We start from the raw sequence: 52,090 nt of genomic DNA, 5'->3' as shown, positions 1-52,090 counted from the left end.
GCAGATGCCGGATCCCCGGCGGCCGCTGGACATAGCCGGCCGGCTGGCCGTTGAAGGTGAAGTCGCCATCGTCGCCGCCGACGGCTGTGCCGAGAAGCTGGATGTCCATCGGCCCGGCGGGCAGGGGGCCGGGATCGGTGACGATCTCGGCATCGGCGACCGGTCCGGCGTCGTCGAGGAAAACGACCTCGCCCTTGCCGAGCGCCACCGGGTCGACGCGCAGGAAAGCGGCGGTCTTCAAAAGGTTCTCGGTCTTGGGCAGGTTGCGCCCGGTCTCCCAGTTACCGACGGCAGCGACGTCGGTGTCGTTGTGCTCGGCAATGTGACGCATCACCAGGCCGCGCTGCTTGCGCGCCCGGCGGATCGCCGCTCCGACCTTGATCGACAGTGCAGTTTTCGCCATGGCTCCATCTGAGGCATAAGATTCGGTTTCGTCTATGCAAGAGTCGCTTGCATTTTGATTTGAGTTATGCTCTTATGTGGGCATGCACAAGTCGCTTCACCAGCTTTCGGTCATCGAATCCGCCGTTCAGCGCGCCGGCAGCGCTCGCCTGGGGGCGGTACCGCAAACGATCGCCAAGGCCGTGCATGTGCCAACCCTTTCCCCTTCGTCGCGGCTGTCCTCCTCCCCGGCCGGGACGATGCCCGAGGCTCGCGCCTCGGATCCGGCAGCGCAAGCGGCCGGAACGGCCGGAGCCGTTCCCCTCACGGCTCCGGCCACGAATTACCTGCCGGCCGGCAATCCGGATGCTGCGGTTTCCTGCATCCGTACCGAAGACGGCACGGTCATCGCGTTCGACAAGCGGACGGGCAAGGCAGTGTCCGGCGCAACAAGGCAGGCGGCCGAGATGAAGCTCGATCGTAGCAGACCACGCGAAGGCTGACCGGCTTTCGCGCCTGAGGCCGGCGAAGCCGGCGCTGCACACAACCACCTTTGTAGGGAATGAAACATCATGGCCGCCCGCTATTCCGCCTCGGAATTGGAACAAATCGAGAACTGGCTGATGAGCGGACTGTCGGCCGCGAAGATCGCCACCAGGCTCGGTGCGCGGCGTGGTAGCCCGGTCTCACGCGCGGCCATCATCGGCATCGTCCATCGCACCGCCCGTTTGCGCACCATCGGCCTTGCCAGATCCAAGGGCCGGTGTGGCGGACGGTCGGGCGGCCGGCTCGGAAATTCGGCGCCTGAGCCATCAAATGCCGCAGGCCAAGCGGAAGCGGCTCCGAAGGCCGAGCCACGCTGCCGCCCGACAAGGCTGTCGGCCAGGCTGGCGCCGCCGGCCTGGCAGCCGGGTCCGGCTCGGATCACCGGGACCGATGGCGCGCCGCTCGAAATGCCGGCGCCGCGCCCGATCGCCGCCGGCGGCCGCCAGCCGCATTTCGCCGCCATGCGCCTCATCGATTGCCTGTTCGAGCGCTGCCGCGCGCCGCTCGACACGACGTTACAGGAGGATGCGGAAAACGACGCCCCCGGCAGCCGCCCCGGTTTGGACATGCTGTGCTGCGGACTGCGCACGAAGCCATCGAAAAGCTACTGCGCCTATCACGCGGCGCGCTTCCTGCGCACGCTGCCGGCCGAAGTGATTTGAGCCTGCTGGATGACGGAAGTTCGCCAGAGCCCGACGACGGAAAACCAGGAGGACCGAACCGATGAGCACCAAAACCGTCCAGAAGATCAAAACCAGGCTGCCGCGATTGCCGAAGGGCGAGGCCGAGCAGGTGCGCATCCGCAAGGAGATCGGCCATGATTTCGCGCTGAAGGACGACCGGTTCGGCCGCAAGCGGCTGGCCAAGGGGACGCAGGAGGGCGCGCGCCTCTATGAGGTCTCCAATGACGGCCACACCGCGACCGGCGGCATCGTGCGGGTGCGCAATGTCGACCCGCTGAGCGGCCTCACCTCGCTGTCGCGCCAGCAGCGCGAGGCGGGGATGCGCTACCGCCAGGATTTTCGCGACTCGTCGGAGGCAACCGCCAAGCCGATGGCCTGGGCCGAGCGCGTCGACGGCGGCCGCACCGGCAGCGGCGTCGCCGAACACATCCTGTCCGCCGGCCGCGACCATGCCGAGGCCACCAGGGCGCTTGTCCATTGGGAGATCGCCGGCATCGTGCAAAAGGTCTGCTGTGCCGACACAACGGTGAAGAGCCTGGCCGAACAGGCCGGCGAGCCGCGCGACGTGGTGGTGAAACTACTCAAGATCGGGCTCGACATATTGGCCGTGCATTACGGCATGATGCTGATGCGCAAGCCGAGATGAGGAGCCCGCCGATCCGGCCGGCACTACCGGCCGGATCGATCCGTCAACGACGGCAGACACGGATTCTTTCGATAATCCGGTGGTGATGACGCCAGTGCCTGATGACTTCTGTGTGGCAGCGCCGGTGGTATCGGTACCGGTAGCGCGGCGCGTAGTCCTCGTTATAGACATCATAGCGGTAACGGGGGACGTACTCATCGTCGTAATCGGAATACCGATGGTGGCGATAGTAATAGTCGTCGTCATAGCCGCTGCCGATGCCGATCGTGACACTGCCGCCGGCATTCGCCGGGCCGATCACGGAAGCCGCCGAGGCGATGGCGATCACCGAGGCAAGCAGGAGCTTCTTCATAGCTACCTCCTTCTTTAACGTCCCTCTAATAGAAAAACCCGCGAGGCGCAGCCTCGTTCCATAGATTGGCAAGATGTAACGAACGGACGAGCCCGAAGTTTAGCGCCTGCCGGCGCGAAAATGCCGCTGCTGCGGCGGGGTCGGATCGCCGACGCAGCGTGACCGCTCCTCTCATCAAACAGCGGCAATCGCGCGTCAGTCCCGTCTTTTGCCAACGTCTGCCTACAGAACGTGGCCCAGTTCCAGCAAAACGAAGGCGGTCGCACCCAGCACAGCGAGGGCATAGGCCGCATAAAGAACAAGCAGCATCACCTCAAAGTCCCGGACGAAGCTTGCGGCAATCCTGGTCTCCTTGGGCTCCGCTGTCTCGATGCGGTCGGTTTCCAGCTGCTCCGTTGCCACGACGAGGCAGACGATCCTGTCGTTGTCGGCCGCCTGTAATATCCGTTCGGTCAAATCGACGGCAATCACCGGGTCCTCGGCCAACTGGTCCCGCGGTAGCCGGCTTTCAGTGACGGTCTGGATTTCACGCTTTCTCACGCACGCATAATTGCGTCGACTAAATTAGGTTCCACTAAAATACATAGATTGCCTCGGACCCGATCGCCATGGGTGAGGCGTGAGCCCAGCTGGGCGTGGAACCCCCGCCCGAGGGCCGCATTTGTCGGCTGTCGAGGCGAATCTCGATCCGCATCCTCCGATCAAAGGGCGCGGGCTTCTTCATTGGCTGCTACGATGCGCCAGTGGGTAGATCGCAATGCTAAAGCTGCCAAACCTTCATATCGCGAACGCAGCGCCGACGTCTTCGGTGCTGACCGGTTATGACGAAGATCGCATGCTTACTTATATCCGGCTGCTCGACGCTTCGGCGGAAGGAACCGATTGGCGCGAGGTCGCCCGCATCGTCCTGCATATGGATCCGGAACGGGAGCCGGAGAGGGCTTTCCGGGCGTGGGCGACACATCTGGCGCGTGCACGATGGATGACCAGGAAGCGGAACGAACTGCGCCAATTGCATGATGAGTGGTGGGGGTGAGCACCATCCAAGCGGAACTGCCGTCCCGGTCTGGCCGTTGAGGGAGGAGGCCAACATGGAAAAGCGACCAATGACTTCTTGGCGAGCCAATACTTTCGAGCTGTGCTGCCTTCTTGCAGTTCCGCTGTCGCTTATCCTTACGGTTTTCCTGGCGGGTCTCATCCTCAGCTGACGCCCGCATGGTTGTTTGCTGGGGCTGGTGGGTCGGATCCGACAAGATTCGGAACCGTTACTTTACAGCCGCCGCCATCACATCCGAAAACAGCGCCCGTTCCACTGCCGGTTCCAGCGTTTCGGCGAAGGGCGTCGCCAGGTGGTGGCGGTCGCGGAAGGCTAGTTTGCCGTCGATGAAGACATGGCAGGTGGTCTGGTCGCAAAAGCGGTCGGTCATGTCGATGTAAGCAGCGTTCGGTGTCGAGCGCACGATGTCGCGCTCGACGGTGGCGATGTCGTCGTTTGCCGCCAGGATCCTCGGCGTGTCGCATGTCGCGGGCGTCTGGCCCCGCCACAGCGCCCGCGCCACGCATTTGTCGGCGTAGCTTGCATTGTAGGGAACGTCCCTGATGACCGCGACCTTGATGCCCGCCTGGCTGAAGGCTTGAAGCGTCCAGGTGAGGCCCGTCCGCCATTGCGCTTGCCAATTGGCGTGCTTCAACTCCTCGGGCGATTCCTTCATCACATTGCCGATCGAGAATTCCGAGATGACCACCAGTTGGGGATGCAGCGCGATGATGTCCTTGACCGACTGCTCGCGCCATTGATCGCATTCGGTGTAGTCGCGCTTCAGCCGCCAGTTCCAGGTCGTCACCCGCGAAGCCCGGCAGGAAGATTTGAGAAAGGTGACGACGCGAAAGTTGTTCTTCTCGGCCGCCTTGATCAGCGGCGTCGACCAATGGTCGGCATGCGAGTCGCCGAACAGCACGACCGAGCGCTGGGCATCCTTGCGGCCGAACATGCAGGGTTTTGGCTTGACGGTTTCGAAATCGAGCACGCAGCCGCCATTGGTCGCGCGCACGGTGGAGAGTTGGGCGGCACTGTCGGCGATGACGTGCTGTTCGGGGCTGAGATTGTGCTCGGCAAAGCGCGCATTGCCATAGGCTGCGACCACGCCGGCGCCGGTCAGCGCGACGGCGGGCACCAGCGCCCGCGCTGCTCCGGCCATCAGCCAGCCGTTGCGGCGGATCGGGTTCTCGATGAAATGATAGGTGAACATCGATAGAACCAGCGTCAGTGCCGCGCAGGCAAAGCGGCCGAGGATGGACAGGCTGGGAACCACCATCGCCGCATAGACAATGACCGGCCAGTGCCAGAGATAGAGCGAATAGGACAGCCGGCCCAACCATTGCATGGGGGCCAGCGCCAGCACGGCGCTCGGCAGATTGCGGCCGCCGCTGCCGCTGAGCAGCAGCAGCACTGTGCCGGCGACAGGCGCCAGCGCATTCACCCCGGGAAACGGCGAATCTTCGTCCAGCATCAGATAGGCCCAGGCGATCAGTGCCAGACCGAGGCATGCCTGGAGAGTGGCCAGTAATGGCCGGTCGCGCCAGATCTTTGCCGGTGCCATGGTCGCCAGGCCGCCGGCGGCGAATTCCCAGGCCCTGAGCGGCGAGAAATAGAAGGCCCAGGGCTGCGACACTTCCGTCAGCCAGGCGCAGGCGGCGAAGGAGGCCGCGCCGGCGACGCCGATGACGACGATAGCAGTGCGCTTGCCGGGGCGTAGCCATGCGGCGGCAAGCAGCAGCGCCGGCCATGCCAGATAGAACTGTTCCTCGACCGACAGCGACCAGAAGTGGATGAACGGGTTGTTGGTGGCGTCGGCGGCGAAATAGTCGAACGACCAGCGGATCAGCCAGAGGTTGATCATGTAGGCGGAGGCGAACATGGCGCCTTTCGAATAGAGCGCCTGTTCCTCCGGCGACAGGATGAAGTAACCCGCGAACAGCGTGGCAAGGATGACGAACAGTGCCGCCGGCAACAGGCGCCGGGCGCGCCGGGCATAGAAACGCCAGAGGTTCAGCCGCCCGGTTTCGGTGATTTCTGTAACCAGGTGCCGGGTGATCAGATAGCCGGAGATGACGAAGAAGATGTCGACGCCGGCAAAGCCACCGGGCAGGCCGGAGAGACCAAAATGGAAGGCGATGACACCCGCCACCGCCAGCGCGCGCAGCCCTTCGATGTCAGGCCGAAATGATGCCGACACAATCACCTCATACAAGGAATGCCCACCTCGCAGAGGCTCGACCCGCTGCGCCGATATTGCAATGCAACAAATCTAACGCAGTGCAACATAGGGGGAGGGCGCAGCTCCTCCAGCTCCTCGCGCGGGGGCGATTCACTCACATGAGCGATTCAGTCATGAGGGCGATTGATATGGAAGCGAAGGGTGCCGAGGCGATCACGCCTTTTTCAAAAACTCGGTCTTCAGCACCAGGCCCTTCACCTGCTTGGTGCTGCATTCGATCTCGCCGGGATTGCCGGTGAGGCGAATATTCTTCACCAGCGTGCCGCGCTTGATCGTCTCCGACGTGCCTTTGACCTTGAGATCCTTGATCAGGGTCACGGAGTCGCCCTCGTGCAGCGCCGTGCCATTGCTGTCTCTTACGATCGCGTCGGTCATGGCAGGTCTTTCGGGGAGCTCCGGTGCGGAGGTGGTTGGCTCATTACCCGGCCTATCTCACGGTTGGCGGCGAGGTCAAGCGTGCTGGGGTCGAGCCCACTGGGTCAAGCGTGCCGGCGGCCAAACGTGCCCGACCGGCAATGCTATGTGGACGGCCAACCGGAAAACTCGGTTGCGAGCAGAACCCCCCGGGCGGTAGTGGTATTGCCGCTCCGCGACATGCGCTCCGACCAAGCCGTCCTACATGCCCATGGCGCCACGGCAATCGAACAAAAGCCGTAGCCTTCATTACGTGGATATTCCGGCACGAGTTCAAATGGCTGAGCGCTCGCCGGTGCGGACAGGAAGGTCGCACAATGGCGGAGCTGCCCGCCCTTTCGCTTGGTCCGTTATTGCAATCGGCAAGAAGCCGGCGGTCACTTGTTGAGCTGCATGGCCATCTTGCAGAAGTCGGCATGCGTCTTGGCAATGCCTGCGTCGCTGCATTCCTTCAGCATCATGGCCCGGTCGCTTGTGGACATGGCCATCCATGCCGCCTTGAATTCGGCTTCCGACTTCATGCTCTTCATGCCGGCGTCGGTGAAGAAGGGCGTCATTTTCTGCGGATCGTCGAGCGCCGAAGTGCCAGTGGCACCGGCGGCAAGCGCTGCGCCGGTCATCATCGAAAGCGCCATCGCGCCCATGCAAAGCATCTTGATATTCATGATCATTCCTCCTGAGCTGCTGCTTTGAGGTTGTCCATCAGCGATCTACGAAGGAACGGCGTTTTGACCCAAAAGTTCCACGTTTCGGCGCAGGCATGGAACAGGATTGCCCGTGACGCCATTAATGCAAAAAATTCTACCATGACTGAATTGCCGCGCTGCCGACCAGGGCAATCTGGGTGAGATGCTGCGAAGTTGCACGCCGGCTCAATATGCCCGATCATGGCGATGGCGGGGCGGAGGTATCAAGTGGCGGCAAATCGTCGAAACGGCGCGCACCTGTCGGAGCCCCGGCAGGCGGGCATTGTTTCCGCGGCCAGGGCGCTTCCGCGCACATCCTTGCCCAGCGTAGCGTCGGTCGTGACGGCGGTCGCGGCACTCTATTTCGGGCGCGAGGTCTTTCTGCCGATCGCAATCGCGCTGCTGCTTACCTTTGCGCTCGTGCCCATGGTGTCGGCACTCAAGCGAGCCGGCATTCCGCGTCTTCCTGCCGTGATCGCCAGCGTGCTCGGCGCATTCACGGTGCTGGCTCTGTTCTCCTTCATCGTCGCCACGCAGGTCAGTGAACTGGCGCAGAACATTCCGCTTTACCAGGCGAATATCCTGACCAAGGTCCGGTCGCTCAAGGAAACCGGCGTCGGCGGCGGCATCGTTTCCAGATTGAGCCGGGTGATCGAACGCGTCGGCCAGGAGCTCGACAGACCCGAGCCCGCACAACCCGCCGCCGATCAGCCTCCGCGGGAACCGATCCCGGTCGAAATCGTCGCGCGCGAACGACCGCTCGAGGTCCTCCAGAATCTGATCGGCCCGCTGCTGAGCCCGCTGGCATCGGCCGGACTGATCGTCGTGGTCGTCATATTCATGCTGCTCGAGCGGGAGGATCTGCGCGATCGCTTCATACGCCTCGTCGGCTACGGCGATCTGCATCGAACCACCGAGGCGCTGCAGGATGCCGGCAAGCGTGTCGGCCGCTACCTGCTCATGCAATTGGTCGTGAACATCGTCTATGCCGTCCCGATTGCAATCGGACTTTGGCTGCTGGGCATACCCAATCCATTGCTGTGGGGCTTGCTGGCGCTGGCGCTGCGCTTCGTTCCCTATATCGGCCCGGTCATCGCGACGCTGCTGCCTCTATTCCTGGCGCTGGCCGTGGCGCCCGGCTGGTCGCTCGTGCTGTGGACCGCAGGGCTTTTCGTGGTCGTGGAATTGATCACCGGCAACGTGATCGAACCCTGGCTCTACGGCTCGCGCACCGGGCTGTCGCCATTGGCTATCATCGTTGCGGCGATCTTCTGGACCTGGCTCTGGGGACCATTGGGCCTGGTTCTGTCGACGCCGCTCACGGTCTGCCTCGTCGTGCTCGGCCGCCATGTGCCGCAGTTCGAATTCCTCGACGTTCTGTTCGGCAACGAACCCGTGCTCGAACCGCACGCACGGCTTTACCAGCGGCTGCTGGCCGGCGATCCCGAGGAAGCGACGGACCATGCCGAGGAGATGCTGGAGGAAAAATATCTGGTCGAGTTCTACGACGAGGTCGCGATTCCCGCACTTCTGCTCGGCGAGCAGGACCGGGTGCGTGGTGTGTTGAGCGATGAGCAAAGACAGCAGGTCGCGGGCAGCGCGCTGACGATGGTGGCGAACCTCGACGACAGCGCGCAGGAGGAGGCGGAAGCGGACGACACGGCCGCGGCCGAGGACAACGGCTCACGCGAGGACAAGCAGGTTCAGGGCGAGGTTCAGCGCGAGGACGACACCGAACTGCCGGATGGCACGGGCATGTCGGTGCTGTGTGCCGGAGGGCGCGGCGAACTCGACGACGCGGCTGCCGCCATGCTGGCGCAGGTGCTCGAGGTCCAGGGCGCCACGGTGTTGAGGGCGAGCTTCGCCGAGATGGAACCAGGGAGCATTCGCCACCTTGAGCTCGACGCCGTCGATACCGTCGTCGCCGGATTTTTGAACCGGGATTCCGTCAAGCACGGGCGGTTCCTGGTCCGTCGGCTGAAGCGCGCCAAACCAAGGTTGCGGGTGGGCATCGTGTTGTGGTCGGAATCCGACAGCGACAACCAGGAGGCAGATGCCAGATTGGCCAATGAGATCAACGCCGATTTCGTCGCACACGGCATGGTCGGCGCGGTGCTCGGTGCGTTGTCCAGCGCTCCGCCGGTGGCGCTGAAGACCACCGCCAAACGCCGCATGCGCCGCCTGGCGCCGGCGCGCAAGAAAGAGCCGCTCGCCGCGGCAAAATGAGCGCGGCCAACGACCGCGGCAGATGGAACTGTTACCGTTGTCGCGAAAACGGTAATAACGAGATGGATCGGGTGTCTTCGCGAGGGTCGAGCTTAACCGTCCGGACGGTGCCGCAGCAAAGGGCGCACCGCTCACACAGTCCAGAAATAGCGCACCGTATGGAAGAAGACCGGGGCGGCGAAGACCAGGCTGTCGGCGCGGTCCATCATGCCGCCATGGCCTTCGATCAGGTGGCCCCAGTCCTTGACGCCTTGATCGCGCTTGATGGCGGAGGCGACAAGCCCGCCGAGGAAGCCCATCAGGCAGGCGATGAACGCGACGCCGGCTGCCTGCAGCGGCGAAAACGGCGTCAGGAACGACAGCAGCGCGCCGAGCAGGCTTGACGCCGCCAGCCCGCCGACCAGCCCCTCCCAGGTCTTCGACGGCGAGACCGTCGGCGCCAGGAGATGCCGGCCGAACAGCTTGCCGAAGATATATTGCAGCACGTCGCTGCCTTGCACGGTGATGATCAGGAAAGCGATCAGCAACAGGTTGCGGCCTTCGAAGCCTGGCACTTCGAGCGTCAGCAGCGCCGGCACGTGGCTGACGCAGTAGACCGAAATCATGACAGCCCATTGCTGCGCCGAGACGCGCTCGAGAAAGCGCTCGGTGTCGCCGTGCAGCGCGGTGATCGCCGGCATCAGCAGGAAGCAGTAGACCGGGATGAAGATGGTGAAGAGCCCGTACCAGGCGGTCCACACCAGCCAGTACTGGAACGGGATGACGATGCCGAACATGCCGAGCAGCACCCAGTGGTCGCTGCGGCGGCTGTGCGTCAGCGTCACGAATTCGCGCAGGGCGGCGAAGGAAATCAGCGCGAACAGGATGGTCATGCCGGGACGGCCGAAAAAGAAGGCAACGGTGATCGCCACCACCATCACCCACCAGGCATTGATGCGCTGGGTCAGGTTGACCAGCGCCGGCGACAACGGCTTTGGCGCCCGCCATGACAAGACGCCGGCGATGACGCTGGCGCTGATCAGCACCGCCAGCAGGCCGACAATCAGAATGAGGGTCTCGTGCATCATCGGCAGCATTTTGCCTTGGTCCTCAATCGTCTCGCTGCGGCCGGGGGTTCAGCGTCAGCAGCGTTTCGCGGGCGCGGTCGAGAAAGGCGCGGCGTTCCTCACCCGGTCGAATGGCGATCGGCGCGCCGAAGACGACGCGGCAAAGCAGCGGCACCGGCACGAATTGCCCCTTGGGCAGCACCCGCGACATGTTCTCGATCCAGCACGGGATAAGCTCGACATCGGGCCGCGCCATCGACAGGTTGTAGAGGCCGGAGCGGAACGGCAGCAGCGGTTCGTCGGTCATGTTGCGCGTGCCTTCGGGAAACAGGATCAGCGAATGGCCCTGGTCGAGCACCGACAGCATGATCGAGATCGGGTGCTGCGTTTCGTCCGTCCATTGCCGGTGGATCAGCACGGAAGACAGCATGTCCTCGGCAATGAAACGGCGCAGCCGCGTCTTGCCCCAATAATCGGCGGCCGCCACCGCATGGGTACGGGCGCGTTCCTTCTCGCTGAGGCAGGCCGACAGCAGGATGAAATCGCCGTGGCTGGCATGGTTGGCGAAGTAGATGCGCTGCCGGTCCGATGGCTGGCTGCCGTTCCAGATCGGCCGTACGCCGGTGACCACCCAGGCCAGCGCCGACAGGCCGACCGAGGTCACCGTCTGCAGCAAGGTATAGGTGCTGACGCGAAGCTTTGTCATGGACAGGCTCAAAAGAATGCCGCGACGACCGAGGCCGCCGCGAACAGGCTGAAAGCGATACGCTGCCTGGCGAGCAGACAGCGCGTGCCGGCCATCCGCTGGTCGAGCGAGCGGCCGCCGGCCGCCGTGGGTTTCAGCCGCATGCGCGCCAGCACGTCGTCAATCGCTGCGCCGCCGCCTGCCTCGCTGGCGTGGCTGGCCATCAGCCGGAACAGCAGCGCGTCGAACAAAAGCAGGGCCGACAGAATAATTGTGGCTATGGCACCCGCGGCGGCGATCAGCCAGGCCGCCGCCGACAGCGACGATGTTTGCGGCGCAGCCGCCAGGCCGACGACCGGCGCCGCCAGCAGGGCAGCAGCAATCAACAGCAGCGGCCATGCCACCTGTACTATCAGCCCGGCTGCGAACGTCTCGGCCCTATCTCGAAAGGCGGTCATGTCGCCGCGTCCATGCCAAGATGCACAGGCCGGCCCGCGGCGGCGAGTTGGCCTCGCGCCTGATCACGCGTGACGGCCCGGCCGCTGGCGACCAGCCATTCGGCGACGACGGCGGCGCTGCGCTGGAAGCCGAGCGCACAGCAGACCAGCACCGTGCCCTGGCTCTGCGCCGTCTCGATCGCCGCCACCGCTTGCGCACGCGCCTCGCGAGACGGCGGCAAAAGGTCGACCATGGGCAGGCTCAACCAGTGGATCGAGACGCCACGCGGCCTTTCCAATTCGCCGGCAAGGTCGATCACCGTGCCGAAGGCGTCGGCCTCGGCGGCGGTCGGAAAACGGCCAAGGGAAACACCGTCGGCGATGACGATCTGCGCCGGAAGCTTTCGCGTCCACGCCCAGACATTGGCCTTGGCGGCAACCCGGTAGGACCACAGCAGAAGACGGCTGGCCAGCGACACGCTGCCATCGGCTGTTTTCTGGAACACCTTGGCGCCGGCGCCGGCATAGGCGAAAGCGACTATGGCCAGCGCCAGTGCCGGCCACAACAGGATGAGCCACAGCGCCGAGACCAACGCGCCGGCGGCCGCGCCGGCCAGCGCCAGGCTTGCGCCGAGCGCATAGAACAGCGCCAGCCGCCGCGCCTTCGGGTCAGCGCTCAGGCGGAAGCCGGCGAACGGCAGCTCGCCGTCGCGCGGAAACAGCCACAGCGCGAAAAGGCCGAGCAGCGCGCCGGTCGGAATGTCGATGAAATGGTGCTGCCATGTCGTCAGCACCGATGCGCCGATCAGGAAACACCAGGCATGCCAGGCGACGCCGGCAATGCCGGTCAATCTGTGACGCCAATGGTCCCAGATGATGACCAGCAGCGCGATATGCAGCGACGGCGCCTGGTTGAAGGGTTTGTCGAAGCCTCCGAGTACGGCGAACATGAAGCCGGGGAGGCCGCTCGTCTGCGGGCGCACGAAGGTCGCCGTCAGCGGGAACAGGATGAAGCAGGCGACAGCGACGAGCTGCGCCGTCAGATAGCGGCCGGCAAGGCGGTCGACGCCGCTCTTCGAATTGTTCAACAGCAGCGACAGGCCATAGAACAGGTTGATCGACCAGTAGGGCACGATCGTCCAGGCAAGGAACGGGATGCCATGCTCCCAACCGAAGACGATGCTGCCGACGTCGTCGCGCCGCGACGCCAGCCAATTGGCGAAGCCGTAGGTGGCGTAGAAGAACGGCGCCAGAAATGCCAGCCACAGCGCGGCGCGCAGGACTATCCCGGTATACGGCTCGCGCGGCAAGGCCGGAAGGGCAGGGGCATCGCGAGGTAAGGCAGAGGCAGGCAAGTCCATGCTCAGACGCGCCGCGCGACCGAAACGGTGAAGATGCCCCACTGGTCGATGCGCTGGTCGTGCTTCTCGAAGCCGGCGGCCGCCACCAGCTGGTCCATCTCGGCCTGCGTGCGGCGGCGCATCACCCAGGCCTGGCCGCCGCGATGCGAGGTCAGGCTGCGCGCGATCATCTCGAGCTGCGGATGCCAGGGCTGGTTGGTGTAGACGAGCAGCCTTCCGGGCTGCATCGCGCTGGCCAGTCCACCGAGCGAGCGCCCGATCATGGCATTGTCGGAAAACAATTCGTAGAGCCCCGAGACGATGGCGAGATCCGGCGCCGGTTCGAGCCCGGCCAGCATCGTGGCGTCGAAGGCGTCACCTTGATGGAACGAGACGGTCGCCGGCAGCCTGCGCTCGGCGATCAGCTTGCGGCCGAGCGAGACGTTGAGCTCGGAGAAATCCTGCAGCCGTACGCTTGCCGGTGGCTCGGCGCATTTCTGCACGGCATCGAGCACGTAGCGGCCATGGCCGGCGGCGATATCGACGATATGGACTGGCCGGCCGGCGGCCTTCAGCGTCTCAACGGCGCTGCCGATCAGCTCCTCCAGATGCAGCTTGCGCTGGCGGATGCCGCGCCAGCCGATGGCATCGAGAAAGGTGCGGTCGATCATGCGACCGATGGGGCTGATGCCGCGCGCCTCGTTCTCGTAGACATAGTCGAGCGTCGAGCCGGAATCGAAGCCGGTGGCAATCCCCGTCTTCATGCCCGACGACAGCCAGGCGCCCATGCGGATCGAGGCGCGGCTCATCGCCCAGTAGAGGCCTCTGGGCGACAGCAGCGGCAGCGGCGAGGCCAGCCGGTCGGCCTCGTCGCGTGTATAGCCGGCGCGGTCGGCGCAGGTCAGGTCGACCGGCTCTTCCGGCGCTGTGAACTGCCTTTCGAGGAAAGGCCTGATCAGGTCGAGTGCCTTGTGGCGGTCGCGCTCGCCCAGCGTGTCGTGAAAGAAACCGGGCAGCACGTGCCGCTCCTTGGCCGGGCTCGCCAGGTTGACGAAAAACTCGTGCTGCGGTCCATGCCGCACCACCCAATCGCTGCCGGAAATCAGAACCTGTGTCGGCACGGTGATGGCGCGGGCGTCGGCGACGATGCGCGCGGCATGGTCGTAGAGTTCGACCAGGATGTTGGAGGCGATCGGCCGGGTGATCAGCGGGTCGGCGTCGAAGGAGGCGATGCGCTCGGGGTCGTGCGTCAGGAATTTCGCCTTGACGTAGGAATTGACGAAGAAGCGGCCCTTCAGCTTCTGCCACAACGCAATGCCTTGCTTGGCGAAGGGCACGTAGAGCTTGACCGAGAAGGCGGGCGAGGCCAGCACCAGGGCGCGAATGTCGGGCGCATAATCGTGCACCCAGGCGGCGGCAAGCACAGCGCCGAAGGATTGCGCGATCAGCGCAATGTCGCGCCGGGCAAAACCGTCGCTGCCGATCTCGCGCACGAAGCAATCGATGTCGCGCACCAGCGCCGCAAAGGACGGCGCATAGCCGCGTTCGCCGGCGGAGCGGCCATTGCCACGCGCGTCCCAGGCATAGAAGGCGTGGTCGGGCATCTGGAGCTCGTCGACCAGATGCGCCATGCGGCCGCCATGCTCGTGGCCGCGGTGGAACAGCAGGATGGCGCCCTTGCGGTTTTCCGACAGCGCCGGCCAATAGCGATAGAAAATCTCGGTGCCGTCATGGCTCTTGAAGCTGCGCTCCTGCGCCACCCGCTCGATGTTGGCTGAAGCCACTGCGGCAACCGTCTGTTGGTGAAGCATGTTGTTCTCCCTGGCGAGACCGGAATTCAGCTGCCGCTCCCGTTAAGCCCGCTGCGTATCCGGTTGATGGCGGTCGCCAGCGAGAGTGTAGCCATGGCCGGAAACACGAGCGGCGTGAGCGCCGGGACCCACAGGCCGGACGCGACAAGCACGGCGAGGATGCCAAGTGCCAGCGCCCGGTCGCTTTTGCCGAACGGGCCGGCATAGTTGCGCCCGGTTCCTGCGGCGATACCGAGCACGCCGGCGAACTCCGTGATCATCGCCGCGATAGCAAACGCAACGACGCCCCAGGCAGGAAAAAGGACGGCAAGGGCCAGGATCAAAGCGAGATCGGAGACAACGTCGCAGATCTCGTTGAGATACATGCCGAGCTTCGAGGCCTGGCCATGTTCCCTTGCGAGCATGCCGTCGATCGCATTCAGCGCCATTCGCATAAACAGCACGAACGGCATCAGCAGAAAGACCGCGCGGTATTCGGCAAGGGCTGCCACCACAAGGCCGGTGGCGAGCGAGAGGGCAGCGGCCAACAGCGTGATCTGGTTGGCGGTGACGCCGGCCCTGGCCAGGCCGTCGGCAAGCGGCCGCAGCCTGGTCTGGAAGGCCGGTTTCAGCGCATAAAGCGTAGGCATATGCGAACCCCCCGGCCGCGGTGCAAATGATGTTGGCGAGGATGGTCAATTGGCGCGCAAGACGCAAGGGCGGCGCCCTGCCACTTTTCGACATCCGGTTGTGTCGGCGCTAGCTTTCGCTGCTGCCATCGTCGCCCGGGAACCGTGCGGGCAAGCTTTCTTCGGCCGCCGCCCAGGCGCGACTATGATAACGCCGCAGGACGAGAATGCAGGTCGCGAAGACCGCCAGCCCGCAAATCACGCCGGGCGACATGCCTCCGCCGAAAGCGGACTTAACAACGATGCCGGTGAAGACGCCGGCGATGGCGCCGTTGATCGTGCCCACCATTCCCGCGGTCGTCATGAAATATTGCAGCGGCGAGGGCCTGAGACCTTTGTCGACCAGCACCGCCGAGGGGTGCGTGGAATTGACAAGGTATCTTTGCAGGACGGGCGCCAGTTCGACGAAATAGTGGCGGATCCTGGCCATGCCGCGGGCATGCACCATGTCCTCGATGGCAACCTGCACCGCGCGCACGAAGGTGACCAGTCCGATGAAGAAGAGGCAAGGCAGCAAGATCAGGCTGAACAACACGAACGGCCTGCCCATTTCGGTGACCTGTGCGACGAAGGACAATGCAATCGTTGCGCTCGAGACCGAGGTCAGGAACAGGTCGGCTCGCTGGTTCGCTTCCTGAATGGTCGCGGCGCGGGCGTTTTGCAGCACAAAATGCTCGGTCGTCAGGCACTGCAAAGCCTGCTGCGCCTGGTCAGGCGGAACCGGCGCGTCGGGAGAACGGGTCATCGACATTGCCCGCTTCTGCCCGCCGGAGACCGGCAGGGCAGAAGGGGGCGTCGTCCTGCTGCGAGCCATCAGGACTTGTCGCTGCCGCCCTTGATGGCGATACGCTTGGCCTTGTCCTGGGCGCGCTCCGTCTTCGGCAGCGTCACGCTGAGCACACCGTTCCGGAACGCGGCATTCACCTTGTCTTCGTCGACTTCGTAGCCGAGCGGGATCCGCCGCTCGAAACGGCCATAGAAACGTTCGGAGAACTGCCTGTCCTTGTCCTCGGTCTCTTCACGTTTCTCGCCGCGCAGCGTCAGTACGCCGTCATCGAGCAGCAGCTCGACGTCCTTCTCGTCCATGCCGGGGATCTCGGCGGTGACGCGGATCTCCTTTTCGCCATCGGAGATTTCGACACTGGGCCAGCTGGCGCGGGCAGCGGAGAAGCCACCGAGCGACGGCAGCCGCGTGTCGAAGCCGCGGAACGCCTCGTCGAACAAGCGGTTCATTTCGCGATGCAGCGTCAGGAAGGGATCGCGATCGCCGTGCCGGAACAGGCTGGGGGCCTGATTGTTCTCCCGGCCCCAGGGAATGAGATCACGAATAGCCATTGCATAGTCTCCTTTCTCGACCGGTGCATTCAGGCAGCCTGCTTGTTTGCTTCGACCTGCGCGACCTTCGGCCCGGTCTTCGGCGCCGCGAAATCGGTCGCGATGGCGATGCGCCGAGGCTTCATCTCCTCGGGCACCTCACGTACCAGATCGATGCTGAGCAGGCCGTTGTCGAGCGAGGCGCCCGCGACCTTGACGTGATCAGCAAGCTCGAAACGGCGCGTAAAGGGCCGTGTGGCGAGGCCACGATGCAGATACTCCGCGTTATCCGGCTCCTTGTGCTGGCCGGAGATAATCAGGAGGTTGGGTTCATGGGTGATTTCGAGGTCGTCCTCGGAAAAACCAGCGACGGCGATAGTGACGCGGTAGTTATTCTCGCCGCTGCGCGCGATGTCATAGGGCGGCCAGGCGTCGAAAGCCTGCGGAGCATTTTCCAGCAGGTTGAAGATGCGGTCGAAGCCGATGCTCGACCGATAGAGCGGGGAAAAGTCGACTGCGGTTCTCATAGCTACATCCTCCATCGAGCAACATAGATACGAGGGGCGCCAAAGAGCTGGCGCTCCCTGGTTCCGCCGGCCCCATTTCGGCGACCGATGCCTTCGATCTGGTTATTGTCCGCCGCAAGTCAAGACCCGGTGGCTTTCGCGTTGCCGGTTTTTTCGGGTCGGTTTTTCGGCCGGTTCGGCGAGGCTGCCAATCTCCCTTTTTGCGGCGAGATATCCGGCAGGAGATTGCCTGTTTCCCAGCTGGCCTCAGTCGCCAACGCTGACTTCCCCGGCGGTTATTGTCTGCTGCAGGTCAAGACCCAGATTCTTCTGTTGCCGGGCCCATTCCCGGCACTTGCAGATGGAGCTGACCATGACACGCGACGAGATCATTTCTGTGCTGGGCCCGGTCGATGAAGCCGTGATCGCCGACATTGCGGCGACGGACGGAACGGTCCAGGAATTGCGCGAGGCCCTGGCCTGGATCGCCGCCGACGAGGCTCTGGTGAACGAGGGCCGGCCGCTGCCGACGGCAAGGGTAGCGACGCTGATCGAACTGCTGCAAGGGCCGGACGAGGACGAATAACCGGCTGTCGCCGCGATGCTCTTGAACCGCGCCCCATGCTCTTGAACCGCGCAAAGAGGCGAACCATGTCCTTCAGCGGCGCCGGCCGGCCGCCGGTGCCCGCCTGCATAACGTTGCTTGCTCAAACAAGAAGACGATCAGAAAACAAGGAGGAAGTGATGGACGACGTCCGCTTTACCGAGCCGATCACGTTGAAATTCCAATCCAGCGAGCGCAAGGTCGCCAGCAGTTGGGAAGCCATCGAATGCATGCGCCAGCAGTGGCCGGACCGTGCACGCGGCCGGAGTTGGCGCGCTGCCTATCGGACCTGCCGGGACGCGCTCGACGGTTGGCGTACCGCGCATGATGCGCGCAAGGCCTTCGTCAGGGCGGCGCGCAAGGCCGGATTGCTCGCATCGGCCCGCAAGCCTGTCGACCACGCCGGCTAGTCCGGACCCCCTCCGATATTGTGAGGTCCAAAACAAGTGGGGAGAGGCAGCTGCCTTTCCCCACTTCGGAGACTTTGTCCGCTGTCTAGCGGCTGATCGGCTTGCTCCTCAGTGGACGGTGATAATGCCGTTTACGGCCCGCCATTCGGAGGGCTGGATCAGGTGATGATGGGCGACGCGCACCGAATGCAGCGGGCCTTCGATCTCGCGCTCCCAGAAATCGAGGAAATGCTTCAGCGTCGGGAAATCGGGGGCAATATCGTATTCCTGCCAGATGTAGAGCTGCAGCAGGCTCCGATGATCGGGCAGGCGGTAGTGGATCTCCGCCGTGGTGAGGCCAAACCCTTGCATCTGGAGCTGAAAGTCCCTGCTGGTCATGCGATCGTCCTTTCCGTTGAAATCTCGGTCCGTTGAAATCTCAGTTCGCAAAACGCCTCGCCTTCCACATAGGTTCCAGCCGCCACGAGGGCTCCGGATGGGCGGGATTTTGAAAATATCCTGCCAAAATTTGAGCCGCATGTAGCTGAGAGCGGCTAATGTGCGAACGTCTACAGCGTATTGGCACTCTCAGGTGCCGAGTGCTAAAATTTTTGCCTGATCCTCTTGAAAGCTGAAAAAAGCGCGACTAGTTCGTATGCGCGCGATGCCTGATGAAGGGTCGCGCACCCCGTACCGGGCCGATATTGCCGGTCCGGTCAGGAGGATTTTCGAAAATCTGTTTGTCCCGAGAGGAGAACGACATGACGTTCCGTCCATTGCACGACCGTATCCTGGTCCGCCGCATCGAGGTCGACGAGAAGACCGCCGGCGGCATCATCATCCCCGACACCGCCAAGGAGAAGCCGCAGGAGGGCGAGGTCATTGCCGCCGGTCCGGGCGCGCGCGACGACAGCGGCCAGTTGCAGCCGCTCGACGTCAAGGTCGGCGACCGCATCCTGTTCGGCAAATGGTCCGGCACCGAGATCAAGCTCAATGGCGAGGATCTGCTCATCATGAAAGAGAGCGACGTGCTGGGCGTTATCGAGGGCGCCGGCGAGATGAAGAGGGCCGCCTGAGCGGGGCCTGAACAAGCATTCCAGTCAACGAAAAGCTGCCTATTCGAAGGAGTGATCCAATGGCTGCCAAAGATGTGAAATTTCATACCGAAGCCCGCGAGAAAATGCTGCGCGGCGTCGATATTCTCGCCAATGCGGTGAAGGTAACGCTCGGTCCCAAGGGCCGCAATGTCGTCTTCGACAAGTCGTTCGGCGCGCCGCGCATCACCAAGGACGGCGTGACTGTCGCCAAAGAAATCGAGTTGGAGGACAAGTTCGAGAATATGGGCGCGCAGATGGTGCGCGAGGTCGCCTCGAAGACCAGCGACACCGCAGGCGATGGCACCACGACTGCGACGATTCTTGCTCAGGCCATTGTCAGGGAAGGGGCCAAGGCGGTCGCTGCCGGCATGAACCCGATGGATTTGAAGCGCGGCATCGACAAGGCGGTCGACGCCGTCGTCGCCGACCTGAAATCCAATGCCCGCAAGGTGACCAGGAACGACGAAATCGCTCAGGTCGGCGCCATCTCTGCCAATGGCGATGCCGAGATCGGCCGCTTCCTCGCAGAGGCGATGGAAAGGGTTGGCAATGAGGGTGTCATCACTGTCGAGGAAGCCAAGACCGCTGAGACTGAGTTGGAAGTGGTCGAAGGCATGCAGTTCGACCGTGGCTATCTCTCGCCCTATTTCATCACCAACCAGGATAAGATGCGCGTCGAACTCGAAGAACCCTATGTGCTGATCCACGAGAAGAAGCTGTCCAACCTGCAGGCCATGCTTCCTGTGCTCGAAGCCGCCGTGCAATCCGGCAAGCCGCTGTTGATCATCGCCGAGGACGTCGAAGGCGAGGCGCTGGCGACGCTGGTCGTCAACAAATTGCGCGGCGGCCTGAAGGTTGCGGCCGTCAAGGCGCCGGGCTTCGGTGATCGCCGCAAGGCCATGCTCGAAGACATCGCCATCCTGACCGGCGGCACGGCGATCTCGGAAGACCTCGGCATCAAGCTCGAGAACGTCACACTGGAGATGCTCGGCCGCGCCAAGAAGGTGCTGATCGAGAAGGAGAACACCACCATCGTCGACGGTGCCGGCCGCAAGGATGAAATCCAGGCCCGCATCAGCCAGATCAAGGCGCAGATCGAGGAAACCACCTCCGACTACGACCGCGAGAAGCTGCAGGAGCGGTTGGCCAAGCTCGCTGGCGGTGTCGCAGTCATCCGCGTCGGCGGCTCGACCGAGATCGAGGTCAGGGAGCGCAAGGATCGCGTCGACGACGCCATGCACGCCACACGCGCGGCGGTCGAGGAGGGTATCCTGCCCGGCGGCGGCGTGGCGCTGCTGAGGGCGGCGAAGGCGCTCGATAACGTCGTCGTCGACAATCCCGATCAGAAGACCGGTGTCGACATCGTGCGTCGCGCCATCGAAGCGCCGGTGCGCCAGATCGCCGAGAACGCCGGTGCGGAAGGTTCGATCATCGTCGGCAAGCTGCGCGAGACGACCGACTTCGGCTATGGCTGGAACGCCCAGACCAACGAGTTCGGCGACCTGTACGGGCAGGGCGTCATCGACCCGGCCAAGGTCGTACGCACTGCGCTGCAGGGTGCCGCCTCTGTTGCCGGCCTGCTGGTGACGACCGAGGCGATGGTGGCCGAGAAGCCGAAGAAGGAAGCTGCCGCGCCGGTGATGCCCGGCGGAGGCGGCATGGACTTCTAAGGCCAGGCTTCCAAAGCGCGACTTCGAAACGGCAGATGGGCCATGTCCGCCAAAAGCGGGCACGGTCTTGCCGGTCCGGGACTAATGCTGAGCAGGTGTTGCCATGGATATGATGGACAGTTTTGGAAAGATCGCGGCGCCGACCCGCCCGAAAAACGATTTCAACTATGAAACCGACTGCAGGGCGGCGCTGGCGCCTTTGGTCGAAGGCTTGCTGGATATGGCCGAGTCGGCCGGCTGGGACCGCCGCAAGGCGGCCTACACGCTGATGTTTCTGTCGGCTCAACGCGTGGGGGCCGGCACGAAGGAGCCCAAATGATCGCGGCGAGGATGCGCGAATGCCTGCGCCTGCTGCGGTGGTCGGAAACCGATTTCGCCGAAGAGGCGGGGTACCCCATAGCCAAGGCAAAGGCGTGGCTCTACGGGCGCGAACATCCGCCGCTGGGCGTGGCGGCCTGGCTCGAGGCGCTGGTCAAGGTGCATCGGCTGCTGCCGCGGCCGGGCACGCCGCAGGCCGTATTTCATTCACCGATCGACGCCGTCCTGCAGGCGGATCGAAGCGCCGGCGCGGTTGAGTTCCGAAAGGAGCCGATTGAGCCAGGAAAGGAGAGTGTCATGGATCGTGCTTCGTTCGACAAGCCGGTTACCATCCTCACCGGCCTCGGTACGCCGACGAAGATAGAAAGCGCGGCTGAGGCCTATGCGCTTTTGGCTGAATGGCCGGCAACGAGCCGGACGGCTGCGCATGACATTGCCGCAAAAGCGTGCCGTGCCGCATTGGAAGGAGAGATCGACGCCGAAACGGCGCGCGCCACCTTCGTTGCCTTCGCCCGCCGCAACGACCTGCTTGCGCCGCAGACGACCGGGATGGTTGCCGGCGGGAGCGTTGCTGGCGCGACGGTTGCCGACTGGGCAACGCGCCCGCAACGCGTCAACGCCCCGGCCTGAGCTGGCGCGTTTTGAGCGAACTCTGGAGATTGGCGAAAGCCGGGGTGCCGGCCAATCTCCCCCTCAAGTGGGGAGATTGGCAGCTTCGCCGACAGCGCTCTAAGCCATCGGCAGCAGCCGGCGCATGATCAGCGAGGCGTGACCGCCCACGCCGTGTGCAGCCGGCCGGCGCTCGACGACCTCGAAGCCGTGCTTGCGATAGAAGGCGATTGCGCGGTCGTTGCCCTCGATCACCTCCAGGGCGATGCTGGGAATACCCGCATGCGCGGCAAGAACGGCATGCAGCAGGTCAGCGGCAAGGCCGGTGCCGTACTCGCTTTTGTCTATATGGAGCCGCTCGAGCATGACCTCGCCCTTGTCGTCCATCGCGGCCATCGCATAACCGGCGAGCGAGCCGTCAGCCCGCTCGGCGACGAAGGACATCTTGCTGTCGTCCCCGAGCTCGGCCGCCAGCCGCTCCGGCGCGTGCCTCTCGTCCGAAAGCCGTGCCGTGGTCTCGGCACCCAGAATCGGCGAATAGATGTGTCGCCAGGATTGGCCCAGCAGCCGCGACACCGCCGGAATTTCCTGTTCGGTCATGGTCCTTATTTGAGTCATTGGCACCTCGCCTCAGAAACCTGCCCCTTTGAGCGGAGATGTTCGGCAGGACAGAGAAGGTACTGTCCCACCGACCCCTGCACGGCCGAGTTCAGCGCGTATCTTCGCCGGCCACGATTACGATGTGCTGACAGACATTGTCGATATCGCGAATGACGTCGTCGTTCCAGAAGCGCAGGATAGTCCAGCCGCTGCTCTCCAAATAGGCGCTGCGTATCCTATCCCGCTCGGCGTGCTCAGCATCGGCGTGCTGGCTGCCATCGATCTCGACGATGAGGCTGTGCGTCGGGCAGGCAAAATCCACAATGTAGGGTCCAATCGGCACCTGCCGGCGAAAGCTCAAATCCATCAGCCGATGCGCGCGAAGCTCATTCCACAGTTTCAGCTCGGCGTCGGTCATCACGCGACGCATGGATTTTGCATTCTTGCGCTGGCGTGACGGAACGAGATCGTGCCCCACTAGGCGCCCCTGTCGTCGTGATTGGCGAAGTCATGGGTGACGGCCGATCTCCCCCCTTGCGGGGGAGATGCCCGGCAGGGCAGAGGGGGTGCTGCCCCGCCAGCTTGTCAGCCATTTGCAGTCTAATCCTCCTGCTGGAATGGGCTTGGAAGCGGCTCAGATTGGGACGTTGGCGATCCTTCCCACCCCCCTCTGTCCTGCCGGACATCTCTCCCGCAAAGGGGGAGATTGGCTGTTGCCAGCGCTTCGCCAACCTCCTGCTGCCTTGCAGCGAGAATCGTCGCTTCTCCGCCATCACCGCCTTACCCGCGATTTCAGCCAGCGGTCGAAGGCCACGGCGAGGATCAGGATCAGGCCGATGACGATGCTTTGCGTGTAGGACGAGACGTTGTTGAACTGCAGCCCGTTCTGCAAGACGCCGATCAGTCCTGCACCGACTACCGTGCCGCCGACGCTGCCGATGCCGCCGAATAGCGAGGTGCCGCCGATGACGACCGCCGAGATCACCGTCAGCTCGTAGCCGATGCCGGCGACGGCTTCGGAGGAGTTGAGCCGCGCCGACAAAACGAAGGCGGCAAGGCCGGCGAAGAAGCCGACGATGATGTAGACCGAGATCAGGATGCGGTCGACGCGCAGGCCGGAGAGCCGTGCGGCCTCGGCATTGCCGCCAACGGCGTAGACGGCGCGACCGTAGCGCGTGTAACGCAGCACGATGTGGCAAAGGATGGCGGCAATCGCGAAGATGATTGCCGGCACCGGAACCGGGCCGATCAGGCCGGTACCGAACCAGCGCATCGAGGCGTCGAAGCCGGAGATCGGACCGCCATTGGAGATTGTCAAGGTCAGGCCGCGAAACACGGTGAGGCCGCCGAGCGTGACGACGAAGGGCGGCACTTTCAGCCTGGTGATGGCAAAGCCCTGGGCGCCGCCGGCCATGGCACCGACAACGACGGCGGCGAGAAGGGCGGCGAACCAGCCATAGCCTTGCGTGCCAGACGTCGACAGCGACAGCGTGTTGGCGGTGCCGCCTTTGGCTACCACGGCCGCGACCATGCCACAGAAGGCGAGCAGCGAGCCGACCGACAGGTCGATACCGGCGGTCAGGATGACGAAGGTCATGCCGAGCGCGATCAGCCCGGTGATCGAGATCTGGCGCATGATGTTGAACAGGTTGATCGGGTCGATGAAGCTCGGCTTCAGCACGGTGAAGACGACGATCAGCAACGCCAGGAACATCAGTGGGCCGAAGCTCATCAGCAGGCGCGCAAGATTGACGCCGCCGCGCTGGCTCCGTTCGGTCGTGCTGGTCATTGCGTTGCTTCCTGCTTCTGGTCGAGCGCCATCAGTTCCATCAGTTTCTCCTCGGTCGCCTCGATACCGGGCATCTCGCCGGTGATGCGCCCGCGCCGCATGGTCACGATCCTGTCCGACACCGCAAGCACTTCGGGCAGCTCGGAGGAGATCATCATGATGGCGATGCCGCGCGCCGCGAGCTCCACCAGGATCTGGTGCACCTCCGCCTTGGCGCCGACATCGACACCACGCGTCGGTTCATCGACGATCAGCACCTTGGGGTCGCGCGCCAGCCAGCGGGCAAGGATGACCTTCTGCTGGTTGCCTCCCGACAGTCCCTCGATCGCCTGCTCGGGCGAGGCCATGCGGATCGACAGCGTCTTCCTGTAGTTCGCCAACGCCTCGCGCTCGCGCCGCTCGGCCATGAAGCCGACATTGGAGTAGCGGTCGAGCGCGGCTACGGAAAAATTGGTGAGGATGGCGAGGGCCGCGAAGATCGCCTGGTGCTTGCGGTCCTCCGGCACCAGGCCGATGCCGAGCTCGATGGCGTCGGCGGGTGAGGCGGGCGCGATCGGCTTGCCGTCGAGCCTGATGGTGCCGGCGGCAATGCGGTCGGCGCCGAAGATGGCGCGAGCGAGCTCGGTGCGGCCGGAGCCGACGAGCCCGGCGACGCCGAGGATCTCGCCCGCCTTGAGGTCGAGATCGACGCCTTCGAGCACGATCGCGTGCGGCGCCTGCGGATCGCGCACGGTGCGCAGGCCGCGCACCGAGAGCCTGACGTCGCCGGCGACGTCGCGCTGCGTCGGCCTGGCATAGAGCTCGGAAGCGGCGCGGCCGACCATCTTCTCGATAATCTTCGGCAGTTTGATCGGCCCACCTTCGCGGTCTAGATGGCCGGCCAGCCTGCCGTCGCGCAGCACCGTCATGCGGTCGCAGATCGCCGAGGCCTCTTCCAGCCGGTGGGTGACGAACATGATGGCGACGCCGTCCTTGCGCAGCCGGCCCATGATCGACATCAGCCTGTGCACTTCGGTTTCGGTCAGCGCCGAGGTCGGCTCGTCCATGATGATCAAGCGGCTCTTCAGCGACAGCGCACGGGCGATCTCGACCAGCTGCTGCTCGGCCACCGACAGCGCCGACACCGGCGTCGCCGGGTCGAGGTCGAGGCCGACGCGAGCGATGATCGCGCGCGAATCTTCCTCCATCTTCCGCCAGCTGACCAGCCCGAACCGGCCGAGCGGCGCACGGCCGATGAAGATATTCTCCGCCACGGTCAGCGTCGGGATCAGGCTCAGTTCCTGGTAGATGGTGACGATGCCGTGGCGCTTGGCATCCTGCGGATTGTGCGGGCTGAATTCGACCCCATCGAAGACGATGCGGCCGCTGGACGGCGGCATCACGCCGGACAGGATCTTGAGCAGCGTCGATTTGCCGGCGCCGTTCTCACCGAGCAGGCCGAGGATCTCGCCGGGGCGGACTTCGAGCGAAACGTCGTTCAGCGCGGTGACGCCGGCAAAGCGCTTGGTCACGCCCTCGACGGTGAGCAGGGCGGGAGAGGGTGATGGCTCCAAGGCTTCGGCTGGCAAAGGATGCTCCTTCGATGCAATTCACGCCGCTTGAACACCCCCTCTGTCCTGCTGGACATCTCCCCCCCACAAGGGGGGAGATCGGATGTCACGCCGGCTTTCGCCAATTTTCGATCTTGCAGAAGAGGCGAGGCCAATGAAGCTGCCAATCTCCCCACTTGCGGGGGAGATGGCCGGCAGGCCAGAGGGGGGTGCTGTCCCGCCGGCTTTGCCTACTTCGTCTCGCCCAGCCTCTCCGCCTTGTCGAGATTGTCCTTGCCGATGACGATCGGCGTCAAAAGCACCAGCTTTTCCTTCGGCTCGGTCTTGTCCCTAGCGTAGGCGACCGCGATCTGCACCGCGGTGCGCGACTGCTCGCCGGGGAATTGCTCGACCGTGCCGGCCAGCTTGCCGTCGCGCACGGCGACCAGCGCTTCGGGAAGCGCGTCGAAGCCGTAGATCTTGACGTCGGTGAAGTTGCGCGCCGCGCAGGCTTCGACCGCGCCAAGCGCCATGTCGTCATTGGCGCAGATGATCGCGTCGGGCTTGCCGTTGGCGGCAAGGCCGGCCTCGGTGACGGAGAGCGCTTCGGCGCGGGCGAAGTTGGCGGTCTGCTCGAAGATGATCTGGTACTTGTCCTTCATCGGATCGAGGACGTTGTGCACACCCTTGTTACGGTCGATCGCCGGTCCGGCACCGGGCTGGCCCTGCAGATGGAAAATCTTGGCCCCGTTCGGGAACGCCGCCACCATGGCCTGCGCTTCGGCCTCGCCGCCCTTGACATTGTCGGCGCCGACATGGGCGAGGATGCCTTCGACGCCCTCGACGCGGCGGTCGATGGTGACGACGGGAACGCCGGCCTTGACCGCTTCCTCGATGGCTGGGGCCAGCGCGTTGACGTCGAGCGGCGAGATGACGATGGCGTTGACCTTCTGCACGAGTGCCGCCTCGATATCGGCGGTCTGCTTGGGCGCCGAGTTCTGGCCGTCGCTCTCGATCAGGTTGACGCCCTGCGCCTGGGCTTCCGCCTTGATCTGGTTCAGCATGTGCACGAAGAACGGAAAGCCGAGGCTCGGCACCGAACCAAGGATGGTCAGCTTGTCCTGAGCAAAAGCCAGTTGCGGAGCGGCCAACGCCAAGGCGCCTATCGCCGCGGACGACAGCAGGAATTCACGTCTGTTGATCAATTTAGTCTCCTCCCAGATGAGCGCACGACCCCGGAACCGGAATGGGTTTTCCGGAAGGTTCCTTGCGTCGATTCAAAAATGGAGTGTCCTTTGAGCGCCCAACTCGTGTTTGAAGGGACGCAACGGCGCTCCAGCCGGTCCACCGCGACGTTCTCCTCCGCTCGGTGCCTGCGGGCAGATGCTAGCCAAGGCCGGAGCTTTGCGCAAGAACGGGAGAAGCAAGACCTACCGATCGATCATAACCATGGTGCCCTCGCCGTAGCGCGGACCGGCGACCTTTCCCGGCGCCAGCGCGTCGTCGAGCACCTTCATCTCGGCGGAATCCAGCTTGATCGAAGCTGCGGCGACATTCTCCTCGATGTATTTTCTGCGCTTGGTGCCGGGGATCGGCACGATGTTGATGCCGAAGGCGCTCGCCTTGTGGAGCAGCCAGACCAGCGCGATCTGGCCTGGCTTGACGCGCTTCGCCGCGGCGATGTCGAGTACCGTGGCCGCCGCCCGCATGTTGGCGTCATAGTTGGCGCCCTGGTAGCGCGGGTCGCCGCGCCGGTAATCGCCCTCCGGATACTCTTCGGCGCGCCTGACGTCGCCGGTGAGAAAGCCGCGGCCGAGCGGCGAGAACGGCACCAGGCCGATGCCGAGCTCCTTCAGCAGCGGAATGATCTCCGGCTCCAGATTGCGCTCCCACAGTGAATATTCGCTCTGCACGGCCGACACCGGATGCACGGCATGCGCCCGGCGGATGTTGGCGGCGCCGGCTTCAGAGAGGCCGAAGAAGCGGACCTTGCCGTGAGCGATCAGCTCGCCGACAGCGCCCGCCACATCCTCGATCGGCACCGCCGGATCAACGCGGTGCTGATAGAGGAGGTCGACGTGGTCGGTGGCCAGCCTCCTCAGCGAACCTTCCAAAGCCTTGCGGATATGTTCGGGCCGGCTGTCGCGCTCGGTGCCGACTTGCTTGCCGTTTTCAATGCGGAAGCCGAATTTCGTCGCGATCGTCACCTCATCGCGCCGACCCTTCAGCGCGCGGCCGAGCAGTTCCTCGTTGGAGAACGGCCCGTACACTTCCGCGGTGTCGAGGAAGGTGCAGCCGAGTTCGATGGCGCGGTGCAGCGTGGCGGTCGATTCCGCCTCGTCGGCCGGGCCATAGGACTGGCTCATGCCCATGCAGCCGAGACCGATTGCCGAGACTTGCAGCCCCTGGCTGCCGAGTTTGCGCATCGTCAATGTCATGTGAAGTTCTCCGGATCAGCATCGCTTTCCAAGCCGCCAGGTTCAATATAGCGCACCGGCTCGGTTTCCACAGAGCGGGAGGCGCCACCGCCGGAGGGCTCGCAGCGGCCGCTAAATTGACAGCCGACCCGCTCTCGGCCATCCTTAAGGCACGCCGCCTTGCGGCCTGTGCGTGAGTAACCAGCATGGCCAGTTCCGTCGCCAGTCAGAAATCCAAGCGCGCCGCGGTGCGGAACGCGCTCGACCGCCACAAGGTCTACATCACCGCGCAGCGTTTTTCGGCCGGCAGCTACAGCGCGCGCGTGCTGGTCGACGGCGAGGCCTATTGGGTCGACGAATTCCGGCTCAGCCAGCTGCAGCAGGGCCTGTCGCCGGCCGAACTCGAATTGACACCGGCCACCGACGATTGAGCGGCGTGACCTCCCATCCTTCGTCATCCCAGGGCGGAGCAGGAGCGAAGCGACGTCGCGAAGACGCTAGGATCCATGCCGTGACATTGGAGCGCCGCTGCGATGGGATTTTGATGCCGCGCTCGTCGCTTTTGCCCATCACCCGCGCCTAGTCCATGCCAGCTCCTTCGAAGCTCAAAGCTTATCGCGCCAAGCGCGAGTTCACGAGGACGCCGGAACCAGCGGGTGGCCTGGTTGCCGGTGAGGGCAATCGTTTCGTCGTCCACAAGCATCATGCCACCGCCGATCACTACGATCTGCGCCTGCAGGTCGGCGACGTGCTGAAGAGCTGGGCGGTGCCGCGCGGCCCCTCGCTCAATCCCGCCGACAAAAGGCTGGCGGTCGAGACCGAGGACCATCCGCTCGAATATATCGATTTCGAAGGCGTCATTCCCGAAGGCGAATATGGCGGCGGGCCGATGATCGTCTGGGATGCCGGCGTCTGGGCGCCGATGGACGATGTCGAGAAGAGCCTGCGCACCGGCTCCTTCAAATTCCGCCTCGCCGGCGAGAAGCTCAATGGCGGCTGGATGCTGACGCGGCTGAAACCGAAGCCCGGCGAGGATGAGGGCAAGAAGAACTGGCTGCTGTTCAAGGAGCGCGATCTTGCCGCCGATGTCACGCTCGACATACTGGAAGTCAGGCCGGAAAGCGTCAAATCCGGCCGTCGCATCGAGGAGCTGGTGGCAACGCCGAAGCCTGCCGCCAAACCTGCCAAGCCGGTGGCGCTGAAACCCGGCGCTTTGCCGGGCGCCGTCAAGGCGCCGCCGCCTTCCCGGATCGAGCCGCAATTGGCCACGCAGGTTCCGAAGCCGCCGGGCGGCGATGACCCCGCGGCCCGAACGGGCGAAGCCTGGCTGCACGAGATCAAGTTCGACGGCTACCGCACCATGGCGCATGTTTCCGACGGGAAGGTCAGGCTGATCACCCGCGCCGGCCTCGACTGGACGAAGCGCTATGGCGACCTGCCGCTTGCATTCGCCAGGCTGCCGTGCCGCGAGGCGATCGTCGACGGCGAGGTCGTCGCGCTCGACGCCAAGGGCATCAGCCGCTTTGCGCTTTTGCAGGACGCGCTCGCCGAAGGCGCCGGCAACAAGCTCCACTTCTACGCCTTCGATCTTCTGTATCTCGACGGCTGGGACTTGAGACAAGCGCCGCTCCGCCGGCGCAAGGCGCTGCTTTCGCAACTGCTGTCCGGTCTCGGCGCCAATTCGGCCATCCAGCTCAGCGATCATGTCGAGGGCGACGGCCAGGCACTTTATGACCAGGCATCCGAGATGGGGCTCGAGGGTGTCGTCTCCAAGCGCGCCACGGCAATCTACCAGAGCGGCCGCACCAAGACCTGGACCAAGACCAAGGCGCTTCAGACCGGCGACTTCGTCATCGCCGGCTACACGATCTCCGATGCGGCAGAGGGGTTGGCCGCACTCGGCCTCGGTGAATTCGAAGACGGCGAGCTGCACTATCGCGGCAAGGTCGGCACCGGCTTCGATGCGGGGACCGCCGGCGAATTGCTGGCCAGGCTGGAGCCGCTAAGGGCGGGTGCATCCGCGCCCGAAGGGGTTCCCCGCGAAATCATGCGCGAGATGAACTGGGTGCGGCCGCTGCTCTCGGCGCATATCCATTACGCCAACCGGACCACCGACAATGCGCTGCGCCATGCCGTGTTCCGCGGCCTGCGCGACGTCGGCCTGTCGACGCCGGTTTCGGCCAAGCGCAAGCGGCTGATCGCCGAGGCCGACCTCGCCACCATCTGGGTGACCAATCCGACGCGGCGGCTGTTCGGCAAGACCGGCCCGACCAAGCTCGACATTGCCGTCTATTACGCGCTGGTCGGCGATTTCATGCTGCCGCATATCCTTGGCCGGCCGGTGTCGCTGGTGCGTTGCCCGACCGGCAAGCCGCAGGACTGTTTCTTCCAGCGCCACGCCTTCACCGGCATGCCGTCCTCGGTGGCGACCTTCGAGGCGACCAATTCGGAGGGCGAGACCAAATCCTACCTCTCGGTGGAAGACGCCAAGGGCTATCTGGCGCTGGCGCAGTTCGGCGTCGTCGAGTTCCACACCTGGGGCACCCATCGCACGCGGCTCGACAAGCCGGACCTGATCGTTTTCGACCTCGATCCAGGCGAGGGGATCGCCTGGCGCGAGGTGGTGGAGGCGGCGGTGCACGTTAAGGGCGAGCTGGAAGCGCTAGGACTGGTGCCGTTCGCCAAGACCTCCGGCGGCCACGGCATCCACATCACCGTGCCGGTCACGCAAAAGCAGAACTGGAAGAAACTGCACCAGGCGACCAGCGCCATCTCCACGCATCTTGCCGCCACCGCGCCCGACACTTTCACCACCACCATGGGCAAGGACAACCGCAAGCGCCGCATCTTCATCGATTATCACCGCAATGCGCGCGGCCACACTTCGGCGGCTCCCTATTCGCTGCGCGCCCGCACCAATTTGCCGGCCTCGACGCCGGTCAGCTGGAGCGATCTGGCGACCATCGACGCTCCGCAGGATCTGAATTATTCGTCGCTGCCGAGCCTGCTGGCAACGTCAGGCGATCCCTGGGCCGACATGGAAGATTTCGCCCGGGATTTGCCGGTGATAGGCTCCGCGAGGTAGTGCCGCGGGCGCGGCCCAGACTCCATCGACGCTCCGGAAAATTTGAATTATTCTTCGCCACGGACCTCTTGCCTGCAGGCGGCTCCCAGCGGAGGAAGATTTCGCTAGGGATTTGCCGGTATTGTAAGGGTCAATGTAGGATTTCGGCAGCCCCGTTCGTCCTGCGGACGAATGAACGCTGCAAACAGTTCGACAGCACAAGGCCGCGTAGGAGTATTTCATGGCGCCCAGAGCAAGTTGGAAAGGTTACCTCAAGCTCAGTCTGGTCAGCTGTCCGGTCCGGCTCTATCCGGCGACGAGCGCCAGCGAGCGCATCAGCTTCAACCAGCTGCACAAGAAGACGCACAACCGCATCAACATGAAACCTGTCGACCCCGAACTCGGGCTGGTCGAGCGCTCGGATCTGGTCAAGGGCTACGAATACGAGGACAAGCAGTACATCATCATCGAGGACTCCGATCTCGATGCGGTACGCATCGAATCCAACCATACGATGAACATCGAGGCCTTTGTCGACGAGCATTCGGTCGACGTCATCTATCAGGACGCGCCCTATTATCTGGCGCCAGACGGCGCAATGGCCGAGGAGACCTTCGCCGTGCTGCGCGAAGCGATGCGCAAATCCGGCAAACTGGCGATCGCCCGCCTGGTGCTGTCCAGCCGCGAACGCGTGGTGACGATCGGCGCGCGCGAGAACGGCATGTTCGTCTGCACCTTGAGGAATCCGAACGAAGTGCGTGGCACGGCTGAATATTTCGGCAATATCCCGGCCGGAAATCCCGATCCCGAAATGCTGCAATTGGCCGAAGCGCTGATCAAGCAGAAGGAAACCACCTTCGACCCGAAGAATTACGAGGACCGCTACGAGATCGCGCTGATGGCGATGATCCGCGAGAAGCTCAAGGGCCACAAGCCTATCATCGCAGCGGCGCCCGAGCGCGGCAATGTCATCAATCTCATGGATGCGCTGAAGGCGAGCCTGTCGCAATCGGCCAAGCCGCCGGCCAAGTCCAAGAGCAAAGCCGATGAGGCGGCGAAACCGGCAGCCAAAGCAAAGTCCGCCAAGGGCGGCGCCAAGGAAAACCCGCTCAAGGCCAATCTACTGCAGGCCGTCGGTAAGAGCAAAGGGTGACGGCGCCTACTGGCACGATCTTCGGCACTATCGGCGCGCTCGCGGCGTTTCCGCTTCGGCTGGCGGCGCGCGAGGTCGCGCGCCAGCACGGCCAATTGCGGCGCGGCGTCACCCGGCGCACGACACATGTCGTGTTGGGCCGCAAGTTGCTCGCCAAAGCCGGCGATGGCGAGATCGAGCGTCGCACTGCTGCGGAGCGCGCGGCGGGGCGCAAGCTGGTCAGCGAGAACGGCTTCCTGCGCCTGCTTGGCCTGATGAAGGCACCAGAGGCTTCGGCGCTGTCGCGGCAGTCGCTGATCGACCAGTCGCGGCTGACCGGCGCGGATCTCGACCTTTTGTCGCTGTTCGATGCCTTCGAACATGACGCCGAACCGTATTCCTTTCGCGACCTGATCCTCGCCCGCAAATATGCCGGGCTGGTCGCCGGCGGCGCTTCATGGGCGGCGATCGCGCGCTCGGTGCACCGCTCGGGCCCGATCGCCTCGCTCACCGCCAAGTCGCTCGCCGTCGGCTCGCAGCATGGGCGGGCCGATGCCATCTATCTCGAGGGAGGCCAGAGCGAACTCGACGGCCAGCTGCTGTTCGATCTGGGAACGCAGGATGACGACACGCTGGAAGAGCTGTTCGCCGATGCCGAGGCGGCGGAAGAGGCTGAAGACCACGAGCAGGCCGCGGCACTCTACCAGCGCTGTCTGGCCATCGACCCGAGCGACGCCATCGCCGCCTTCAACCGCGCCAACTGCCTGCGTGCCGCCGGCCACGCGGCCGAGGCGGCGCACGACTATGCCCGCGCGATAAAGCTCGATCCCGGCTTCGTCGAGGCCTGGTTCAATCTGGCCGGGCTGATGAGCGAAGAGGGGCGGGTGGCGTCGGCGCGCCGCCATTTGCTGAAGGCGATCGCACTGGATGCGAAGTACGCCGATGCGGTGTTCAACCTTGCGAGGCTGGAGTTCGACGCCGGCAATCTCGCCGAGGCGCGGCGGAGCTGGGTGCGCTATCTCGAGCTCGATGCCAATTCCGAATGGGCGCGTATGGCGGCCAAGGGAATACAGTTCGTGGATTTGCAGCTGGCGCGGATGTCGGCAGGGTAAGGTAATCCAATGCCTGCGCTTGAACACCCCCCTCTGTCCTGCCGGACATCTCCCCCGCAAGTGGGGAGATCGGCAGCTTCTCCTTACCGCCCGCCTTCCAACGTTGGTGATTGGCGAAAGCGATGGCGACATCCAATCTCCCCCCTTGCGGGGGAGATGGCCGGCAGGCCAGAGGGGGGTGGGACGGAACGCGGCCTCTATAAGTGGGCCGCCCCATGACCACCTTCCTCTTCGACGGCCCCGACACTGCCCCAATCACCATCTTGCTCGCCCATGGCGCCGGGGCGCCGATGGACTCTGCCTCGATGGCCGCCACGGCAAAAGCGCTCGCCGCGGCCGGCTTCCGCGTTGCGCGCTTTGAATTCCACTATATGGCGGCCCGCCGCTATGGCCACCGCAAGCCGCCGCCGCGCGCCGAGACGGTTAACCCGGAATACGTCAAGGCGATCGCCGACCTCCGGGCGAAGGGCGTGAAGGGTCCGCTGATCATCGGCGGCAAGTCGATGGGCGGACGCGTCGCTTCGATGATCGCCGACGAGATGTTTTCGAAGGGCGAGATCTCGGGCCTGCTTTGCCTTGGCTATCCCTTCCATCCGCCGGCCAAACCGACGCAGCTTCGGACAAAGCACCTCGCCGATCTCAAAACGCCGACATTGATCTTCCAAGGCACGCGCGACGAGTTCGGGACCAAAGACGAGGTCGCGACCTATGCTCTGTCCGACGCAATCGAGATTTTCTGGCTGGAAGACGGCGACCACGATCTGAAGCCGCGCAAAAACATCTCCGGTTTCTCCACCGCCGATCATCTGAAGACGCTCGCCGATGCGGTGAAAGCGTGGACCGAACGCATCGTGCGCTGAAGCAGGCCGATGAAGATCGCCACCTTCAACGTCAACAACATCAGCAGCCGGCTGCCGAACCTGCTCGCATGGCTGGCCGCCGCCAAACCCGACATCGCCTGCCTGCAGGAGCTCAAGACCAGGCAGACGCAGTTTCCGCGCACCGCGCTGGCGGCCGCCGGCTACGGCGCGGTTTGGGTCGGGCAGCCGACCTGGAACGGCGTCGCCATCCTTTCGCGTGGCTCAGAACCCGTTCTGACCCGCGAGGCGCTGCCCGGCGACGATAGCGACCAGCAGGCGCGCTACATCGAAGCGGCGGTCAACGGCATCGTCGTCGCCTGCCTCTACGCGCCGAACGGCAACCCGCAGCCCGGCCCGAAATTCCAGTACAAGCTGGCCTGGCACGAAAGGCTGGAGGCGCATGCTGCGCAGTTGCTCGACACCGGCCTGCCCGTGGTGCTGGCAGGCGACTACAACATCGTGCCCGAACCGCGCGATATCTACCCGACCCGCTCCTATGACGACAACGCGCTGGTGCAGCCGGAAAGCCGCGCATCGTTCCAGCGCCTGCTCGATCAAGGCTGGCTTGACGCGCTGCGCAAGAAGCACCCGAGCGAGACGCTCTACACATTCTGGGACTACCGCCGCAATCGCTGGCCGCGCGATGCCGGCCTGCGACTCGACCATATCTTGCTCTCGAAGAAGCTGTCGCGCCGGCTGGTAGCGGCGGGCATCGACCGCGACGTGCGTGGCGAGGCCGGCGCCAGCGACCACGCGCCTGTCTGGGTGGAGTTGCGGTGAAGCATGAAACTGGCGCCGCCTTCCGGGCGGCAACCAGTCAGGTTGGCCGCGCCGCTTCGCGGGCGAACGCTTCGATCAAAGGGGCGTATCCCTCAAGGTCGGGCTGCGTAGCGAAACTGTGGGTAGCGGCGGTCGAAGCCCAGGGCAGCTTTTCCGACGTGAAGACTTCGACGAAAGGCACATACCAATAATGTTCGTCCAGCATGGTCGCGCGAACGTTGACGAAAAAGTCCAGCCCATGCGGACGCGTGAACATCCAGTTCTTGCAATGCGGGCAATAGAGTTGCCGGTGCGGGCCGTGCAGGCCGCCGACCACCGGCTCGCCTTGCGTTATGGCGAAACCGTCGCTGGGCACGGCCATGGTCAAGGAATACGCGCTGGCGCTCAGCTTCTGGCAGCCGGTGCAGTGACACGCCGTCGTCAGCAAGGGCGGCGCACTGATGCGAAAGCGTATTCCGCCGCACAGGCAACCACCGTCCCAAGGTAGCTTCCAATCGTCCATCGCTGGCCTCGCGTTAGCCTCTGCCAGCGATCTAGCGCGCGACCGGCAAGTTGCAATCTCCCCCTTGACGGTCCCGCAAGGGGGAGATCGGCAGCTTCACGTCTTCCGCCCAGGAATCGTGAACACCACGTCGGCGCGGCCGTAGCCGCCATCGGCGACCTCCTCGATCAGCACCATCGTGTAGGGGCGAACGCCTTCCCCGAACATCTCGACGAACAGGGCTGTGGTCTTGTGGACGAGGTCCTCCTTCTGTCCGGCGGACAGCGCGCGCTCAGGCACCTTGAAATTTGCAAACGGCATGATGTCGATTTCCTGTTGGTTGATGGAGATAAATTCAGACCGTGCCGCCATTGGCGCGCAGCACCTGGCCGTTGACCCAGCCGCTGTCCGGTCCGGAGAGGAACGACACCACGCCAGCGATATCGGCGGGCTGGCCGAGCCGCCCGAGCGGGATCATCCTGGTGATGGTCTCGACCAGTGCCTCGGACTTGCCGCCGAGGAACAGCTCGGTGGCCACCGGCCCCGGCGCCACGACATTGACGGTGATGCCGCGCGGCCCGAGTTCCTTGGCCAGCACATGGGTCATCGCCTCGACGCCGGCCTTGGAGGCAGCGTAGACACCGTAGGTCGGCTGGTAGAGCCCGACCACGCTGGACGAGAAGCTGATGATGCGGCCGCCGTCGCGCAGCCTTCTTGCGCCCTCGCGCATGCCGCGGAAGACGCCACCGAGGTTCACCGCGATCTGCTGCTCGAAACCAGCGTCGTCCATCTGCGCTATCGGCGCGAGCTTCATGATGCCGGCATTGTTGACCAGCACATCGAGGCCGCCAAAGGCCTGCTCGGCTGCGTCGAACAGATGCGCCACGCCCCTGGGATCGCCGACATCGGCCTGAACGGCGATCGCCGTGCCGCCTGCAGCCTCGATCTCGCGCAACACGCCTTCGGCGGCTTCTGCGCCTCTGGCATAGTTGACGATGACCGAAAAGCCGTCGCGTGCCAGCCGCCTGGCAATTTCGGCGCCGATACCCTTCGAGGCGCCGGTTACCAGCGCCACCTTTCCATTCCGCGTAGTCATGTCAGCTCTCCGATTCTTGTCGGCTGAAAATAGACGATAAATCCTGCGGGATAATCGCTCGGGACTTGCCAACACCATTCGGATATGGCGAACAATGGCGATGGACAGTCTCGACCGGATGCGCCTGCTTGCCCGTGTGATCGAGCGCGGCAGCTTCACCGCGGCGGCCGCCGATCTGTCGATGTCGCGATCGACCGCCACCGAAGCGATCAAGGACCTCGAGGCGCGGCTGGGGGTGAGGCTGCTCGAACGCACCACGCGTCATGTCAGGCCGACATTGGACGGCCAGGCCTATTACCAGCGCTGCCTTGCCATCCTTGCCGATGTCGAGGATGCCGAGGCCGGCTTTCAATCGGCGCAACCGCAGGGCCTTTTGAGGATCGACGTGCACGGCTTCATGGCTCGTCATTTCATCCTGCCGCGGCTCTCCGAATTCCTCGACCGCTACCCCGGGATCGACCTGCATATCGGCGACGGCGACCGGCTGGTCGACCTGGTGCGCGAGGGCATCGACTGCGTGCTGCGTTCCGGCGAACAGGCCGACAGCGGCATGATTGTGCGGCGGGTGGCAACATTGCGCGAAGTCACCTGTGCCAGCCCCGCCTATCTCGAAAAGCACGGTATGCCGGCAACCCCCGACGATCTCGAAGGCCATCTGATGGTCGGCTTCCGCTCGTCGCGGACCGGCGAGGTCATGCCGCTCGAATTCACCGTCGGCGGCGCGTTGCGCTATGTCAGCCTGCCCAGCCGGGTGACGGTCAACGGCTCCGACACGATGGCGGAGCTGGCGCGTCTCGGCTTCGGCCTGGTGCAGGCGCCGCATTACCGCTTTGCCGGGGATTTCGCACGCGGCACGCTTGTCGAAGTGCTGCCGGATTACCCGCCGTCGCCGACACCGCTGTCGGCGCTCTATCCACAGAACCGCCAGCTCGCGCCACGGGTACGCGTGTTCATCGACTGGGTGACCGGGATTTTTGGCGAGGATGGGACATCGGGCCGGGCGTGATCGTGCACCGGGCCGCCGGCTACTTTGCGAAGGGCGATCGGACGAGATATGCCGTGACGGGCGGGATTGGGCGAGGACAAAGGCTGCGCTCTCGCTGCGTTCGCGTCCAAAGGCCGGCAAACTGTAGGAGATCACCGATATCGTTGCGCTGATCGAGGGAAGCCGTAAAGCCGTGGTCGCGGAACGTACAAAAACGGACCGCCTCACTTCACGATGGAAAATTCGGACAGTTAGCCGACAACTCGGCCCATGCTCGATCCAATTCGACTTTCGATTGGGTCTTTTCAATGCTTTTCGCAGTGGCGTTGTCGATGAAGTTGCTTTCGATCCGCATGACTCGAAAATTTCCAACTGACGGCCGCTGATAGAGGACAACATAGCCGCAGTAACGATCGATGTTTTCAAACTTCGCCGCTATGTCGACTGCGGCATAAACGCCGGGAAAGGCAGCGTTCGCTGGGTCCTTCAACCACGTGAATTTGAGTAGCCGGCGCTCGCGCACAGCGCCGGCCTGAGAATGAAAATCTTTACTTTGCTCCAAGAAGGCGTTCGATGGGATCAAAGCTTTCGCGGTATCAGTCATCATTTCGTATGCCCGCCCATACTCTTGGTTATCGAGCGAAAGGAAGTAGCGACCAACCGTTTCCGTTGCATCTCGAACCGCGTCCTCCGAGGGAGTCCACTCTTGTGATTGTGCGGGTAGGATCGCAACCAACACCGAAGTCACGATCGCAAGGAAAGCTACGGCTGCATGTGTCATGGTAATTTCTTCGCAGGAGGTTGCCACGAATGCAATCCGGTCACGGCCGATAGCCAGAATTTCGAACTGTCACATATCTCCAACTCCAGCCACCTGCCGTTGCCCTGCGCGTCATCGCGGCCCTGATCCTTGATCAGTCCCGCCCTCGTGCTATAAAAAACCATGTCAGGGACCAGCCCCGCGGCCACTGCGCCGCTCATCGTGATCGATCTTCAGACCGGCATGTTCGACGGTGTCGCCGAACCGCCGATCCATGATGCCGACGGCATGGTTGCCCGCACCCGCGCGCTGATCGAATGGGCACGGCGCAGCGGGCGCAAGATCGCCTTCATCAGGCACGACGGCCCGCAGGGCGATCCTCTGGAGCCGGGTGAGCCGGGCTGGCCGGTGTGGCCGGCGCTCGGCCAGGCCGAGGACGAGCCGATTTTCGCCAAGCGTGTCGGCGACGCGTTCAGCAATGCCGCGCTTGCAGAATGGGTGGTCGGGCAGGGCGCCAGCGAGGTCGTTCTGATCGGCGCGCAGACCGATTTTTGCGTGGCGGCCACGGTGAAGGGCGCCTTTGCGGCGGGTCTGGGCGTCACCGTGGTTTCCGACGCCCACAGCACGCTCGACACCACCAGCGAGACCGCCGCGGAGATCATCGCCCGGCACAATGCGGCATTTGCCGCCGCCGGGGTCAAACTGGCGACGACGAAGGTGCTGATCGGCGGCTGATCCGCCGGCTCATCACCGTGCCGTCAAAGCCTGATCCAGCCGGGAAGAAACTGGCGGGTTCAGACAATTTGGCGCGGGGCGCCTCACCACTTGCGGGCTTCCGCCGGCGCGGCCTATCGCGTATTGGCGCGGGACCTCTCCTTTGGCCTTTCTCGGAAAACCATGATTCGTCTCGAAAGCATCAGCAAACAGAACGGCCGCCAGATCGTCTTCATCGAAGCCTCCGCCACCTTGCAGAAGGGCGAGAAGGTCGGGCTGGTCGGGCCTAACGGCGCCGGCAAGACGACGCTGTTTCGCATGATCAACGGCGAGGAGCAGCCTGACGAGGGCCAGGTCTCGGTCGATCGCGGCGTCACCATCGGCTATTTCAGCCAGGATGTCGGCGACATGTCCGGCCGCAGCGCCGTTGCCGAAGTGATGGACGGCGCCGGGCCGGTGAGCGAAGTGGCGGCCGAGATGCGCGAGCTCGAGCACGCCATGGGCGACCCCGATCGCGCCGGTGAGATGGACGAGATCATCGCCCGCTACGGCGAGGCGCAGCACCGCTTCGAGGAGCTCGACGGCTACGCGCTGGATGGGCGTGCGCGCGAGGTGCTGGACGGGTTAGGCTTCAGCCAGGAGATGATGGACGGCGACGTCGGCAAGCTGTCCGGCGGCTGGAAAATGCGCGTGGCGCTCGCCAGGATCCTTTTGATGCGGCCCGACGCCATGCTGCTCGACGAACCGAGCAACCATCTCGACCTGGAAAGCCTGATCTGGCTGGAGCAGTTCCTGAAGAACTATGACGGCGCGCTGCTGATGACCTCGCACGACCGCGAGTTCATGAACCGCATCGTCAACAAGGTGGTCGAGATCGACGGCGGCTCGCTGACTGCCTACTCCGGCAACTACGAATTCTACCAGCAGCAGCGGGCGATTGCCGACCGGCAGCAGCAGGCGCAGTTCGAGCGCCAGCAGGCGATGCTGGCCAAGGAGATCGCCTTCATCGAGCGCTTCAAGGCGCGGGCGTCACATGCCGCCCAGGTGCAGAGCCGGGTGAAGAAGCTGGACAAGATCGACCGTGTCGAGCCGCCCAAGCGGCGCCAGAAGGTGTCGTTCGATTTCCAGCCGGCGCCGCGCTGCGGCGAGGACGTGGTGACGCTGAAGAACGTGCACAAGGGCTATGGCAGCCGCTCGATCTACGAGGGATTGGATTTTCAGGTGCGCCGCCGCGAGCGCTGGTGCATCATGGGCGTCAACGGCGCCGGCAAGTCGACGCTGCTGAAGCTGGTGGCCGGCGCGTCCGAGCCGGATAATGGTACGGTGGCGCGCGGGCCGAGCGTCAAGATGGGCTATTTCGCCCAGCACGCCATGGAAGTGCTGGAAGGCGAGCGCACCGTGTTCCAGACACTGGAAGACGCATTTCCGCAGGCCGGCCAGGCGCCGCTCAGGGCGCTGGCCGGCTGCTTTGGCTTTTCCGGCGACGAGATCGAGAAGAAATGCCGCGTGCTGTCGGGCGGCGAGAAGGCGCGTCTGGTGATGGCGCTGATGCTGTTCGATCCGCCCAATTTGCTGGTGCTGGACGAGCCGACCAACCACCTCGACATCGCCACCAAGGAGATGCTGATCACGGCACTGTCGCAGTACGAGGGAACCATGCTGTTCGTCTCGCATGACCGCCATTTCCTGGCGGCGCTGTCGAACCGGGTGCTGGAACTGACGCCCGAGGGCATCCACACCTATGGCGGCGGCTATACCGAATATGTCGAGCGCACCGGGCAGGAGGCGCCGGGGTTGCGGAGCTGAGGCCGGCTCTGCCGCACGGTCACATAGACGCTCGATTCCGGAGGCCAAGCATGAGCTGCTCAGCCATGTATCGCAATTTCGCGCAGCGGATCGCCGCCGTCGATGAACAGCCGGCCTTGCGCGGTCAACGCCGCCTTGAGCCGTTGCAGGGCGATTTTTCCTGCTTCGGGATGACGCCCGTCCAGCGCGCCGACGCGCACCGCAACGGCAATGTCGAAGTGCTTCTCGTCCGCCTCCAACTCGAAATCCTCGATGGCTACCTGGCGAAGGCTCAGCCGGCCTGCCGCAATCTCGGCGCGTGAGGCGGCCCCGGCCTGCGCGATGGCCTTGGCCGAGCGGTCGATCGCCAGCACGTGCCCGCCGCCGATCCGGCGCGCGATCTCGCGCGCTGCAGCACCTGGTCCGCAGCCGATCTCCAGCACTCGCATGCCCTGCCGCAAGGGCAGCGCATCGACGATGGCCAAAAGCCTTGGCGACAAGTCGTTCGCCATACCCTCTTCTCCAGCTTTTTCGCGATCCGAGATTAGCGACCACGCCCGGCGACGGGAAGGCCGAGAGACGCGGGCATTGCCGATGGGGTCAGCTGGTGTTTTGGGTACTGGTTGAGGAGGGGGGAATGATCGACATCGAAGAGGTCGACGATCCGGTCTCGACCGCGGGCGACCGGGCGGACCCCGAGCGGCCCGGCGTCGTTGACCTGAGGGGTAGGGAGGGAACTGGCGCCGAGCCTAACCGGTTGGGGGGTAGATCACCGGCCGTTTATGTGTATACGCTCAAGCTAATATAAGAGCAAGCTAATGTTTTGCGTCAGCAATGTAGGTGATTGTTCTGATCAGTGGCCGGTTGTGGCTTCCTGCCGCGCCCTCCAACCCGGCCAAGCATCCGTTATTGCCTTCAAGTCCTGGCTCCAATGCTGTACCCCGGCCCGAAATTCAAGGAGCCTGCGATGACCTCACATCCCGACATCCCCGACGCCGGCATGGCGGTCGATGCGGCCGGCATGGCAGCCGATGACGAGCGCGCACGCGAGGCGGATGCCGCATGGCAGGACGATGTTCGCGAGGGCGTGCGGCATATAGGCGATCTGGATTCTCTGCCGCTGTCGCCGGCCGAGCGGGCGGCGGCCGAAGCCGCGGCCACGCGCCACAAGGTTCGCATTCCCAAAGCCTATCTCGACCTGATCGACTGGAACGACCCCGCCGACCCGATACGGCTTCAGGTCATCCCGTCGCCCGACGAACTGGCAGAGCAGGAGGGCGAGCTCGACGATCCGATCGCCGACCACGCCTTCAGTCCGGTGCCGCGATTGACGCATCGACATGCCGACCGGGTTCTGTTGTTCCCGACCTATCAATGCGCGGTCTATTGCCGGTTCTGCTTCCGCAAGGAGCAACTGACGTCGATCGGCCGCGGCTTTTCGCGCGAGGCGCTGGAGCCGGCCTTCGCCTATATCGCGGCCCATCCGGAAATCCGCGAGGTGATCCTGACCGGCGGCGACCCGCTGTCCTTGCCGGATAAGGCGCTGGCGGAAATCCGCGCCCGCGTCGAGGCGGTTCCGCATGTGCGGCTGTTGCGCATTCACACCCGCGTGCCGGTCGCGCTGCCGTCGCGCGTCACCGGCGGGCTGGTTCAAGCCTTGCAGGGCCGGCTGATGGTCACGGTCGTCACTCATTTCAACCATCCGCGCGAAATCACGGAGGCGACCGAGCGGGCCTGCCGCACGTTGCGGCAGGGCGGCTTCGTGCTGCTGAACCAGAGCGTTCTGCTGAAAGGCGTGAACGATACGGTCGAGGTGCTGGAAGAGCTGTGCCGCGAGCTGATGTATCGCCTTGGCGTCAAACCCTATTACTTGCACCACGGCGATCTCGTGCGCGGAATGGCGCACCGGCGCACCACGATCGCCGAGGGCCAGGCGCTGGTCAGCGCCTTGCGTGCGCGCCTGTCGGGTATCTGCAATCCCGTCTACGTGCTGGACCTGCCGGACGGCGGAGGGAAAGTGCCGCTCGGCCCGTCGCATCTCGAGGCGCGAGACGGGGAGACGTGGCGAATCCGTGGGCTTGATGGGGTTGCGAGGGTGTATAGCGAGGTTGCTGGGGAGTAGGGGGACGCTCAGCCGCCGAACCGTCGAGGTCGCGTTCAGCTTATATAGTAATGTCCCATATAGATATCATGGTCTAGACAGGACATGTTCGGTTCTGGGAATGTGCATTGGACGTTCCGCTAGTTTAGTCAACTAATATATATCGCCCAACTGATGTCGTCGTTTTTGGGCTAGCGGGAAAACCTGCCTGCTGCTTGTACGACGGTGCCTAAGGCCACATTTTATAACCGGCTGGCAAAGCTCCCTTTTGTTGATGTCAGCCTAAATCCGGCCGGTGTTTCGGTGCGGCGCTGAGGCTATAAAGCTGTTCAACCTGGCGGCATCGAGACGCATTTCGGCCGGTCGAGAGGGTTGTGGTGATCGACGGAACGCCAAACGTGATCTTGCTGATCGGCAGCGCCCCGGATGTGGTGCGCTGCGCGGCCTGGCCCAAGCAGGCCTTCGGCAAGATCGTCGCCATCAACAACGCCTGGCGCGTGCGCCCCGACTGGGATTTCCTCGTCCATGCCGGCGATTTCCCGGCGGAGCGGATGCCGCAAGGCGATCCCCTGCAGCAGGCGCAGATCTTCAGCGCCTCACATTACGTGCCGGCGCAAAACAGCTTTCGCGGCTTCGTCTATGCCGGCGGCACCATGTCGATGACGGCGGCCCACTGGACGATCCACAGCCAGAAGCCGGACGTGCTGGCATTCCTTGGCTGCGACATGATCTACGACCAGCCCGGCAACACGCATTTTTACGGCGTCGGCCGCGCCGATCCGCTTCGCAACGACGTCACCCTGCGCAACCTCGAGGCGAAGTCGGCTCGCCTGCTCATCCATGCGCTCAGGCGCGGCTGCCTGTGCGTCAACCTATCCGACCTGCCGCGCAGCCGGCTGATCTTCCCGCGGCTGACGCTCGACGAACTCGGCGCGCTTTCTTCCTCGCAGCTTTCGGAAATGAAGGCCGAGATGCTTGCCGGCCTGCGGCTCGATCAGGCGGAGGAGGCCGAGAGGATCGAGAAGGAACTCGGCTATTTCTTCGAGGACGGCATGTACTGGAAGCACCTCGACAAACTCGACGAGAAATTCCTGGCCAGCATCGACCGGCTGTGGATGGCGGCGGTGGAGACGGGCTTGAGCAGTCGACCGAAGCTGCCGATCTCCCCTACAAGGCGGGAGATCGGCGCGTCGTCCGCTTAGCTTTTGGCCGCCGCGAGCTTGTCTTGCGTCTTGGTCTCGAAATCGCTGGCGTCATGGCGCTCGTGCAGCTGCATCGAAGGCTCGCCGAAGGTGCGGTTGACCATGCGGCCGCGCTTGACCGCCGGCCGCGCGTCGATGGCGTCGGCCCAGCGCTGCACGTTCTTGTACTGCTCCACCTGCAGGAACTCGCCGGAATCATCATACATGCGGCCCTTGGCCAGCCCGCCATACCAGGGCCACACCGCAATGTCGGCAATCGTGTAGTCGCTGCCGCCTAAATACTCGCTTTCGGCGAGGCGCCGGTCGAGCACGTCCATCTGCCGCTTGGTTTCCATGGCGAAGCGGTCGATAGCATATTCGATCTTCGTCGGCGCATAGGCGTAGAAATGGCCGAAGCCGCCACCCAGATAGGGCGCCGAGCCCATCTGCCAGAACAGCCATGACAGGGTCTCGGCGCGAGCCGGCTGCTCCGTCGGCAGGAATTCGCCGAATTTTTCGGCGAGGTAGAGCAGGATCGAGCCGGATTCGAAGATGCGGACCGGCTTTTTCCCACTGCGGTCCATCATGGCCGGGATCTTCGAGTTGGGGTTGACCTCGACGAAGCCGCTGCCGAACTGGTCGCCGTCGTTGATCCTGATAAGCCAGGCGTCGTATTCGGCGCCGCTGTGGCCGAGCGCCAGAAGTTCCTCCAGCATGATCGTCACCTTGACGCCGTTCGGTGTCGCCAGCGAATAAAGCTGCAGCGGATGCTTGCCGACCGGCAGTTGCTTGTCATGCGTCGGGCCGGCAATCGGCCGGTTGATGCTGGCGAAGGCGCCGCCATTTGGCTTGTTCCAGGTCCAGACTTTTGGCGGGGTGTATTGGTCCGTTGCGTAGTCGTTCATTCGGGAGGCCTTTGGAAGGGTTGGGTTGGGAGGATTGGGGAGGACATCAGATATCAACTTGGGTAAGGGCGGAGGAACTTTGCATAGGGCAGCTTGGGATAGCCGTAGGTACAGATAGGGCTGCCGGCGCTGTTGCAAAACCCCGGCGCGAACGGCGCGGCGCCGGTCCACGCCAAAGCCGGCGCCACCTCTTGCGCCTGATCACCTGCGCCATACCTATAGCCCATATCAGCCTGCGAACATTGCCAGGAACCAAAGCATGAATATCGAACCCCTTTTGCGATCCATCGTGGCCGTCCGCGCCACCGTGCCGGAGGACGCCTTCACGGCAAACACACTTGGCACCCGCCGCGAGGGCAGCGGCGTGGTCATCCGCGGCGACGGGCTGGTACTCACCATCGGCTATCTTATTACCGAGGCCGAAGAGGTCTGGCTGGCCGACCAGGACGGGCGCGTGGTTCCCGCCCATGCGCTCGCCTACGACCAGGAATCGGGCTTCGGCCTGGTGCAGGCGCTGGCGCCGCTCGGGCTGCCCGCCATTGCGCTCGGCGATGCGTCCAGGGCGAAGATCGGCGATCCCGTCGTGCTCGCCGACGGCGTCGGCCGTTCCGTGCGGGCGCGGATCGTCACCAAGCAGGAATTCGCCGGCTATTGGGAATATCTGCTCGACGAGGCGATCTTCACGGCGCCGGCTCACCCCTCATGGGGCGGCGCCGGCCTGATCGGCGCGGATGGCAGGCTGCTCGGCATCGGTTCGCTGCGCCTGCAGATGAGCCGCAACGGTGAGGTCGCCGACATCAACATGGTTGTGCCGATCGATCTGCTGCCGCCCATCCTCGACGATCTGCTGACGCGCGGGCAGGTTGCCAGGCCGCCGCGGCCCTGGCTCGGCGCCTTCTCGGCCGAGAGCGACGGCAAGGTCGTGGTGATGAGCGTCGCCGAGGGCGGTCCGGCCGCCCAGGCGGGCCTTCGCCAAGGCGACGTCATCTCGGATGTCCGCGACACGGCGGTCGACGGGCTTGCCGATTTTTATCGCAAGCTTTGGAAGAGCGGCCCGGCGGGCGCCGAGATCCCGCTCCGGGTGCTGCGCGACGGCCGCGAAACCTGGCTGCGCGTCAAGTCCGCCGATCGCAACAGCCTGCTGTGGAAGCCGCCGCTGCAGTGAGGCAACCGAAACCTCTCACTCTCCGCAAGCGCTGAAGCCAGTGCCCGGGGTCCATTCCGCAAATGGGATGACCTTGCCTTCGACCGATACAGTCGCTTGCCCGGTGGTGCCGTCCGCCAGTTTCTTGCTGCTTTTGCCCTTGCCGGTCAGCACATTGTAGTCGCAGTCGCCGGCAACATTGTCGTCCATGTAATCCCAATATTCGTAGGCGAAACCGGCGACGACGAACGTGCCGTTGCGCCAGGCGAGCGTCAGCGTCTTGTTGGTCCGCTCGCTGCCGATCTCCATCGCCGGGATATAGAGCTTGATCGAGCCGTTGGGGAGCACGGTGAGTTCGGGCTCGGTGTCGGATGTGGCGGGGCCCGGCCGGTCGTAGTTCTTCCATTCACCGTAAATCTGTTCATGCACGACCCCGGCAGGTCTGAGAAAATCGCCGTCGCGGTCCCTGAGGAACAAATGCAGGTCCATGGCATGGCCGGGCTCGGTCTCGACGATCATTGCCAGATCGGCGGCGCCGTCGCCGTTCCAGTCGCCGGTCGCCGCCGTGATGATCTTCTGGGTCTCGATCGGCTCCGCCAGGGCGGCGGCCGGCAGCAGCAGGACCAGACCGAATATTGTCGATCGCATGTAAATCCCCCGAGCTTGGGCAGGCCTGAGACGCAAGCGCTTCTCAGGAGGCCCGGCTCTGCCGCATCTCGGAACGGCTCGTCTCGTTGAGCAGCCGGCAGAGCGAAACCGCTTCACGACGGCTCAGGCCGATCAGCGCGATTTCCGAAAATTGCGCCGGCAGATCATGAACGATGTCCCACACCATCCATCGGCCGTTCGGCTCCATGACACATTCATAGCGCAATAGTTGTTCCTGCATCCGACCCCCGGCTTTGCTCACAGGACTGGTACAGTGTCGAGGTAAATGAGTTGTTGCGCCGCGAGAGTATTCCGCGGCTGTCAAAACCAGGCGTTGAATCCCGCAGCCGCGACGCGACGAGCAGCGGCCCGCACCGGGCCGATGGTGCCGATACGCTCGACAAGGCGGCAGGGCAGGGACGCTTCTGGCGTGAACGGAGGCCGCCGCCAAAATTGGATCAGGCGTTGCGGCTAGCCATATGCGCGTCGAGCTTCCTCCTCGAGGGGCCGTAACGCTTGATGATGGTTGCGGCCTCGCTTTGCGGTATGCCGTATTTGCGGGCAAAAGCAGCGACCTCGTAAGGCTCTTCGCTGGAGACCAGTTTGCGATCCTGCTTGGTCTTGGATTTGTCGTCGGCCATGGCGTCCTCCATCACATCTGGTCGTTATAGGGCTCCTTGGTCCGGCCGACCATCCTGGCCAGTTCGGCAAAGGACGGTACGCCGGTTTCACCCTGGGCATTGTTGGCCGCCTGCAGCAGCCTGAGCGGAAAGCAGACGGCGTCGCGGTTGGATGGCGACATGTCTTCATAGAGACGCTCGTCGCTGGTCATCGCCGCCTCGGCCCGGCGCAACGCGATGTCGACCTCGTCGACCGACAGCAGGCCCTTGTGGACCAGCGCGTTGTTGACGGCCGCGATCGCCATCATCAGTCCTTCGAGCTGGAGATTGGCGACGTTCATCGTCTTGCGTCCTTGCCGGGCTTCTTGGCGGTGCCGTCTGGCCGGATCGCTGCGCGGGGCGGGTTCTGGCCCTCCGAATGCCGGGTCTTGTCGTCGAAATCGTCAGCCGGCCTGGTCAATCCCATGCCGCCGGGCGGTGGCTTGTTGCCGGCCGCATCCTGCGAGAATTCGTCGGCCGCGTCGGGGCTCGTCTTTGCCGGATATTTCCTCGCTCCGGTCTCGTAGCGGTTCGGGTCGTCGGCCATGTCCTGTGCTCCGGTTGCAATGAGCAGATAACTTTCATGCGGCGGCAGCGGTTCCGTGGCGAAATCGACGTTGCCGGTGCGCAAGCCTTCGCAATCTGTCGGGTTTCGTGCATTCTTGTGCATGCCAACGATGCTTCGCTCCGACGCGCCGGCAAAATGCTGCTCCTACTGCGGCGGGCGCGACCACGACTACGAGGATTGCCCGAAGCGCAAAAGCGATGCCGAACGGCAGAAGGAGACGCCAGGCAACGCGCACCAGCCCGCTGCCGCGGCTGCAGGGGAAATCCGCTAGCCAGTCTGAACCACCCCGCCGGTCCGGCCGGCCGGCGCGAAGGCCCTTCCATGTCCAGAGGATTGCAATGCCGCCACTATTGTGGGCAAAAGCAGCACGGGCAATCAGGTTGGGGTGGGGCAATGACCGAAACGCAAGGCAATTCAGGCCGTCCGCAGGGCAAGCCGGGGACGGCATCGGGGTCGATCGGTTCCGGCCTGATCGCACTCGTCGTCGTGGCGCTCGGCGTCTTTGCGCTGTTTGGGTCCTGGTATACGATCGACCAGGGCGACCGCGGCGTGCTCTTGACCAACGGGGCGCTGAGTTCGGTCGTCGATCCCGGACTGCATTTCAAGCTGCCGTGGCTGCAGCGCGTCGAGAAGATCAGCCTGCGCCAGCAGGTGCTCAAATGGGGCTGCGAAAACCAGAACGATTGCAGCGGCCTGCCGGCCATGCAGGCCTATTCGCGCGACCAGCAGCCGGCCGACATGCGCGTCACCGTCAACTTCCACGTGCCGGCCGCCGAAGTCAGCAACGTCTACACCAATTACGGGTCGATCGAGGCACTGGCCGACCGTGTCATTGCCAGGAAAGCACCGCAGGAGATCAAGACGGTGTTCGGCCAGTACGACGCGGTGTCGGTGATCCAGAACCGGGCGAAGTTCAACAAGGACGTCGCCGAGGCCATCGCGGCGGTAACCGACGGCCCGGTGATGATCGATAGCGTGCAGGTCGAGAACATCGATTTCTCCGATGCCTACGAGCAGGCGGTCGAAGCCAGGATGACGGCGCAGGTCGAGGTGCAGAAGCAAGAACAGAACCTGCAGCAGGAAAAGATCAAGGCCGACATCGCCGTCACCCAGGCCAAGGGTCGCGCCGACAGCGTCAAGGCCGAAGCCGAGGCCAGCGCCTACAAGACCAGGGTCGAAGGCGATGCGACCGCGGGCGCCATCAAGGCTCGCGCCGCCGCAATCGCCAACAATCCGCTGCTGGTCGAACTGACCAAAGCCGAGAAGTGGGACGGGGAGTTGCCGAAGTCGATGATCCCGGGCTCCACCGTACCGTTCCTCGAACTCAGCACCCCCGCCGCAGCATCGAACTGAGGCGCGGCGCCGCGGCCGCAAACCAGATCAGGACCGCCGCGCGGTAGCCGTCCCAGTGCGGTCAGGGTTGAAGCACGGCGCCTCGGGCGATTGCTTGCGTTTGCCTGAGAAAAGCAGCCAGCAGTTCCATTCCCGCCGGCCAGTCGCCGAGACCGCTGTCGCCATTGATGTGGCCAAGCGGCCCGGCGATATGGAGATCGCTGCCCCAGCGCTCGGATTTCGCCCTGACATAGTCCAGCGAGCCGTAGGGATCGTTGGTGCTGGCGACAATCAGCGACGGAAAGCGAAGCCGTTGTTGCGGCGCGTCGGCGAAGGCCCGGGCGGAGGAGGGGAAGGCCGGCGACGCCGGGTCCGGAACCGCGACCAGCAACGCGCCGCTGATCTCGCGGGTGGAGATCCGCTGCCAGTGTACGACGAGCAGACAGCCGAGGCTATGGGCGACAAGCACCGGCGGTGTCCTTGCCTGGCCCACAGTGGTGTCCAGCGCAGCCACCCAGTCGTCGAAATCCGGCGCGTCCCAGCTCGCCGGATTGATCCGCCGCATCGCCGGGTTTGCCTGCTGCCAATGCGTCTGCCAGTGGGCTTTGCCCGATCCGCCGATGCCCGGCACAATGATGAAGTCGGTCATGCGAAGGCCTTCTCTCCTGATGCAGCGCGCAAATTCTAGGTCTTCTCCCGGGCGGCGGAATGGGAGATCATCGGAAAGCAGCGAAGAAATCCGATGGATTAAAGGCGATCATGCGGAACGGCGATTATCGGCCAAGGTTCGATCCCACCGATCTGGCGATCATCGAGATCATGCAGGAGGACGGCCGCATCGGCATCTCCGAGCTTGGCCGCCGCGTCGGCCTGTCCCAGCCCGCCACCTCGGAACGGGTGAAGCGGCTGGAGGAGCGCGGCGTCATCACCGGTTACAAGGCGGTGATCAATTCGGCAGCGCTCGGGCTCGGCACCATGGCGGTCATCCGCTTGCGCACCACGCATGAGCATATCCAGGCCTGCCTGAAGAAGTTCGCCCAATTGCCGGAGGTGGTCGAGGTGCTGCGGGTGACCGGCGAGGACTGTTTTCTGGTCAAGGTCGTGGTCCCTTCACCGCCCGATCTTGAAAGCATCGTCGACAGCATCGGCCACTACGGCACGGTGACGACAAATGTGGTTCTGCGCGCCGAGCAACCGAAGCGGCTGGGACGCGAATTGATGACCAGGGCCTGACCGGTCTATCGCTTGGTCTGCGTATGCCCGACGGCATTGGCGAACGAGATGCCGCCCTTGATCTCGCGCATCGCCATCGAGGTGATCGTGCGCCGCACGCCGGGCAGCCGGCTGAGCTCCTCGCGCAGCATCCTGTCGAGCGCCATCATGTCGACGGTGACGATCTGCAGGAGATAGTCGGCCTCGCCTGTCGTGGCGTGGCAGCGGCGGATCAGCGGATGCTTTTTGACCGCCGCCTCGAAGGCGTCCGACAGCTCGAAATCGATCGACACCTGGATGAAGGCCTCGATGCCGAAGCCGAGCTTGGCCGGGTCGATGCGGGTCGAGTAGCCGCGGATGACGCCGGCGTCCTCAAGCGCCTTGACCCGCTTCCAGCACGGCGTCTTGCTCAGGCCGACCTCATCGGCGAGCGCGGCAAAGGAGATGCGGGCCTCGCGTTCGAGCGCCGCGACGATCTTCCGGTCGACCGCATCCAGCATCATTCGTTCTTCCTAGCCGCTTCAGGAACAACTTTCGTCCTTCGTTTCCCGCCAATCGAATAACAGAAAGGGACAATGTTCGGCAAGAAAGCGATTAGACTCAGGGGACCGGGATCCAACAAGCGCCTGCGGTCCAACGGCCGGGGCAAGGAGCATGGCCATGGACAAGCAGGACTATTATGCCCGCATCGAAACGCCTGAGATGCGCGACTATGGCGTGTACCTCAAATGCGACAGGCTGCTCGCCTGCCAGAAGCCGCTGGCCGAGATGGTCAATGCCGACGAGCTGCAGTTCCAGATCGTGCACCAGGTCGAGGAGCTGTGGATGAAGCTCATCGCCTACACGTTGGTCGATGTCGTCGATTTCCTGGAAAGGCAGGACACGCATCGCATCATCACGCTGATGGGGCGCGTGCATCGGCTGATGCGCATGATGACGGCGCAGCTCGACCTGCTCGAAACCATGTCGCCCAAGGAGTACCAGCAGATCCGGCTGCAGCTCGGCAATGGCAGCGGTCAGGAATCGCCGGGCTTCAAGCAGCTGTTGCGCCTGCCGCCCGATCTGTGGCGGGCCTTCAAGGCGTCATACCTCGACGGCCGCGGCCTCTCGGTCGAGGACGTCTACGATGCCGGCTACGATCACGGCGACAGCTATGTCGTTGCCGAAGCGCTGGTCGAGTTCGACGAGCTGTTCCAGAAATTCCGTGCCAACCATCTCTATCTCATCCACCGCACCATCGGGCTCGGTGCCAAATCGCTGAAGGGCCGGCCGGTCGAATTGCTGGAGGCCGGCGCCCGCCACCGCTTCTTTCCGGAACTCTGGGATATACGCTGGACGATGACCGACCGCTGGGGCAGCCAGTATGGAACGGTACGGGAGCCGATCAGCCAGCCGGGGGCCAAGGTGGGGTAGTTCCAGACTTGGGTTCCTCGCCCGCGCGAAGCCTATCGCATTCACACATCTGGGTTGCGCTTTGCGGCGAAGCTCGATTCTATTTCGGCCGGAAAAGCCGAAGGAGGGTTGAATGAC

Annotated in this window: 63 protein-coding genes (1 of these 63 cut by a window edge); 28 read left to right on the top strand and 35 right to left on the bottom strand. The window is 64.1% G+C overall.

Translation table 11 applies throughout. The features are described from left to right. Positions 1-403 carry the 5' portion of an XRE family transcriptional regulator gene (locus NKG60_RS03510; RefSeq protein ID WP_352661510.1) on the bottom strand. The gene continues 293 nt to the left of window position 1, outside the view, so only the first 403 of its 696 coding nucleotides appear in the window; its start codon is at positions 401-403; its stop codon lies off the left edge, out of view. Positions 404-485: 82 nt separating this feature from the next. Between NKG60_RS03510 and NKG60_RS03505 the strand changes: the two genes are divergently transcribed. The 3 genes from NKG60_RS03505 (at position 486) to NKG60_RS03495 (ending at position 2,256) form a co-directional block, all read left to right on the top strand. Further along, entirely contained in the window at positions 486-884 is a 399-nt protein-coding gene (locus NKG60_RS03505) for a hypothetical protein (RefSeq protein ID WP_352661507.1), read from the top strand. A gap of 69 nt (positions 885-953) precedes the next feature. Then, positions 954-1,589, top strand: coding sequence for a GcrA cell cycle regulator (locus tag NKG60_RS03500; protein ID WP_352661504.1), 636 nt, complete (start codon positions 954-956; stop codon positions 1,587-1,589). A gap of 61 nt (positions 1,590-1,650) precedes the next feature. Further along, positions 1,651-2,256 carry a DUF6456 domain-containing protein gene (locus NKG60_RS03495; RefSeq protein ID WP_352661502.1) on the top strand — a complete coding sequence of 202 codons (606 nt, stop codon included), beginning with the start codon at positions 1,651-1,653 and terminating at the stop codon, positions 2,254-2,256. A 43-nt stretch (positions 2,257-2,299) separates the two neighbouring features. Here NKG60_RS03495 and NKG60_RS03490 read toward each other — a convergent pair whose 3' ends face one another. Continuing rightward, complete coding sequence (locus NKG60_RS03490; protein WP_352661499.1) at positions 2,300-2,608, bottom strand: hypothetical protein; 309 nt, start codon at positions 2,606-2,608, stop codon at positions 2,300-2,302. 222 nt (positions 2,609-2,830) lie between these two features. Beyond that, positions 2,831-3,148, bottom strand: coding sequence for a hypothetical protein (locus NKG60_RS03485; RefSeq protein WP_352661496.1), 318 nt, complete (start codon positions 3,146-3,148; stop codon positions 2,831-2,833). Positions 3,149-3,365: 217 nt separating this feature from the next. Between NKG60_RS03485 and NKG60_RS03480 the strand changes: the two genes are divergently transcribed. Continuing rightward, entirely contained in the window at positions 3,366-3,644 is a 279-nt protein-coding gene (locus tag NKG60_RS03480) for a DUF2285 domain-containing protein (RefSeq protein ID WP_352490061.1), read from the top strand. A gap of 229 nt (positions 3,645-3,873) precedes the next feature. Here NKG60_RS03480 and NKG60_RS03475 read toward each other — a convergent pair whose 3' ends face one another. From NKG60_RS03475 to NKG60_RS03465, 3 genes are all read right to left on the bottom strand, one after another. Continuing rightward, positions 3,874-5,844 carry an acyltransferase family protein gene (locus NKG60_RS03475; protein WP_352974092.1) on the bottom strand — a complete coding sequence of 657 codons (1,971 nt, stop codon included), beginning with the start codon at positions 5,842-5,844 and terminating at the stop codon, positions 3,874-3,876. A 195-nt stretch (positions 5,845-6,039) separates the two neighbouring features. Then, positions 6,040-6,261 carry an alkylphosphonate utilization protein gene (locus NKG60_RS03470; protein WP_352467930.1) on the bottom strand — a complete coding sequence of 74 codons (222 nt, stop codon included), beginning with the start codon at positions 6,259-6,261 and terminating at the stop codon, positions 6,040-6,042. A gap of 416 nt (positions 6,262-6,677) precedes the next feature. Next, positions 6,678-6,965, bottom strand: coding sequence for a hypothetical protein (locus NKG60_RS03465; RefSeq protein ID WP_352490065.1), 288 nt, complete (start codon positions 6,963-6,965; stop codon positions 6,678-6,680). Between the two features lie 249 nt (positions 6,966-7,214). On the opposite strand from NKG60_RS03465, the gene NKG60_RS03460 reads away from it, so the two are divergent. Continuing rightward, positions 7,215-9,212, top strand: coding sequence for an AI-2E family transporter (locus NKG60_RS03460; RefSeq protein WP_352661489.1), 1,998 nt, complete (start codon positions 7,215-7,217; stop codon positions 9,210-9,212). 131 nt (positions 9,213-9,343) lie between these two features. Here NKG60_RS03460 and NKG60_RS03455 read toward each other — a convergent pair whose 3' ends face one another. The 9 genes from NKG60_RS03455 to NKG60_RS03415 form a co-directional block, all read right to left on the bottom strand. After that, a complete protein-coding gene (locus tag NKG60_RS03455; protein WP_352662353.1) occupies positions 9,344-10,279 on the bottom strand; it encodes a phosphatidate cytidylyltransferase in 936 nt (311 codons plus the stop codon). Between the two features lie 22 nt (positions 10,280-10,301). Further along, positions 10,302-10,964, bottom strand: coding sequence for a lysophospholipid acyltransferase family protein (locus tag NKG60_RS03450; RefSeq protein ID WP_352661486.1), 663 nt, complete (start codon positions 10,962-10,964; stop codon positions 10,302-10,304). 8 nt (positions 10,965-10,972) lie between these two features. Then, on the bottom strand, positions 10,973-11,401 hold the full coding sequence (locus NKG60_RS03445) for a hypothetical protein (RefSeq protein WP_352661483.1): 429 nt from the start codon (positions 11,399-11,401) through the stop codon (positions 10,973-10,975). Further along, positions 11,398-12,741, bottom strand: a complete 1,344-nt coding sequence (locus NKG60_RS03440; RefSeq protein ID WP_352661480.1) for a phosphatase PAP2/dual specificity phosphatase family protein — start codon at positions 12,739-12,741, stop codon at positions 11,398-11,400. The genes NKG60_RS03445 and NKG60_RS03440 overlap by 4 nt, the downstream gene beginning before the upstream one ends. Positions 12,742-12,743: 2 nt before the next feature. Beyond that, the gene (locus tag NKG60_RS03435; RefSeq protein WP_352974089.1) at positions 12,744-14,531 is read right to left on the bottom strand and encodes a bifunctional alpha/beta hydrolase/class I SAM-dependent methyltransferase; all 1,788 of its coding nucleotides are present in this window, start codon (positions 14,529-14,531) and stop codon (positions 12,744-12,746) included. 26 nt (positions 14,532-14,557) lie between these two features. Continuing rightward, positions 14,558-15,160 (bottom strand): CDP-alcohol phosphatidyltransferase family protein, encoded by a 603-nt coding sequence (locus NKG60_RS03430; protein ID WP_352661474.1) that lies wholly within the window; start codon positions 15,158-15,160, stop codon positions 14,558-14,560. Between the two features lie 109 nt (positions 15,161-15,269). Next, on the bottom strand, positions 15,270-15,944 hold the full coding sequence (locus NKG60_RS03425) for a hypothetical protein (RefSeq protein WP_352661471.1): 675 nt from the start codon (positions 15,942-15,944) through the stop codon (positions 15,270-15,272). Positions 15,945-16,012: 68 nt separating this feature from the next. Further along, positions 16,013-16,534, bottom strand: a complete 522-nt coding sequence (locus tag NKG60_RS03420; RefSeq protein WP_352974086.1) for an Hsp20/alpha crystallin family protein — start codon at positions 16,532-16,534, stop codon at positions 16,013-16,015. Between the two features lie 29 nt (positions 16,535-16,563). Beyond that, the gene (locus tag NKG60_RS03415; RefSeq protein ID WP_352661465.1) at positions 16,564-17,040 is read right to left on the bottom strand and encodes an Hsp20 family protein; all 477 of its coding nucleotides are present in this window, start codon (positions 17,038-17,040) and stop codon (positions 16,564-16,566) included. Between the two features lie 352 nt (positions 17,041-17,392). On the opposite strand from NKG60_RS03415, the gene NKG60_RS03410 reads away from it, so the two are divergent. After that, positions 17,393-17,605 carry a hypothetical protein gene (locus NKG60_RS03410; protein WP_352490081.1) on the top strand — a complete coding sequence of 71 codons (213 nt, stop codon included), beginning with the start codon at positions 17,393-17,395 and terminating at the stop codon, positions 17,603-17,605. A 158-nt stretch (positions 17,606-17,763) separates the two neighbouring features. Beyond that, complete coding sequence (locus NKG60_RS03405; protein ID WP_352661462.1) at positions 17,764-18,033, top strand: DUF982 domain-containing protein; 270 nt, start codon at positions 17,764-17,766, stop codon at positions 18,031-18,033. Between the two features lie 108 nt (positions 18,034-18,141). Here the strand turns inward: NKG60_RS03405 and NKG60_RS03400 are convergent, their stop codons facing one another. Further along, the gene (locus NKG60_RS03400) at positions 18,142-18,411 is read right to left on the bottom strand and encodes an usg protein (RefSeq protein WP_023718102.1); all 270 of its coding nucleotides are present in this window, start codon (positions 18,409-18,411) and stop codon (positions 18,142-18,144) included. A gap of 362 nt (positions 18,412-18,773) precedes the next feature. Between NKG60_RS03400 and NKG60_RS03395 the strand changes: the two genes are divergently transcribed. From NKG60_RS03395 to NKG60_RS32200, 4 genes are all read left to right on the top strand, one after another. Then, positions 18,774-19,088 carry a co-chaperone GroES gene (locus tag NKG60_RS03395; RefSeq protein WP_023718103.1) on the top strand — a complete coding sequence of 105 codons (315 nt, stop codon included), beginning with the start codon at positions 18,774-18,776 and terminating at the stop codon, positions 19,086-19,088. Between the two features lie 59 nt (positions 19,089-19,147). Next, a complete protein-coding gene (groL, locus tag NKG60_RS03390; protein WP_352661459.1) occupies positions 19,148-20,779 on the top strand; it encodes a chaperonin GroEL in 1,632 nt (543 codons plus the stop codon). A gap of 103 nt (positions 20,780-20,882) precedes the next feature. Then, positions 20,883-21,098: a hypothetical protein gene (locus NKG60_RS03385; protein ID WP_352661457.1), complete on the top strand. Its 216-nt coding sequence runs from the start codon at positions 20,883-20,885 to the stop codon at positions 21,096-21,098. After that, complete coding sequence (locus NKG60_RS32200) at positions 21,095-21,727, top strand: DUF982 domain-containing protein (RefSeq protein ID WP_502912292.1); 633 nt, start codon at positions 21,095-21,097, stop codon at positions 21,725-21,727. Before NKG60_RS03385 ends, NKG60_RS32200 begins: the two co-directional genes overlap by 4 nt. Before the next feature lie 99 nt (positions 21,728-21,826). Here the strand turns inward: NKG60_RS32200 and NKG60_RS03375 are convergent, their stop codons facing one another. The 6 genes from NKG60_RS03375 to NKG60_RS03350 all read right to left on the bottom strand — a co-directional run bounded on the left by NKG60_RS03375 (position 21,827) and on the right by NKG60_RS03350 (position 28,062). Further along, positions 21,827-22,324 carry a GNAT family N-acetyltransferase gene (locus NKG60_RS03375; protein WP_352661454.1) on the bottom strand — a complete coding sequence of 166 codons (498 nt, stop codon included), beginning with the start codon at positions 22,322-22,324 and terminating at the stop codon, positions 21,827-21,829. A gap of 91 nt (positions 22,325-22,415) precedes the next feature. Further along, positions 22,416-22,784, bottom strand: coding sequence for an endonuclease domain-containing protein (locus tag NKG60_RS03370; RefSeq protein ID WP_352661451.1), 369 nt, complete (start codon positions 22,782-22,784; stop codon positions 22,416-22,418). 294 nt (positions 22,785-23,078) lie between these two features. Next, on the bottom strand, positions 23,079-24,095 hold the full coding sequence (locus NKG60_RS03365; protein ID WP_352661448.1) for an ABC transporter permease: 1,017 nt from the start codon (positions 24,093-24,095) through the stop codon (positions 23,079-23,081). Continuing rightward, the gene (locus NKG60_RS03360) at positions 24,092-25,663 is read right to left on the bottom strand and encodes a sugar ABC transporter ATP-binding protein (protein ID WP_352661445.1); all 1,572 of its coding nucleotides are present in this window, start codon (positions 25,661-25,663) and stop codon (positions 24,092-24,094) included. The genes NKG60_RS03365 and NKG60_RS03360 overlap by 4 nt, the downstream gene beginning before the upstream one ends. Positions 25,664-25,875: 212 nt before the next feature. Then, complete coding sequence (locus NKG60_RS03355; protein ID WP_352662348.1) at positions 25,876-26,826, bottom strand: substrate-binding domain-containing protein; 951 nt, start codon at positions 26,824-26,826, stop codon at positions 25,876-25,878. A 228-nt stretch (positions 26,827-27,054) separates the two neighbouring features. Beyond that, complete coding sequence (locus NKG60_RS03350; protein ID WP_352974081.1) at positions 27,055-28,062, bottom strand: aldo/keto reductase; 1,008 nt, start codon at positions 28,060-28,062, stop codon at positions 27,055-27,057. Between the two features lie 185 nt (positions 28,063-28,247). Between NKG60_RS03350 and NKG60_RS03345 the strand changes: the two genes are divergently transcribed. The 6 genes from NKG60_RS03345 to NKG60_RS03320 all read left to right on the top strand — a co-directional run bounded on the left by NKG60_RS03345 (position 28,248) and on the right by NKG60_RS03320 (position 34,989). Further along, entirely contained in the window at positions 28,248-28,472 is a 225-nt protein-coding gene (locus NKG60_RS03345) for a hypothetical protein (RefSeq protein WP_023675682.1), read from the top strand. A 155-nt stretch (positions 28,473-28,627) separates the two neighbouring features. Continuing rightward, positions 28,628-31,126 (top strand): DNA ligase D, encoded by a 2,499-nt coding sequence (gene ligD, locus NKG60_RS03340; RefSeq protein ID WP_352661439.1) that lies wholly within the window; start codon positions 28,628-28,630, stop codon positions 31,124-31,126. A 220-nt stretch (positions 31,127-31,346) separates the two neighbouring features. Further along, on the top strand, positions 31,347-32,258 hold the full coding sequence (gene ku / locus NKG60_RS03335) for a non-homologous end joining protein Ku (RefSeq protein WP_352661436.1): 912 nt from the start codon (positions 31,347-31,349) through the stop codon (positions 32,256-32,258). After that, a complete protein-coding gene (locus NKG60_RS03330) occupies positions 32,255-33,349 on the top strand; it encodes a tetratricopeptide repeat protein (RefSeq protein ID WP_352974078.1) in 1,095 nt (364 codons plus the stop codon). Before ku ends, NKG60_RS03330 begins: the two co-directional genes overlap by 4 nt. A 215-nt stretch (positions 33,350-33,564) precedes the next feature. Beyond that, the gene (locus NKG60_RS03325) at positions 33,565-34,209 is read left to right on the top strand and encodes an alpha/beta hydrolase family protein (RefSeq protein ID WP_352661431.1); all 645 of its coding nucleotides are present in this window, start codon (positions 33,565-33,567) and stop codon (positions 34,207-34,209) included. Between the two features lie 9 nt (positions 34,210-34,218). Then, the gene (locus NKG60_RS03320) at positions 34,219-34,989 is read left to right on the top strand and encodes an exodeoxyribonuclease III (protein WP_352661428.1); all 771 of its coding nucleotides are present in this window, start codon (positions 34,219-34,221) and stop codon (positions 34,987-34,989) included. Positions 34,990-35,026: 37 nt separating this feature from the next. Here NKG60_RS03320 and NKG60_RS03315 read toward each other — a convergent pair whose 3' ends face one another. From NKG60_RS03315 to NKG60_RS03305, 3 genes are all read right to left on the bottom strand, one after another. Continuing rightward, complete coding sequence (locus NKG60_RS03315; protein WP_352661425.1) at positions 35,027-35,491, bottom strand: GFA family protein; 465 nt, start codon at positions 35,489-35,491, stop codon at positions 35,027-35,029. A gap of 96 nt (positions 35,492-35,587) precedes the next feature. Continuing rightward, complete coding sequence (locus NKG60_RS03310) at positions 35,588-35,791, bottom strand: tautomerase family protein (protein WP_352661422.1); 204 nt, start codon at positions 35,789-35,791, stop codon at positions 35,588-35,590. 34 nt (positions 35,792-35,825) lie between these two features. Further along, entirely contained in the window at positions 35,826-36,566 is a 741-nt protein-coding gene (locus NKG60_RS03305) for an SDR family oxidoreductase (RefSeq protein WP_352661420.1), read from the bottom strand. A 100-nt stretch (positions 36,567-36,666) separates the two neighbouring features. Here NKG60_RS03305 and NKG60_RS03300 point away from each other — a divergent pair, with 100 nt between their 5' ends. Then, on the top strand, positions 36,667-37,572 hold the full coding sequence (locus tag NKG60_RS03300) for a LysR family transcriptional regulator (RefSeq protein WP_352662345.1): 906 nt from the start codon (positions 36,667-36,669) through the stop codon (positions 37,570-37,572). Positions 37,573-37,780: 208 nt separating this feature from the next. On the opposite strand, the gene NKG60_RS03295 is transcribed toward NKG60_RS03300, so the two are convergent. After that, on the bottom strand, positions 37,781-38,332 hold the full coding sequence (locus NKG60_RS03295) for a DUF4019 domain-containing protein (protein ID WP_352661418.1): 552 nt from the start codon (positions 38,330-38,332) through the stop codon (positions 37,781-37,783). A gap of 162 nt (positions 38,333-38,494) precedes the next feature. Between NKG60_RS03295 and NKG60_RS03290 the strand changes: the two genes are divergently transcribed. Next, a complete protein-coding gene (locus NKG60_RS03290) occupies positions 38,495-39,046 on the top strand; it encodes a cysteine hydrolase family protein (protein WP_352661415.1) in 552 nt (183 codons plus the stop codon). A gap of 162 nt (positions 39,047-39,208) precedes the next feature. Continuing rightward, on the top strand, positions 39,209-40,831 hold the full coding sequence (locus NKG60_RS03285; RefSeq protein ID WP_352661412.1) for an ABC-F family ATP-binding cassette domain-containing protein: 1,623 nt from the start codon (positions 39,209-39,211) through the stop codon (positions 40,829-40,831). 59 nt (positions 40,832-40,890) lie between these two features. Here the strand turns inward: NKG60_RS03285 and NKG60_RS03280 are convergent, their stop codons facing one another. Next, complete coding sequence (locus NKG60_RS03280; RefSeq protein ID WP_352661409.1) at positions 40,891-41,322, bottom strand: SAM-dependent methyltransferase; 432 nt, start codon at positions 41,320-41,322, stop codon at positions 40,891-40,893. Positions 41,323-41,447: 125 nt separating this feature from the next. Between NKG60_RS03280 and NKG60_RS03275 the strand changes: the two genes are divergently transcribed. The 3 genes from NKG60_RS03275 (at position 41,448) to NKG60_RS03265 (ending at position 44,113) form a co-directional block, all read left to right on the top strand. Then, on the top strand, positions 41,448-41,618 hold the full coding sequence (locus tag NKG60_RS03275; RefSeq protein WP_023675693.1) for a hypothetical protein: 171 nt from the start codon (positions 41,448-41,450) through the stop codon (positions 41,616-41,618). Positions 41,619-41,831: 213 nt separating this feature from the next. After that, positions 41,832-42,932, top strand: a complete 1,101-nt coding sequence (locus NKG60_RS03270) for a KamA family radical SAM protein (protein ID WP_352662341.1) — start codon at positions 41,832-41,834, stop codon at positions 42,930-42,932. 377 nt (positions 42,933-43,309) lie between these two features. After that, the gene (locus NKG60_RS03265) at positions 43,310-44,113 is read left to right on the top strand and encodes a hypothetical protein (protein ID WP_352661406.1); all 804 of its coding nucleotides are present in this window, start codon (positions 43,310-43,312) and stop codon (positions 44,111-44,113) included. Here NKG60_RS03265 and yghU read toward each other — a convergent pair. Beyond that, positions 44,110-44,997 (bottom strand): glutathione-dependent disulfide-bond oxidoreductase, encoded by an 888-nt coding sequence (yghU, locus tag NKG60_RS03260; RefSeq protein WP_352661403.1) that lies wholly within the window; start codon positions 44,995-44,997, stop codon positions 44,110-44,112. The genes NKG60_RS03265 and yghU overlap by 4 nt on opposite strands. Positions 44,998-45,256: 259 nt before the next feature. Between yghU and NKG60_RS03255 the strand changes: the two genes are divergently transcribed. After that, positions 45,257-46,162 carry a S1C family serine protease gene (locus NKG60_RS03255; protein ID WP_023675699.1) on the top strand — a complete coding sequence of 302 codons (906 nt, stop codon included), beginning with the start codon at positions 45,257-45,259 and terminating at the stop codon, positions 46,160-46,162. A gap of 15 nt (positions 46,163-46,177) precedes the next feature. On the opposite strand, the gene NKG60_RS03250 is transcribed toward NKG60_RS03255, so the two are convergent. From NKG60_RS03250 to NKG60_RS03230, 5 genes are all read right to left on the bottom strand, one after another. Next, on the bottom strand, positions 46,178-46,789 hold the full coding sequence (locus NKG60_RS03250) for a hypothetical protein (protein ID WP_352661400.1): 612 nt from the start codon (positions 46,787-46,789) through the stop codon (positions 46,178-46,180). 43 nt (positions 46,790-46,832) lie between these two features. Then, positions 46,833-47,015 (bottom strand): hypothetical protein, encoded by a 183-nt coding sequence (locus NKG60_RS03245; RefSeq protein WP_352867688.1) that lies wholly within the window; start codon positions 47,013-47,015, stop codon positions 46,833-46,835. Positions 47,016-47,247: 232 nt separating this feature from the next. Further along, positions 47,248-47,430: a DUF3606 domain-containing protein gene (locus NKG60_RS03240; protein WP_352490958.1), complete on the bottom strand. Its 183-nt coding sequence runs from the start codon at positions 47,428-47,430 to the stop codon at positions 47,248-47,250. An 11-nt stretch (positions 47,431-47,441) separates the two neighbouring features. Then, positions 47,442-47,750, bottom strand: coding sequence for a hypothetical protein (locus NKG60_RS03235; protein WP_352661393.1), 309 nt, complete (start codon positions 47,748-47,750; stop codon positions 47,442-47,444). After that, complete coding sequence (locus NKG60_RS03230; RefSeq protein WP_352867691.1) at positions 47,747-48,118, bottom strand: hypothetical protein; 372 nt, start codon at positions 48,116-48,118, stop codon at positions 47,747-47,749. The genes NKG60_RS03235 and NKG60_RS03230 overlap by 4 nt, the downstream gene beginning before the upstream one ends. Here NKG60_RS03230 and NKG60_RS03225 point away from each other — a divergent pair. Together NKG60_RS03225 and NKG60_RS03220 are read left to right on the top strand one after the other, a co-directional pair. Next, positions 48,117-48,287 carry a hypothetical protein gene (locus NKG60_RS03225; protein ID WP_352867693.1) on the top strand — a complete coding sequence of 57 codons (171 nt, stop codon included), beginning with the start codon at positions 48,117-48,119 and terminating at the stop codon, positions 48,285-48,287. The genes NKG60_RS03230 and NKG60_RS03225 overlap by 2 nt on opposite strands. A gap of 122 nt (positions 48,288-48,409) precedes the next feature. Further along, positions 48,410-49,369, top strand: a complete 960-nt coding sequence (locus NKG60_RS03220; RefSeq protein ID WP_352867694.1) for a prohibitin family protein — start codon at positions 48,410-48,412, stop codon at positions 49,367-49,369. A gap of 61 nt (positions 49,370-49,430) precedes the next feature. Here NKG60_RS03220 and NKG60_RS03215 read toward each other — a convergent pair whose 3' ends face one another. Beyond that, a complete protein-coding gene (locus NKG60_RS03215) occupies positions 49,431-49,997 on the bottom strand; it encodes an RBBP9/YdeN family alpha/beta hydrolase (protein WP_352867696.1) in 567 nt (188 codons plus the stop codon). A 110-nt stretch (positions 49,998-50,107) separates the two neighbouring features. Here NKG60_RS03215 and NKG60_RS03210 point away from each other — a divergent pair, with 110 nt between their 5' ends. Then, the gene (locus tag NKG60_RS03210; RefSeq protein WP_352867698.1) at positions 50,108-50,581 is read left to right on the top strand and encodes an Lrp/AsnC family transcriptional regulator; all 474 of its coding nucleotides are present in this window, start codon (positions 50,108-50,110) and stop codon (positions 50,579-50,581) included. Positions 50,582-50,586: 5 nt separating this feature from the next. On the opposite strand, the gene NKG60_RS03205 is transcribed toward NKG60_RS03210, so the two are convergent. Beyond that, positions 50,587-51,063, bottom strand: coding sequence for an Lrp/AsnC family transcriptional regulator (locus NKG60_RS03205; RefSeq protein ID WP_245274655.1), 477 nt, complete (start codon positions 51,061-51,063; stop codon positions 50,587-50,589). A gap of 157 nt (positions 51,064-51,220) precedes the next feature. Between NKG60_RS03205 and NKG60_RS03200 the strand changes: the two genes are divergently transcribed. Further along, a complete protein-coding gene (locus tag NKG60_RS03200; protein WP_352867700.1) occupies positions 51,221-51,973 on the top strand; it encodes a tryptophan 2,3-dioxygenase family protein in 753 nt (250 codons plus the stop codon). Positions 51,974-52,090: the final 117 nt, after the last annotated feature.

Source organism: Mesorhizobium sp. M1428, assembly GCF_040317515.1.
Lineage (GTDB): Bacteria > Pseudomonadota > Alphaproteobacteria > Rhizobiales > Rhizobiaceae > Mesorhizobium.
Note: the sequence above shows the minus strand (reverse complement) of the source record. Positions and strands in the feature narration are given on the sequence as shown.

Excerpts from the sequence above, each read along its gene's own strand:
- NKG60_RS03505 (WP_352661507.1), top strand. The coding sequence starts at position 486 with ATGCACAAGTCGCTTCACCAGCTTTCGGTCATCGAATCCGCCGTTCAG.
- NKG60_RS03500 (WP_352661504.1), top strand. The coding sequence starts at position 954 with ATGGCCGCCCGCTATTCCGCCTCGGAATTGGAACAAATCGAGAACTGG.
- NKG60_RS03495 (WP_352661502.1), top strand. The coding sequence starts at position 1,651 with ATGAGCACCAAAACCGTCCAGAAGATCAAAACCAGGCTGCCGCGATTG.
- NKG60_RS03490 (WP_352661499.1), bottom strand. The coding sequence starts at position 2,608 with ATGAAGAAGCTCCTGCTTGCCTCGGTGATCGCCATCGCCTCGGCGGCT.
- NKG60_RS03480 (WP_352490061.1), top strand. The coding sequence starts at position 3,366 with ATGCTAAAGCTGCCAAACCTTCATATCGCGAACGCAGCGCCGACGTCT.
- NKG60_RS03470 (WP_352467930.1), bottom strand. The coding sequence starts at position 6,261 with ATGACCGACGCGATCGTAAGAGACAGCAATGGCACGGCGCTGCACGAG.
- NKG60_RS03465 (WP_352490065.1), bottom strand. The coding sequence starts at position 6,965 with ATGAATATCAAGATGCTTTGCATGGGCGCGATGGCGCTTTCGATGATG.
- NKG60_RS03455 (WP_352662353.1), bottom strand. The coding sequence starts at position 10,279 with ATGATGCACGAGACCCTCATTCTGATTGTCGGCCTGCTGGCGGTGCTG.
- NKG60_RS03450 (WP_352661486.1), bottom strand. The coding sequence starts at position 10,964 with ATGACAAAGCTTCGCGTCAGCACCTATACCTTGCTGCAGACGGTGACC.
- NKG60_RS03445 (WP_352661483.1), bottom strand. The coding sequence starts at position 11,401 with ATGACCGCCTTTCGAGATAGGGCCGAGACGTTCGCAGCCGGGCTGATA.
- NKG60_RS03440 (WP_352661480.1), bottom strand. The coding sequence starts at position 12,741 with ATGGACTTGCCTGCCTCTGCCTTACCTCGCGATGCCCCTGCCCTTCCG.
- NKG60_RS03435 (WP_352974089.1), bottom strand. The coding sequence starts at position 14,531 with ATGCTTCACCAACAGACGGTTGCCGCAGTGGCTTCAGCCAACATCGAG.
- NKG60_RS03430 (WP_352661474.1), bottom strand. The coding sequence starts at position 15,160 with ATGCCTACGCTTTATGCGCTGAAACCGGCCTTCCAGACCAGGCTGCGG.
- NKG60_RS03425 (WP_352661471.1), bottom strand. The coding sequence starts at position 15,944 with ATGACCCGTTCTCCCGACGCGCCGGTTCCGCCTGACCAGGCGCAGCAG.
- NKG60_RS03420 (WP_352974086.1), bottom strand. The coding sequence starts at position 16,534 with ATGGCTATTCGTGATCTCATTCCCTGGGGCCGGGAGAACAATCAGGCC.
- NKG60_RS03415 (WP_352661465.1), bottom strand. The coding sequence starts at position 17,040 with ATGAGAACCGCAGTCGACTTTTCCCCGCTCTATCGGTCGAGCATCGGC.
- NKG60_RS03410 (WP_352490081.1), top strand. The coding sequence starts at position 17,393 with ATGACACGCGACGAGATCATTTCTGTGCTGGGCCCGGTCGATGAAGCC.
- NKG60_RS03405 (WP_352661462.1), top strand. The coding sequence starts at position 17,764 with ATGGACGACGTCCGCTTTACCGAGCCGATCACGTTGAAATTCCAATCC.
- NKG60_RS03400 (WP_023718102.1), bottom strand. The coding sequence starts at position 18,411 with ATGACCAGCAGGGACTTTCAGCTCCAGATGCAAGGGTTTGGCCTCACC.
- NKG60_RS03395 (WP_023718103.1), top strand. The coding sequence starts at position 18,774 with ATGACGTTCCGTCCATTGCACGACCGTATCCTGGTCCGCCGCATCGAG.
- groL (WP_352661459.1), top strand. The coding sequence starts at position 19,148 with ATGGCTGCCAAAGATGTGAAATTTCATACCGAAGCCCGCGAGAAAATG.
- NKG60_RS03385 (WP_352661457.1), top strand. The coding sequence starts at position 20,883 with ATGGATATGATGGACAGTTTTGGAAAGATCGCGGCGCCGACCCGCCCG.
- NKG60_RS32200 (WP_502912292.1), top strand. The coding sequence starts at position 21,095 with ATGATCGCGGCGAGGATGCGCGAATGCCTGCGCCTGCTGCGGTGGTCG.
- NKG60_RS03375 (WP_352661454.1), bottom strand. The coding sequence starts at position 22,324 with ATGACTCAAATAAGGACCATGACCGAACAGGAAATTCCGGCGGTGTCG.
- NKG60_RS03365 (WP_352661448.1), bottom strand. The coding sequence starts at position 24,095 with ATGACCAGCACGACCGAACGGAGCCAGCGCGGCGGCGTCAATCTTGCG.
- NKG60_RS03350 (WP_352974081.1), bottom strand. The coding sequence starts at position 28,062 with ATGACATTGACGATGCGCAAACTCGGCAGCCAGGGGCTGCAAGTCTCG.
- NKG60_RS03345 (WP_023675682.1), top strand. The coding sequence starts at position 28,248 with ATGGCCAGTTCCGTCGCCAGTCAGAAATCCAAGCGCGCCGCGGTGCGG.
- ligD (WP_352661439.1), top strand. The coding sequence starts at position 28,628 with ATGCCAGCTCCTTCGAAGCTCAAAGCTTATCGCGCCAAGCGCGAGTTC.
- ku (WP_352661436.1), top strand. The coding sequence starts at position 31,347 with ATGGCGCCCAGAGCAAGTTGGAAAGGTTACCTCAAGCTCAGTCTGGTC.
- NKG60_RS03325 (WP_352661431.1), top strand. The coding sequence starts at position 33,565 with ATGACCACCTTCCTCTTCGACGGCCCCGACACTGCCCCAATCACCATC.
- NKG60_RS03320 (WP_352661428.1), top strand. The coding sequence starts at position 34,219 with ATGAAGATCGCCACCTTCAACGTCAACAACATCAGCAGCCGGCTGCCG.
- NKG60_RS03315 (WP_352661425.1), bottom strand. The coding sequence starts at position 35,491 with ATGGACGATTGGAAGCTACCTTGGGACGGTGGTTGCCTGTGCGGCGGA.
- NKG60_RS03310 (WP_352661422.1), bottom strand. The coding sequence starts at position 35,791 with ATGCCGTTTGCAAATTTCAAGGTGCCTGAGCGCGCGCTGTCCGCCGGA.
- NKG60_RS03305 (WP_352661420.1), bottom strand. The coding sequence starts at position 36,566 with ATGACTACGCGGAATGGAAAGGTGGCGCTGGTAACCGGCGCCTCGAAG.
- NKG60_RS03300 (WP_352662345.1), top strand. The coding sequence starts at position 36,667 with ATGGACAGTCTCGACCGGATGCGCCTGCTTGCCCGTGTGATCGAGCGC.
- NKG60_RS03295 (WP_352661418.1), bottom strand. The coding sequence starts at position 38,332 with ATGACACATGCAGCCGTAGCTTTCCTTGCGATCGTGACTTCGGTGTTG.
- NKG60_RS03290 (WP_352661415.1), top strand. The coding sequence starts at position 38,495 with ATGTCAGGGACCAGCCCCGCGGCCACTGCGCCGCTCATCGTGATCGAT.
- NKG60_RS03285 (WP_352661412.1), top strand. The coding sequence starts at position 39,209 with ATGATTCGTCTCGAAAGCATCAGCAAACAGAACGGCCGCCAGATCGTC.
- NKG60_RS03280 (WP_352661409.1), bottom strand. The coding sequence starts at position 41,322 with ATGGCGAACGACTTGTCGCCAAGGCTTTTGGCCATCGTCGATGCGCTG.
- NKG60_RS03275 (WP_023675693.1), top strand. The coding sequence starts at position 41,448 with ATGATCGACATCGAAGAGGTCGACGATCCGGTCTCGACCGCGGGCGAC.
- NKG60_RS03270 (WP_352662341.1), top strand. The coding sequence starts at position 41,832 with ATGGCAGCCGATGACGAGCGCGCACGCGAGGCGGATGCCGCATGGCAG.
- yghU (WP_352661403.1), bottom strand. The coding sequence starts at position 44,997 with ATGAACGACTACGCAACGGACCAATACACCCCGCCAAAAGTCTGGACC.
- NKG60_RS03255 (WP_023675699.1), top strand. The coding sequence starts at position 45,257 with ATGAATATCGAACCCCTTTTGCGATCCATCGTGGCCGTCCGCGCCACC.
- NKG60_RS03250 (WP_352661400.1), bottom strand. The coding sequence starts at position 46,789 with ATGCGATCGACAATATTCGGTCTGGTCCTGCTGCTGCCGGCCGCCGCC.
- NKG60_RS03240 (WP_352490958.1), bottom strand. The coding sequence starts at position 47,430 with ATGGCCGACGACAAATCCAAGACCAAGCAGGATCGCAAACTGGTCTCC.
- NKG60_RS03235 (WP_352661393.1), bottom strand. The coding sequence starts at position 47,750 with ATGAACGTCGCCAATCTCCAGCTCGAAGGACTGATGATGGCGATCGCG.
- NKG60_RS03225 (WP_352867693.1), top strand. The coding sequence starts at position 48,117 with ATGCCAACGATGCTTCGCTCCGACGCGCCGGCAAAATGCTGCTCCTAC.
- NKG60_RS03230 (WP_352867691.1), bottom strand. The coding sequence starts at position 48,118 with ATGCACAAGAATGCACGAAACCCGACAGATTGCGAAGGCTTGCGCACC.
- NKG60_RS03220 (WP_352867694.1), top strand. The coding sequence starts at position 48,410 with ATGACCGAAACGCAAGGCAATTCAGGCCGTCCGCAGGGCAAGCCGGGG.
- NKG60_RS03215 (WP_352867696.1), bottom strand. The coding sequence starts at position 49,997 with ATGACCGACTTCATCATTGTGCCGGGCATCGGCGGATCGGGCAAAGCC.
- NKG60_RS03210 (WP_352867698.1), top strand. The coding sequence starts at position 50,108 with ATGCGGAACGGCGATTATCGGCCAAGGTTCGATCCCACCGATCTGGCG.
- NKG60_RS03205 (WP_245274655.1), bottom strand. The coding sequence starts at position 51,063 with ATGATGCTGGATGCGGTCGACCGGAAGATCGTCGCGGCGCTCGAACGC.
- NKG60_RS03200 (WP_352867700.1), top strand. The coding sequence starts at position 51,221 with ATGGACAAGCAGGACTATTATGCCCGCATCGAAACGCCTGAGATGCGC.